The 56,927-nt window shown below is 59.3% G+C and carries 55 protein-coding genes and 1 tRNA gene; 32 read left to right on the forward strand and 24 right to left on the reverse strand.

Annotation, left to right across the window (positions count from 1 at the left end):
- The first annotated feature begins 23 nt into the window (after positions 1 to 23).
- The 13 genes from GH266_RS12565 (at position 24) to cydX (ending at position 13,847) form a co-directional block, all read left to right on the forward strand.
- On the forward strand, positions 24 to 674 hold the full coding sequence (locus GH266_RS12565) for a transglutaminase-like cysteine peptidase (protein WP_036589042.1): 651 nt from the start codon (positions 24 to 26) through the stop codon (positions 672 to 674).
- A gap of 590 nt (positions 675 to 1,264) precedes the next feature.
- Positions 1,265 to 2,272: a L,D-transpeptidase family protein gene (locus GH266_RS12570; RefSeq protein ID WP_036589040.1), complete on the forward strand. Its 1,008-nt coding sequence runs from the start codon at positions 1,265 to 1,267 to the stop codon at positions 2,270 to 2,272.
- 485 nt (positions 2,273 to 2,757) lie between these two features.
- The gene (locus GH266_RS12575) at positions 2,758 to 3,444 is read left to right on the forward strand and encodes a L,D-transpeptidase (protein ID WP_036589038.1); all 687 of its coding nucleotides are present in this window, start codon (positions 2,758 to 2,760) and stop codon (positions 3,442 to 3,444) included.
- Between the two features lie 74 nt (positions 3,445 to 3,518).
- The gene (locus GH266_RS12580) at positions 3,519 to 4,151 is read left to right on the forward strand and encodes a DsbA family protein (protein WP_036589035.1); all 633 of its coding nucleotides are present in this window, start codon (positions 3,519 to 3,521) and stop codon (positions 4,149 to 4,151) included.
- Positions 4,152 to 4,163: 12 nt separating this feature from the next.
- Entirely contained in the window at positions 4,164 to 5,030 is an 867-nt protein-coding gene (locus tag GH266_RS12585; protein WP_036589034.1) for a peptidylprolyl isomerase, read from the forward strand.
- A complete protein-coding gene (locus GH266_RS12590) occupies positions 5,014 to 5,589 on the forward strand; it encodes a L,D-transpeptidase (RefSeq protein ID WP_196244982.1) in 576 nt (191 codons plus the stop codon). Before GH266_RS12585 ends, GH266_RS12590 begins: the two co-directional genes overlap by 17 nt.
- Positions 5,589 to 6,635: a flavin-containing monooxygenase gene (locus GH266_RS12595; protein ID WP_036589031.1), complete on the forward strand. Its 1,047-nt coding sequence runs from the start codon at positions 5,589 to 5,591 to the stop codon at positions 6,633 to 6,635. The genes GH266_RS12590 and GH266_RS12595 overlap by 1 nt, the downstream gene beginning before the upstream one ends.
- A 241-nt stretch (positions 6,636 to 6,876) precedes the next feature.
- The gene (locus tag GH266_RS12600; RefSeq protein WP_158194152.1) at positions 6,877 to 7,446 is read left to right on the forward strand and encodes a GbsR/MarR family transcriptional regulator; all 570 of its coding nucleotides are present in this window, start codon (positions 6,877 to 6,879) and stop codon (positions 7,444 to 7,446) included.
- Positions 7,446 to 9,203 carry a thiol reductant ABC exporter subunit CydD gene (gene cydD / locus GH266_RS12605; RefSeq protein WP_158194153.1) on the forward strand — a complete coding sequence of 586 codons (1,758 nt, stop codon included), beginning with the start codon at positions 7,446 to 7,448 and terminating at the stop codon, positions 9,201 to 9,203. Before GH266_RS12600 ends, cydD begins: the two co-directional genes overlap by 1 nt.
- Entirely contained in the window at positions 9,200 to 10,909 is a 1,710-nt protein-coding gene (gene cydC / locus GH266_RS12610) for a thiol reductant ABC exporter subunit CydC (protein WP_036589026.1), read from the forward strand. Before cydD ends, cydC begins: the two co-directional genes overlap by 4 nt.
- Positions 10,910 to 10,931: 22 nt before the next feature.
- Positions 10,932 to 12,509 carry a cytochrome ubiquinol oxidase subunit I gene (locus GH266_RS12615; protein WP_036589023.1) on the forward strand — a complete coding sequence of 526 codons (1,578 nt, stop codon included), beginning with the start codon at positions 10,932 to 10,934 and terminating at the stop codon, positions 12,507 to 12,509.
- Between the two features lie 5 nt (positions 12,510 to 12,514).
- Positions 12,515 to 13,672, forward strand: a complete 1,158-nt coding sequence (gene cydB, locus GH266_RS12620; protein ID WP_158194154.1) for a cytochrome d ubiquinol oxidase subunit II — start codon at positions 12,515 to 12,517, stop codon at positions 13,670 to 13,672.
- A 76-nt stretch (positions 13,673 to 13,748) separates the two neighbouring features.
- Entirely contained in the window at positions 13,749 to 13,847 is a 99-nt protein-coding gene (cydX, locus tag GH266_RS12625; RefSeq protein WP_009452654.1) for a cytochrome bd-I oxidase subunit CydX, read from the forward strand.
- Positions 13,848 to 13,937: 90 nt separating this feature from the next.
- Here the strand turns inward: cydX and GH266_RS12630 are convergent, their stop codons facing one another.
- Positions 13,938 to 14,654, reverse strand: coding sequence for a heparan-alpha-glucosaminide N-acetyltransferase (locus GH266_RS12630; protein ID WP_244953680.1), 717 nt, complete (start codon positions 14,652 to 14,654; stop codon positions 13,938 to 13,940).
- A 273-nt stretch (positions 14,655 to 14,927) separates the two neighbouring features.
- Here GH266_RS12630 and GH266_RS12635 point away from each other — a divergent pair.
- Positions 14,928 to 16,279, forward strand: a protein-coding gene (locus tag GH266_RS12635; RefSeq protein ID WP_158194155.1) for an IS3 family transposase whose coding sequence is annotated in 2 segments (ribosomal slippage) — positions 14,928 to 15,267 and positions 15,267 to 16,279 — 1,353 coding nt in all. Because the reading frame shifts where the segments join, the coding sequence is not laid out codon by codon here.
- A 157-nt stretch (positions 16,280 to 16,436) separates the two neighbouring features.
- Here GH266_RS12635 and GH266_RS12640 read toward each other — a convergent pair.
- Both GH266_RS12640 and GH266_RS12645 read right to left on the reverse strand, forming a co-directional pair.
- Entirely contained in the window at positions 16,437 to 17,480 is a 1,044-nt protein-coding gene (locus GH266_RS12640) for a 2Fe-2S iron-sulfur cluster-binding protein (RefSeq protein WP_158194156.1), read from the reverse strand.
- A 10-nt stretch (positions 17,481 to 17,490) separates the two neighbouring features.
- Positions 17,491 to 17,769, reverse strand: a complete 279-nt coding sequence (locus tag GH266_RS12645) for a glutaredoxin family protein (protein ID WP_425329539.1) — start codon at positions 17,767 to 17,769, stop codon at positions 17,491 to 17,493.
- Between the two features lie 339 nt (positions 17,770 to 18,108).
- Between GH266_RS12645 and crcB the strand changes: the two genes are divergently transcribed.
- The 5 genes from crcB (at position 18,109) to GH266_RS12670 (ending at position 24,128) form a co-directional block, all read left to right on the forward strand.
- Entirely contained in the window at positions 18,109 to 18,489 is a 381-nt protein-coding gene (gene crcB, locus GH266_RS12650) for a fluoride efflux transporter CrcB (RefSeq protein WP_158194157.1), read from the forward strand.
- A 148-nt stretch (positions 18,490 to 18,637) separates the two neighbouring features.
- The gene (locus GH266_RS12655) at positions 18,638 to 19,033 is read left to right on the forward strand and encodes an ArsR/SmtB family transcription factor (protein WP_158194158.1); all 396 of its coding nucleotides are present in this window, start codon (positions 18,638 to 18,640) and stop codon (positions 19,031 to 19,033) included.
- 152 nt (positions 19,034 to 19,185) lie between these two features.
- Positions 19,186 to 21,945: a heavy metal translocating P-type ATPase gene (locus tag GH266_RS12660; RefSeq protein WP_158194159.1), complete on the forward strand. Its 2,760-nt coding sequence runs from the start codon at positions 19,186 to 19,188 to the stop codon at positions 21,943 to 21,945.
- A 96-nt stretch (positions 21,946 to 22,041) separates the two neighbouring features.
- Positions 22,042 to 22,428 carry a MerR family transcriptional regulator gene (locus tag GH266_RS12665; RefSeq protein ID WP_158194160.1) on the forward strand — a complete coding sequence of 129 codons (387 nt, stop codon included), beginning with the start codon at positions 22,042 to 22,044 and terminating at the stop codon, positions 22,426 to 22,428.
- 44 nt (positions 22,429 to 22,472) lie between these two features.
- The gene (locus GH266_RS12670; protein WP_158194161.1) at positions 22,473 to 24,128 is read left to right on the forward strand and encodes an acetolactate synthase large subunit; all 1,656 of its coding nucleotides are present in this window, start codon (positions 22,473 to 22,475) and stop codon (positions 24,126 to 24,128) included.
- A 66-nt stretch (positions 24,129 to 24,194) separates the two neighbouring features.
- Here the strand turns inward: GH266_RS12670 and GH266_RS12675 are convergent, their stop codons facing one another.
- On the reverse strand, positions 24,195 to 26,573 hold the full coding sequence (locus tag GH266_RS12675; protein ID WP_158194162.1) for a heavy metal translocating P-type ATPase: 2,379 nt from the start codon (positions 26,571 to 26,573) through the stop codon (positions 24,195 to 24,197).
- A gap of 544 nt (positions 26,574 to 27,117) precedes the next feature.
- Between GH266_RS12675 and GH266_RS12680 the strand changes: the two genes are divergently transcribed.
- The 6 genes from GH266_RS12680 to GH266_RS12705 all read left to right on the forward strand — a co-directional run bounded on the left by GH266_RS12680 (position 27,118) and on the right by GH266_RS12705 (position 31,796).
- Entirely contained in the window at positions 27,118 to 28,107 is a 990-nt protein-coding gene (locus GH266_RS12680; protein ID WP_158194163.1) for a cation diffusion facilitator family transporter, read from the forward strand.
- A gap of 59 nt (positions 28,108 to 28,166) precedes the next feature.
- On the forward strand, positions 28,167 to 28,469 hold the full coding sequence (locus tag GH266_RS12685) for an ArsR/SmtB family transcription factor (RefSeq protein ID WP_244953681.1): 303 nt from the start codon (positions 28,167 to 28,169) through the stop codon (positions 28,467 to 28,469).
- A 350-nt stretch (positions 28,470 to 28,819) separates the two neighbouring features.
- Entirely contained in the window at positions 28,820 to 29,599 is a 780-nt protein-coding gene (locus GH266_RS12690; RefSeq protein WP_158194165.1) for an acetoin reductase, read from the forward strand.
- Between the two features lie 151 nt (positions 29,600 to 29,750).
- Positions 29,751 to 30,032, forward strand: a complete 282-nt coding sequence (locus GH266_RS12695; RefSeq protein WP_158194166.1) for a metal-sensing transcriptional repressor — start codon at positions 29,751 to 29,753, stop codon at positions 30,030 to 30,032.
- A gap of 10 nt (positions 30,033 to 30,042) precedes the next feature.
- Entirely contained in the window at positions 30,043 to 31,353 is a 1,311-nt protein-coding gene (locus tag GH266_RS12700) for an MFS transporter (RefSeq protein WP_158194167.1), read from the forward strand.
- Between the two features lie 5 nt (positions 31,354 to 31,358).
- Entirely contained in the window at positions 31,359 to 31,796 is a 438-nt protein-coding gene (locus GH266_RS12705) for a YqaA family protein (protein WP_158194168.1), read from the forward strand.
- Here GH266_RS12705 and GH266_RS12710 read toward each other — a convergent pair.
- The 6 genes from GH266_RS12710 to GH266_RS12735 form a co-directional block, all read right to left on the reverse strand.
- Positions 31,793 to 32,320 carry a DUF305 domain-containing protein gene (locus GH266_RS12710; protein ID WP_199270310.1) on the reverse strand — a complete coding sequence of 176 codons (528 nt, stop codon included), beginning with the start codon at positions 32,318 to 32,320 and terminating at the stop codon, positions 31,793 to 31,795. The two genes, GH266_RS12705 and GH266_RS12710, sit on opposite strands and share 4 nt — an antisense overlap.
- 19 nt (positions 32,321 to 32,339) lie before the next feature.
- Complete coding sequence (locus tag GH266_RS12715) at positions 32,340 to 33,101, reverse strand: glutaredoxin family protein (protein ID WP_158194169.1); 762 nt, start codon at positions 33,099 to 33,101, stop codon at positions 32,340 to 32,342.
- A gap of 18 nt (positions 33,102 to 33,119) precedes the next feature.
- Positions 33,120 to 33,488, reverse strand: coding sequence for a metal-sensitive transcriptional regulator (locus GH266_RS12720; RefSeq protein WP_425329540.1), 369 nt, complete (start codon positions 33,486 to 33,488; stop codon positions 33,120 to 33,122).
- Between the two features lie 49 nt (positions 33,489 to 33,537).
- On the reverse strand, positions 33,538 to 33,771 hold the full coding sequence (locus GH266_RS12725) for a thioredoxin domain-containing protein (RefSeq protein ID WP_199270311.1): 234 nt from the start codon (positions 33,769 to 33,771) through the stop codon (positions 33,538 to 33,540).
- 84 nt (positions 33,772 to 33,855) lie between these two features.
- Entirely contained in the window at positions 33,856 to 34,305 is a 450-nt protein-coding gene (gene cueR, locus GH266_RS12730) for a Cu(I)-responsive transcriptional regulator (RefSeq protein WP_158194170.1), read from the reverse strand.
- A gap of 59 nt (positions 34,306 to 34,364) precedes the next feature.
- On the reverse strand, positions 34,365 to 37,109 hold the full coding sequence (locus tag GH266_RS12735; protein ID WP_158194171.1) for a heavy metal translocating P-type ATPase: 2,745 nt from the start codon (positions 37,107 to 37,109) through the stop codon (positions 34,365 to 34,367).
- Positions 37,110 to 37,267: 158 nt separating this feature from the next.
- On the opposite strand from GH266_RS12735, the gene GH266_RS12740 reads away from it, so the two are divergent.
- Together GH266_RS12740 and copM are read left to right on the forward strand one after the other, a co-directional pair.
- Entirely contained in the window at positions 37,268 to 37,462 is a 195-nt protein-coding gene (locus GH266_RS12740) for a heavy-metal-associated domain-containing protein (RefSeq protein ID WP_036589513.1), read from the forward strand.
- 12 nt (positions 37,463 to 37,474) lie between these two features.
- Complete coding sequence (gene copM / locus GH266_RS12745; protein WP_051517928.1) at positions 37,475 to 37,876, forward strand: CopM family metallochaperone; 402 nt, start codon at positions 37,475 to 37,477, stop codon at positions 37,874 to 37,876.
- Between the two features lie 135 nt (positions 37,877 to 38,011).
- On the opposite strand, the gene GH266_RS12750 is transcribed toward copM, so the two are convergent.
- The 4 genes from GH266_RS12750 to GH266_RS12765 form a co-directional block, all read right to left on the reverse strand.
- Positions 38,012 to 38,374, reverse strand: a complete 363-nt coding sequence (locus tag GH266_RS12750; protein WP_155269272.1) for a hypothetical protein — start codon at positions 38,372 to 38,374, stop codon at positions 38,012 to 38,014.
- A gap of 11 nt (positions 38,375 to 38,385) precedes the next feature.
- Positions 38,386 to 39,675 (reverse strand): sulfite oxidase, encoded by a 1,290-nt coding sequence (locus GH266_RS12755; RefSeq protein WP_158194172.1) that lies wholly within the window; start codon positions 39,673 to 39,675, stop codon positions 38,386 to 38,388.
- A gap of 793 nt (positions 39,676 to 40,468) precedes the next feature.
- The gene (locus GH266_RS12760; RefSeq protein ID WP_051517930.1) at positions 40,469 to 41,404 is read right to left on the reverse strand and encodes a cation diffusion facilitator family transporter; all 936 of its coding nucleotides are present in this window, start codon (positions 41,402 to 41,404) and stop codon (positions 40,469 to 40,471) included.
- Positions 41,405 to 41,673: 269 nt separating this feature from the next.
- Positions 41,674 to 42,393 carry a heparan-alpha-glucosaminide N-acetyltransferase gene (locus tag GH266_RS12765; RefSeq protein WP_244953682.1) on the reverse strand — a complete coding sequence of 240 codons (720 nt, stop codon included), beginning with the start codon at positions 42,391 to 42,393 and terminating at the stop codon, positions 41,674 to 41,676.
- Between the two features lie 119 nt (positions 42,394 to 42,512).
- Here GH266_RS12765 and GH266_RS12770 point away from each other — a divergent pair, with 119 nt between their 5' ends.
- Positions 42,513 to 43,253 (forward strand): cytochrome c biogenesis CcdA family protein, encoded by a 741-nt coding sequence (locus tag GH266_RS12770; protein ID WP_036589522.1) that lies wholly within the window; start codon positions 42,513 to 42,515, stop codon positions 43,251 to 43,253.
- Positions 43,254 to 43,283: 30 nt separating this feature from the next.
- Here GH266_RS12770 and GH266_RS12775 read toward each other — a convergent pair whose 3' ends face one another.
- Together GH266_RS12775 and GH266_RS12780 are read right to left on the reverse strand one after the other, a co-directional pair.
- Entirely contained in the window at positions 43,284 to 44,201 is a 918-nt protein-coding gene (locus tag GH266_RS12775) for a cation diffusion facilitator family transporter (protein ID WP_036589525.1), read from the reverse strand.
- A gap of 136 nt (positions 44,202 to 44,337) precedes the next feature.
- Entirely contained in the window at positions 44,338 to 45,624 is a 1,287-nt protein-coding gene (locus GH266_RS12780) for an Nramp family divalent metal transporter (protein ID WP_036589528.1), read from the reverse strand.
- 184 nt (positions 45,625 to 45,808) lie between these two features.
- On the opposite strand from GH266_RS12780, the gene mntR reads away from it, so the two are divergent.
- Positions 45,809 to 46,252, forward strand: coding sequence for a manganese-binding transcriptional regulator MntR (gene mntR / locus GH266_RS12785; protein WP_036589530.1), 444 nt, complete (start codon positions 45,809 to 45,811; stop codon positions 46,250 to 46,252).
- Between the two features lie 282 nt (positions 46,253 to 46,534).
- Here mntR and GH266_RS12790 read toward each other — a convergent pair whose 3' ends face one another.
- The 6 genes from GH266_RS12790 to GH266_RS12815 all read right to left on the reverse strand — a co-directional run bounded on the left by GH266_RS12790 (position 46,535) and on the right by GH266_RS12815 (position 51,359).
- Entirely contained in the window at positions 46,535 to 47,320 is a 786-nt protein-coding gene (locus GH266_RS12790) for a DsbA family protein (RefSeq protein ID WP_158194173.1), read from the reverse strand.
- Positions 47,321 to 47,338: 18 nt separating this feature from the next.
- Complete coding sequence (locus GH266_RS12795; RefSeq protein ID WP_036589533.1) at positions 47,339 to 47,692, reverse strand: TFIIB-type zinc ribbon-containing protein; 354 nt, start codon at positions 47,690 to 47,692, stop codon at positions 47,339 to 47,341.
- A 312-nt stretch (positions 47,693 to 48,004) separates the two neighbouring features.
- Complete coding sequence (locus GH266_RS12800) at positions 48,005 to 48,613, reverse strand: methyltransferase family protein (RefSeq protein ID WP_244953829.1); 609 nt, start codon at positions 48,611 to 48,613, stop codon at positions 48,005 to 48,007.
- A 16-nt stretch (positions 48,614 to 48,629) separates the two neighbouring features.
- Complete coding sequence (locus tag GH266_RS12805; RefSeq protein WP_036589535.1) at positions 48,630 to 49,778, reverse strand: cell wall hydrolase; 1,149 nt, start codon at positions 49,776 to 49,778, stop codon at positions 48,630 to 48,632.
- Between the two features lie 819 nt (positions 49,779 to 50,597).
- Complete coding sequence (locus tag GH266_RS12810; RefSeq protein WP_158194174.1) at positions 50,598 to 50,927, reverse strand: TfoX/Sxy family protein; 330 nt, start codon at positions 50,925 to 50,927, stop codon at positions 50,598 to 50,600.
- Positions 50,928 to 50,966: 39 nt separating this feature from the next.
- Positions 50,967 to 51,359, reverse strand: a complete 393-nt coding sequence (locus tag GH266_RS12815; protein WP_158194175.1) for an MAPEG family protein — start codon at positions 51,357 to 51,359, stop codon at positions 50,967 to 50,969.
- Between the two features lie 159 nt (positions 51,360 to 51,518).
- Here GH266_RS12815 and GH266_RS12820 point away from each other — a divergent pair, with 159 nt between their 5' ends.
- A complete protein-coding gene (locus tag GH266_RS12820; RefSeq protein WP_036589565.1) occupies positions 51,519 to 51,866 on the forward strand; it encodes a winged helix-turn-helix transcriptional regulator in 348 nt (115 codons plus the stop codon).
- 76 nt (positions 51,867 to 51,942) lie between these two features.
- Positions 51,943 to 52,209: a hypothetical protein gene (locus GH266_RS12825; protein WP_199270313.1), complete on the forward strand. Its 267-nt coding sequence runs from the start codon at positions 51,943 to 51,945 to the stop codon at positions 52,207 to 52,209.
- Between the two features lie 184 nt (positions 52,210 to 52,393).
- Here GH266_RS12825 and GH266_RS12830 read toward each other — a convergent pair whose 3' ends face one another.
- Positions 52,394 to 53,692 (reverse strand): site-specific integrase, encoded by a 1,299-nt coding sequence (locus tag GH266_RS12830; protein ID WP_199270314.1) that lies wholly within the window; start codon positions 53,690 to 53,692, stop codon positions 52,394 to 52,396.
- A gap of 152 nt (positions 53,693 to 53,844) precedes the next feature.
- Here GH266_RS12830 and GH266_RS12835 point away from each other — a divergent pair.
- Positions 53,845 to 53,911: transfer RNA gene (locus GH266_RS12835), tRNA-Ser, on the forward strand.
- A gap of 116 nt (positions 53,912 to 54,027) precedes the next feature.
- Here the strand turns inward: GH266_RS12835 and GH266_RS12840 are convergent.
- Complete coding sequence (locus GH266_RS12840) at positions 54,028 to 56,880, reverse strand: bifunctional diguanylate cyclase/phosphodiesterase (protein ID WP_158194176.1); 2,853 nt, start codon at positions 56,878 to 56,880, stop codon at positions 54,028 to 54,030.
- Positions 56,881 to 56,927: the final 47 nt, after the last annotated feature.

Here is a 56,927-nt window from a genome sequence, read left to right on the forward strand (position 1 = left end):
TCAACAATCGGGGAGACCGCACGATGAGGATTATCTGGGGCGCAGCAATTGCTTTTCTCATGTTTTGCTCAGCAGCGCTGGCAAGCGCAGCGCATTACAATCCCACGCAACCCGGTCGCAATAACATGACGACGTTTGGGGTTACCTCGATGCCATATGGCTACTATGACTATTGTCAGCGTTACAGTGATCGCTGTGCACGCCGGGCGGGCGGCACGATGATCGAACTGACGCGACCCGCATGGAGGGACGTTGTCCGCATCAATGCTGAAGTGAACAGCATTCCTGCCTTCACGGACATGGAAATCTACGGCGTAGAGGAATTCTGGGAATACCCGACCAACGCAGCGGATTGCGAAGACTACGCCCTTCTCAAACGCCAGCGACTGAACGAAATGGGCTATCCGCTGGGCGCGCTGCTGCTGACGACTGCACGAGATGCCAAAGGCGGCGGTCACGCTGTGCTCACCGTCGTCACGTCGTTGGGAGACTTCATCCTCGACAATCTTGAACAGAAAGTTCTGCTGTGGAGCGACGCGAAGATCTACTTCCTCAAGCGCCAGTCTCAGCGCAACCTCAACCAGTGGGTAAGCCTGCGAACCGACGAGGAACTCCTTATATCGTCCGGCAACAGCCAGGCGCCTTCCACAGCTGCGACAAATGTGAAGAAGTAAACGGCGAAATCTCCGTAGATCATCTCCATGGAGTTGTGACCGAGAACCAGACACGCCAGAGCAAACACCAATGTCAGAACGCCGTAAGCGGCGACACCCAGAGCAAAGAACGAAAATACACAAATCAGCATTAACTGAACCGCATGTCTCCCAAGACTGCGGTCCATTGTTTCACGGGAGAATGGAACCGGCCATTCAAAGCTGGGTGATCCAGATGTTACCCCTGCGTCGACAGCGCTACAGGAGGACGTGTCTCGACTCGTATGTGATACAGGCTGAAGCTGAACACAGCGGCGATGAAAAGGACGAGCCCGAGAAGCACGACCATGTTCATTTTTGAACGGCAGCGAGTGAGTCGCTGCGTTTCTTCACTACTCAGTTGTTCCAAAATCTTAACCGTTCCAAATTGATGAGAAACTCCCCAAGCGGAGTTTTTCCCTTTAAACCTCGAGCGATGCGAGTAACAGGCGGGCCGCTGCGGTGATGTGTCGCTCGCGGATTCGTCAGGCGCAACGGGTCATTAACTATGATAGCTACAGAATACGGATGGTGTTCTCCGTCGCTTGGCGGCTCGGGTCTGGTTCTGTTTCATGCTGTATGCGCTCAAAGCAATTTCTATCGGCCTTGTTGTCATGTCGCTCAGCGGTTGCGTCTCGAGTGTGCTGGATGTGGACAATAAGGCTGCCCAGCCTATTCCCGCCTCCCTCGTCGCCGAGATGTCAAGAAAGTCGATGTCTCCCGCATCGCCGATCCTTGTCCGCATCTTCAAACAGGAGAGCGAACTGGAAATATGGAAACAGGATCGTACCGGCAAATACGCTCTCCTGAAGACGTACCCGATGTGCCGATGGTCGGGAAGACTTGGTCCGAAGACCCGCGAAGGCGACCGTCAGGCACCAGAAGGATTTTATCACGTCAATGCGGGAATGCTGAACCCCACGTCCCAATATTACCTGTCGTTCAATCTGGGCTACCCAAACCGGCTTGAAGCGGCATTGGGGTATTCGGGCGACGCTCTGATGGTGCACGGCGCCTGCACCTCCTCAGGATGCTATGCGCTAACAGATGATGGGGTCGCCGAGATTTATGCAGTTGCGCGCGAGGCATTGAAGGGCAGTCAACAGTCCTTTCAGGTTCATGCATTTCCATTCCGCATGACGCCGCAGAACATGGCGAAGCATCGCGAGGATCCCAACTTCGCATTCTGGACCGACCTGAAGCGCGGCTATGACAGCTTCGAGGTCACCCGTCGTCAGCCAAAGATCTCTTCTTGTGACGGCCGATATGTTGTCGATACGGAATTTGAAGGCGGCGAGCCACGCAACCCTCTGGCTGCCTGCCCTCCGCCCGTCAATTCGCCTCATTCAGAGATAGCCGGGCGCACACAGACTGACTTACGGCAAGCTGACCTTCTGGTTTCAAGCGGGAACGCGTTGTCCGCGCATTCTTATGTAGACGGCGGGATGCATCCAAGCTTCCGCCGGCTGCTGGAGCGGAACGGTCAGGATGCGTTGGCTAAGCGAACATCACCCCGCTCTTCTGTGCCTGTCAGCCGACCCGACGCAGCGCTCGCGGATCCGCACTCTCCGGACGAGTGACAGATATGTTGCGTGGCTTTCTGACATTGCTGACCGCTCTATTGCTGACCCTGCATTTGAGCGCTGCCGCGTCCATCGCAGCACCGGCAACAGACGGGCGCAGCCTGGTTTCATCAGATCTCTTCATAAATACTGGAGAAAGCGCCGAAATCTCTGCGGTCGACGACAACAATCCCGCGCCGGAACCCCTCCCGTCATCCTGTCACGATCATTGCGCCAAACTGATGGCCTACTCCGCATATCCCTCGGTGCCATCAACTGTCGAACCATGCAGGGATTTTGGCGAGTTCCGCTTGGAGTCAGCCGGCATTTCCGGCTTACTCCGACCTCCCCGATAGCAAGACGCAAGGGGTGTGAATACGACGGCGGGCAAGCCTTTGACCGTCGAGCAATGTATCGCACTTCGCCCTTCAGTACGACCGCTAATCGCGGCGATATTGTCAGCTATAAGGAGCGAAGCTTTGAGCTCGAATTATCAAGACGTGATGCTATCGCGTCGCAAACTTCTCACTGTGGCTGCGGCTGCGACAGCAACTGTGGCTCTGCCAGGCTGTGCGACAATCCAGGTTGCGCCAGCCACTCCCGAACCCGAAAAACCTGCTGTAGATGTCGGATATGCCCGGATGTATGGGGCGATGCCGGAGGAAGACTACCCAATCCCTGCTGTCGATTTAAGCAAGGTGAAACGTCGCTTCTATCGTCAACTCGTCAACGATCCGACCGGCGAACGGCCGGGGACGATTGTCGTCAACACCTCCGCATTCCACCTCTATCTCGTGCTGCCCGATGGGAAGGCGATGCGCTACGGCGTGGGGTTGGGGCGTCAGGGTTTTACATGGTCAGGGTCTGGCGTCATTCAGTACAAGCGGCGCTGGCCGCGGTGGACTCCTCCTGAGGAAATGATTGCGCGACAACCAGAACTGGAGAAATACAGCGCAGCCAATGGCGGCATGAATCCAGGGCTTAACAACCCGCTCGGTGCACGCGCGCTCTATATCTTCCAGGACGGCGTGGACACGCTTTATCGAATTCACGGCTCGCCGGAATACTGGACCATCGGCAAAGCCGTATCGAGTGGATGCGTCCGGCTGATCAACCAGGACATCATCGACCTCTATAATCGTGTTTCGACGCCCGCGCCGGTGATCGTCCGCGGCAGTTCGACCGCTTAGATGTCAGCACGAAAAATCACTTGAACCTCTAGCGGGCAGAGCTTGTAGCCTCCGGCTTTCAAAAGGATTCACCCATGAAACGTCGCACTTTTCTCATCGGCACTTCAGCCATGGCGCTGGTTTGCGCTGCATCGCCACTAGCATTTGCACAGCCAACCGAGCAGGAGCTTCTCGAGCCAGGGGCCCTGCCGGACAAGACATTCGGCACCGACGATGCACCTGTAACTATCATCGAATACGCGTCTCTGACCTGCCCGCATTGCAGAACATTCCATATCGACGTCTGGCCCGGCCTGAAGGAGAAATATGTCGATACCGGAAAGGTGCGCTTCATCATGCGCGAATTCCCGTTCGACCCGCGCTCCACCGCCGGCTTCATGCTGGCGCGGTGCGCGGGCGACGAAAAGTGGTATCCGACCCTCGATCTTCTTTATCGAACCCAGGAGACATGGGCCCGCGCCTCAGACGGAACAGGCGCCATGAAATCTGTCATGGGCATGACCGGCATGGACGAAGCCGCGTTCGAAGCATGCCTTCAGAATGAGGAACTGATGCAGCAGGTGCAAGCGGTTGCAGAAGTTGGGCGCGGCTTTGGCGTCGATTCCACCCCTACGTTCTTCATCAATGGCAAAATGTACAAGGGTGCTCTGAGCGTCGCGCAGTTCAGCGACACCATCGATCCGCTACTTGCAGCGTCGGGCCAGTAGGGACGCAATCAGATGACAATCTTATTTTCCAACTCTTCAAGAAGCCTGCGTCGGATCGCCCTGTCTCTTCTGATGACCACGGCATGCAGTTCGGCATTCGCACAGTCGGAAGACGTTGTCGCCCGCGTGAACGGTAGCGACATAACACGTGCAGACGTCGCGGTGGCTCAGGAGATGTATGGTTCCCAACTCGGGACCATGCCAGACGATGCCAGACTCTCTGTTATCGTCGATACGCTGATCGAAATGCGGATCATTTCCGACGCAGCGAAGAAAGCAGGTATCGCAGATCAGGACGAATACAAGCGCCAGATGCAGTTCTTTGAACAGCAGACACTGCGGGCCAATTTCATGGAGCAGAAGGCCGCTGAAGCCGTTACCGACGACGCTATCCGCCAGATCTACGATCAGCAGGTCGCTTCGATACCGGTGGTTACCGAGCGACGGCTGCGCCATATCCTGGTGGCATCTGAAGACGAGGCGAAGCAGATCATCGCTGCTCTCGGAGAAGGGACCTCCTTCGCCGACCTTGCCGCCAAGAGCTCCCTCGATGCCGTGTCGAAAGTAAACGGCGGAGATCTGGGCTTCGTCCCCGAGGGGCAGACAGTACCGGAAGTCGATGAGGCGGCCATAAGGCTGAAGACAGGCGACTACACCAAAAAGCCGGTGCGCTCTCCATTCGGGTTTCACGTCATCAAGCTCGAGGAGAGCCGCGACAGGCCGCCACCCGCCTTTGAGTTGGTCGAACCGCAAATTCGTCAATCTCTGAAGGCTGCCGAAGAACGTCGGATTTCAGTTGAGTTGCGGGCCACAGCAAAGGTCGAGAAGCTCGTGCCGGATGTTAGGGCTCCGCAGGAGGATGATGGCCATGACCATTGACCGTCGGGCGTTCGGCTTTGGCCTTCTGGCTGCCGCTGCGGGTTCTCTCACGCCGGTCAGCGCCTTCGCAAATGCTCGCCCTGTTAAAGTTGAGCCGCGTTTCCTTCCCCAACGAGTCAGGCACACATTCTCGGAGCCTATCGGGACAATCATCGTCGCGCCGCGTGAGCGGTTTCTGTACCTCCTGGAAAGCCCAACCCTGGCACGCCGTTACGGAATAGGGGTCGGCAAAGCCGGGTTGGCGTTCAAGGGTAGCGCAATTATCGAGCGCAAGGCCAAATGGCCCTCATGGCGCCCCACACAAAACATGATCAAGCGAGACCCGCAACGCTATGCCAAACACGCAGGCGGCGTTCCAGGCGGCCCGAACAACCCCCTCGGCGCGCGCGCTCTCTACCTCTATCGAAATGGACGCGACACCTACTACCGCATCCATGGTACCAATGAGCCATGGACGATCGGCAAGGCGGTGTCGAACGGATGCATCCGCATGCTCAATGATCACGTCCGGGAACTCTATGAGCTAACGCCCATCGGGACGCGCGTCGTGGTAGTGTGATGGATCGGTACGTCCTCGTCATCGGGGCGGGCCAGGCCGGTCTTGCCGCAGGCTACCATCTGCGCAGGGCCGGCCTTCCATTCATCATCGTTGAGGGAAGCAACCGTGTTGGCGACGTGTGGCGTCACCGATATGACAGCCTCACTTTGTTCACCACACGCCAGTTCAGTACGTTGCCGGGATTGCAGATTCCGGGCAACCGCGACCGCTATGCCCATCGAGACGATTTCGCTGAGTATCTCGAAGCTTATGCCCGGCACTTTGAGCTTCCGGTCAAACTGGGATCGTACGTATCGCGACTGGCCAAATCTGCCGATGGTTTTGAAGCGACCCTCTCAAATGGCGAGATCATTGCTGCATCCGAGGTACTAATCGCCACAGGATCATTTCAGGTTCCGATTGTTCCTCCCATCTCAGCGGAGATGGGTTACGAAGTGCTCCAGCTGACAGCAGCAACATTCCGTAACTGCAATCAGTTGCCTGACGGGCCCGTCCTGGTAGTCGGAGATGGAGCAAGCGGACGCGACATTGCGATCGAATCCAGGAAGCGCCAACCCGTCTTTCTCTCCGTTGGCAAGCCAAGAAAGCTGTTGCCAGAACATATTCTCGGAAAGTCGATCTGGTGGTGGCTCAACCTTGTTGGAGCATTGGAAGCACCCGCGACATCTTTCCGCGGCCGAATGGTGAGGAAAACCGACGCTTTCCCGGACAGAAATCTGCGGGACGAGGTGTTACAGAAACGTGGCATCAGGCTCATGAGTCGACTCGTAGGGGCTGAAGCAGATGTCGTGAAGTTTTCTGACGGAAAAGTCGTTCAGATCCGCACGGTGATCTGGGCGGTGGGCTATCGGGATGAAACAGATTGGGTCGACATCAAAGGCGCGGTTGATGCCAAGACCGGTTTCCTCCACACAGAAGGCGTGTCTCCGGTTAAGGGCCTCTACTTCGTAGGGAGGCCATGGCAGCGCGGTCGCTCTTCCGCTCTGATTATGGGGGCGGGGCCCGACGCCGCGTCAGTGATCCGCAAACTGATGGCTGATCACTGACGGGCATGAGGACATGCCTGTCGTTCCATGACGTAATTGTCAACAAATCTACGATAAGAATGAATTTGTGAAAACGTCCGCACGGCACAAGTGCGCGGGTTCCCGGCGGAAGGCTCCTACAATCCCGGCAGAGTGCCGCATCCGTGACAAACCGTCTCGCACAGCTCACCGCGATTGATCCCCCCGTGCCATTCTGCTTCACTCTTTTCAGAAATTTCTGAAAAGAGTGAAGCAGAGAGCCATGAACCTGTCCCCGACCATCCAGTCGTTCGTCCTTCATTTCGGGGAGATGGGCAGCCGCTGGGGCATAAACCGCACGGTCGGGCAGATTTACGCCCTGCTTTATGTTTCACCGAAACCGCTATGTGCGGATGCCATAGTGGAGGCGCTCGGCATCTCACGCTCCAACGTCTCGATGAGCCTGCGCGAGCTTCAGGCATGGAACCTCGTGATTCTCCGCCACGTGCCCGGCGACCGGCGTGATTTCTTCACCGCACCCGAAGACGTCTGGCAGATTTTCCGTACGCTGGCCGAAGAGCGCAAGAAGCGGGAGGTCGATCCGACCCTGTCGGTGCTGCGCGACCTTCTGATGCTTGAACCCGTCAATGACGACGAGCGCTATGCCCGCGTGCGCCTGTCCGAGATGCACGGCCTGATCGAACAGGTCACCAACTGGTATGACGATGTCAAGAAACTCGATACCGGACGGCTCGCATCGCTGCTGTCGCTCGGCTCGAAGGTCACGCGGTTTCTCGATGCGCGCGACAGGATCATCTCGATAGGACGCGGCCGCCGAAAGCTGGACAATTGATGAGCGGTTCGCGGACCCTGAACGGGCACTCCACGGCAACCGCACGCGCCGGCGCTGGTGCGGGTGACGCACCCTTGCGCACCGACGGCCCGGACGTAATAGCGGCGACGACCAGTCTTCCCCGTTTCGCCACATTCCTCCAGCTCTCAGCGTCGCTGCTGTGGATTCCCCAGGCAGCAGCGATCGCTTTCGCCATCGGCAACGTAGCAAATGCCGCTTCTGCACGCGCTGCGATATTGCCGGCTCTCTGCGTCTTAGTCCTCGGTGTTATGCGCGCAGCGCTCGAGCGCGCAGGCGCCACCCGCGCCTATGATGCCGCCCGCGCCCACCTCTCGACCCTGCGCGCCCGCGCCGCAGCCGCCGTTGCAACCCGTTCCCCACTCGATGCCTCCCGGCCTTCGTCCGGTCTCGTCGCCAGCACGCTTACCGAGCAGGCCAACGCCATCGTGCCCTATCTGGCAAGGTTCCAGCCGCTACGCATGCGCGCCGCCGTGGTGCCGCTGGTCATTTTCGGCCTCGTCTTCGCCTTTTCATGGGTAGCTGCCCTCGTGCTGCTGATGGCCGCGCCTGTCATCCCGATCTTTATGGCGCTGATCGGCTGGCAGGCTAAGGCGGTCAGCGAAAGGCAACTTGCTCGCTTAGGCGACATGAATGCCTTCCTGCTCGACCGGCTGCGCGGGCTCGCTACCATCCGTGCCTTCGAGGCGGTGGATGCTACCGCGCTGCAGTTGCGCGCCAATGCCGAAGACCTGCGAGCCTCCACCATGGTGGTGCTACGCGTCGCGTTCCTGTCGTCTGCGGTTCTGGAACTGTTCGCTGCGCTCGGCGTGGCGCTGGTCGCCGTCTATATCGGCTTCCATTTCCTTGGAGAACTGAATTTTGGCGCGTGGGGAGAGAAACTCACGCTGGCGCAGGGCCTGTTCATCCTGTTGCTCGCACCGGCCTTCTTCGAGCCGCTACGCGACCTGTCGGCGGCCTGGCACGACCGCGCCGCTGGGCAGGCCGGATTGGAAGCTCTCGAGCGCAACACGCACGGCGGCACGCAAATCGTCGGCAATATCGAAAGCATGGCCGGCGGATCATCAGGCCCGCTTTCAGTCCAAGTTGATGGCCTTGCCTTTCGTCATGCCGGATCTGCGGTCGATACCTTCGCTGATTTCGACCTATCCATCCGTCCCGGGGAACACGTCGCGGTGATGGCGCCCAGCGGTGGTGGAAAATCCACACTGCTGGCCCTTGTCGCGGGCCTCGCATCACCCGATGCGGGCACAATCCGCCTCGGCAGCAAGCCTTTGAATCATGCGAATGCCGCCCGGCTGCGCACCCGAATCGCATGGCTTGGCCAGCCGCCTCATATCTTTTCAGGCACGCTTGCCAGCAATATCGCTCTCGGCAGACCGTACCTTCGCAAGCCCGAGATCGCTCGGGCGCTGGAAGTCGCACGGCTTGGCGATGTGGCCGCGCGGCGTGGCTCTGCCCCTATTGGTGAAAATGGCGATGGCCTCTCCGGCGGCGAAGCCCTGCGCCTGGCACTGGCGCGCGCGGCTGCCGGTCCGCGCCCCGGGCTCATTCTTGTCGACGAGCCGACCGCACATCTCGACCGCGAAACCGCCGACGAACTCACCGAGCGACTGATTGCCGTGGCGCAGGGCGCCACGCTTGTCGTTGCAACGCACGACCCCGCGCTGGCCGTGCGCATGGATCGTGTCGTCCGGCTTCCCGCCATCGACGCGCCGACACAGCAGGTGCCCGCATGAGGCGGCTCTCCAACCTTCGTCCTGTCGTTGCGCTGTTCTGGGGGGACGATCGACACATGCTCGTTTACGGCGTGCTTCTGTCGCTATCCACCGCGCTCGCCGGCATAGCACTGCTTGGCCTGTCAGGCTGGTTTATCGTCGCAACATCAATTGCCGGGGCGACATCAGCCACCGCGCTCGCCTTCGATGTGTTCATGCCTTCAGCGGGCATCCGGTTGCTGGCCATCAGCCGCACCGCCTCCCGTTACGGCGAGCGGCTCACCACCCACGATGCGACACTGCGCGTTCTGGCGCGTTTGCGGGAGACCGTGTTTCGTGGCTATGCCAGTGCAAGGGCGGCGCGCAGTCTGGCGGCCAACCCATCGCGTATGCTCTTCCGCCTGACAGTCGATATTGACGCACTCGATTCCCTGTATCTGCGCGTGATCTCGCCAGTTATTGCCGCCGGTATCGCGGCGATTTTCGTTGCGGTCGCTCTTGCCTTCGTACATTCGGTGCTCGGCCTTGCCGTCGGTGTCGCGCTCATGGCTGGCGGTCTGGGGCTTCCTTTGCTCGTGTCTCGCCGTGCCGCCGCATCATCCCGACGGCGTGCCTACGCGCTTGAGGTGCTGCGATCACGCTCTATCGATCTTGTACGCGGTCAGGCCGACCTGGCCATGGTCGGCCGTCTCGGCGCGCATCTGCGTGCGATCGAGGCCGCTGATATCCGTCTGGGTGAAGCCGACCGGGCACTGAACCGGGCGGAAGCAGACACGGGCTTTGGCCTCGGCATGCTCTCGGCGGTACTGCTTTCCGGTGTCCTTGTCGCGGCCGCCTTCCTCGCCGAAGCCGGCACCATTGGCGCGCCCGGCGCCGCGTTCGCGGCGCTGCTGGTGCTCGCCAGCCTGGAGCCTTTCGGCCTGCTGCGCAGCGGCGCGGTGGAATTCGGCCGCACAGTTCAGGCCGCGGCGCGGCTTGCCCCCCGGCTGGAGCCCGATCCGGCGCGCCGACCTACGCAAGAAGGCGAGCCCGCCAAGGCGGCTGTGGCGCCTGACATTGCGGTCCGGCTCGACGATGTCGAGATTCGCCATCCCGGCGCTGGTCTGCCGGTCCTGTCCGGCGTCACCCTTACCATTCGTGCCAGCGAGAGGGTTGCGCTCGTCGGCGCCAGTGGAGCCGGCAAGTCAACGTTTCTATCCCTGCTTGCCCGCGAATTGACGCCGGCAAGAGGCGTCGTGCTCGCCTGTCGGCTGGCCGTGCTCACCCAGCGCACCGAGCTATTTCGTGACACGCTGCGCGGCAACCTTGCAATAGCCCGGACCAGCGCAACCGACAAAGAGCTGCTCGAGGCTCTGAGTCAGGCCGGTCTTGCCGACCATGTCGCGTCTCTCGCAACTGGGCTCGATACGATGCTAGGCGAAGGTGGTGCGGGGCTGTCGGCCGGGCAGGCGCGGCGGCTTGCACTGGCGCGACTTCTGCTGCGCGATCCGCCGCTATGGCTGCTCGACGAGCCGAGCGAGGCACTCGATGGCGAAACGGCGCGTGACCTGCTGGCGCGCTTGCACGCCTGCGCAAGAGGTCGAACTGTACTCATCGCAACACATTCACGCCGCGAAGCGGACCTGGCCGATCGCATCCTCGTGATGCGCAACGGCCATATCGTGGCCGACATTGCGCGCGGCACAACCGAATTCAATGCAGAACTTTGCCAACTGAGGCCCGATTGAAAATGACCTGCCGGAGCCAGTCATGGAACTGAACATTGTCGACCTGTCGCGGCTGCAATTCGCACTCACCGCACTGTACCACTTTCTCTTCGTGCCGCTCACCATCGGCCTGTCAATCCTGATGGCGATCATGGAAACAGTCTATGTCATGACCGGCCGCGACATCTGGCGCCAGATGACAAAGTTCTGGGGCACCCTGTTCGGTATCAACTTCGTGCTCGGTGTCGCCACCGGCATCGTGATGGAGTTCCAGTTCGGCATGAACTGGAGCTACTACAGCCACTATGTCGGCGATATATTCGGCGCGCCGCTGGCCATCGAAGGCCTGATGGCCTTCTTCCTTGAAGCCACCTTCGTCGGCCTGTTCTTCTTCGGATGGGACAAGCTGTCGAAGCTCGGACACCTCGCCGCGACATGGGCCGTGGCGCTCGGGTCCAACTTCTCGGCGCTATGGATTCTCATCGCCAATGGCTGGATGCAGAACCCGGTCGGATCCGTCTTCAACCCGCAGACCATGCGCATGGAGGTGGAGGACTTCTACGCCGTTCTTTTCAACCCCGTTGCGCAGGCCAAGTTCGTTCACACCGTGTCGGCGGGCTACGTGGTGGCCTCGGTCTTCGTATTGGGCGTCTCGGCGTGGTATCTGCTCAAAGGACGGCACATCGCGCTCGCCAAGCGCTCGATGACCGTCGCGGCTTCGTTCGGACTGGCCTCGTCGCTATCCGTCGTGGTGCTGGGCGACGAAAGCGGGTATCTCTCCACCGAACACCAGAAGATGAAGCTCGCGGCCATCGAGGCGATGTGGCACACTGAGCCGGCCCCGGCCGCCTTCACCATCGTCGGCCTGCCCGATCAGGCCGAGCGTAAGACACACTATTCCGTCCAGGTTCCATGGGTTATGGGCCTGATTGGCACCCGCTCGCTGACAACGGAAATTCCCGGCATCCACGAACTGGTCGAACTGGCCGAGACGCGGATCCGGCAGGGCATCATGGCCTTTGATGCACTCCAGTCGATCCGAGAGGCGGGCAGCAGCGCGGCCATACCCGCCGAAGTCGCTGACCGCTTCGAGGATACAGGCCAGTATCTCGGCTACGCGCTGCTGTTGCGGCCCTACCTCGATGACCCCCGCGAGGCGACGGATGAACAGATCACCCAAGCTGCGTGGGATACGGTTCCCAATGTTCCGACGTTGTTCTGGTCCTTCCGGATCATGGTCGGGCTCGGGATGTTCTTCATCCTGCTCACGGCCACCTTTTTCTACCTGTCTGCGCGCCACCAGCTCGACCGCTATCCGTGGCTGTTGAAAGTCGCCGTCTTCTCGATCCCGCTGCCGTGGATTGCAGCCGAGGCGGGCTGGATCGTCGCCGAGGTCGGGCGCCAGCCATGGGTGATCGAGGGCGTTCTACCAACCGCCGCCGCCGTCTCCGATCTAGGCGCGACGACGGTGCTTTTCACCATTGCCGGCTTCACGGCCATCTACACAGTGCTGTTCATCATCGAGATGACGCTGATGCTCGCCGCGATCCGCAAAGGCCCCGAAGAAGACCACGAGCCGGAGCAGAAGCTCCTGCCCGAAGCGCTCGAACCCGCGGAGTGACCATCATGATCCTGCACGAACTCATCGACTACGAGACCCTGCGCCTGATCTGGTGGCTGCTGCTGGGCATCCTCATCATCGGCTTCGCTGTGATGGACGGCTTCGACCTCGGCACCCAGACGTTGCTGCCCTTCGTGGCACGCACCGATATGGAGCGCCGCGTCGTCATCAACGCCGTCGGCCCGGTCTGGGAAGGTAATCAGGTCTGGCTCATCCTCGGCGGCGGCGCGATCTTCGCCGCATGGCCGCCGCTCTATGCCGTGTCTTTCTCCGGCTTCTATCTCGCGATGTTCGCCATCCTCGCCGCTCTCATCCTGCGCCCGGTCGGCTTCAAGTACCGGTCGAAGCGCGACAGCCACCGCTGGCGTAACGGCTGGGACTGGGCGCTCTTCGTGGGCGGGATCGTGCCGGCGCTGATCTTCGGCATCGCCGTCGGCAACGTGCTTCAGGGCGTGCCCTTCCGGCTCGGTCCCGATCTGCGCATCTTCTATGACGGCACCACCCTGTTCGAACTACTCAACCCGTTCGCGCTGCTTTGCGGCCTGCTCTCCGTTGTCATGCTGACGATGCACGGCGCGTCGTGGCTGGTGCTCAAGACCAGCGGCGCAGTCGCCGACCGCGCCCGTCGCTTCGGCACATTCGCCGCGACGGGCACGATCGTTTTGTTCGCGCTCGGCGGCCTTTGGGTCGCAACCGGCATCGATGGTTTCCGTTTCGTCTCGGAGATCGTCACCGACGGCCCGTCCAACCCGCTCGCCAAGACAGTCGAGCAGGGTGCTGGTGTCTGGTTCACCAACTACACCGCCCATCCATGGATGATCGCCGCACCGGCCCTGGGGTTTGGCGGCGCGCTACTGGCGCTGGCGTTGCTGGCGCTGCGCCGCGAGGTTCTGTCGCTTCTGTCGAGCGGCCTGTCGGTGCTCGGAATCATCGCCACGGTCGGTCTGGCGATGTTTCCCTTCATCCTACCCTCCTCGATAGACCCGCGCTCCAGCCTCACTGTCTGGGACGCCTCGTCCAGCCACCTGACGCTGTTCATCATGCTGGTCTCGACAGGAATCTTTCTGCCGATCATCGCGCTCTACACCACGTGGGTCTACCGCGTGCTGTGGGGGAAGGTGGACGAAAAGCAGATCAGCGACGGCTCCGGCCACGCCTATTGAGTCGCATCGGGCCGGAAAATCGGGAAACCGATTTTCGGTTGAATCCGATACGCAAGTAAAAGAAAGGAGAACCATCATGTGGTATTTCGCCTGGCTGCTCGGCCTGCCGCTCGCCGCCGCCTTCGCCGTCCTTAACGCCATGTGGTACGAATTGATGGAAGACAATGAGAAATAGGATACGTCGTCTTGAACGACCTTCCCAGTCAGCGCCTATTAAGTCCCGGCGGAATTATGAGGAATGATGCGCAGTGCAAAAGCGCACAATCTAGAGATATCTAGCAAGCGGTATAATGATGCCCAACATGATCGGCTGGTGTAGCAGGTAGATTGTCAAACTGTGCCTGCCCATCCAGGCCAGCTTGTTGCCGTGCCGGCCGGCAGGCACGAGGCGGTCGAGCGCGTATTCTTTCCCTTTGTCGACCAGAACTTTTGCGCCGGACATACCGATGAGGGTAATGCCAACCCACGGAAAGATCGGTACGAAATCGTTGCTCGGCGGTACGTTTTGCGCAAATCCAATCCAGGCAAGCCAACGTGTGTCAAAGAGTTCCGACTGCCATAAGGAAGGAACCACCAGCATGCCAACGCCAGAAGCAAGGCTTAGCCACCAAGGCGTACGCTGGAATAATGTACCAACTAACGTCGCAACGGCGATCGCATGCAAGATGCCGAAGTAAATGAACGTTGCCGGAAAAACATACCAGGTCACCAGCGTAATGGCCGCGGCTGCGACGCCAATTTTCGTAAGTCGAAGCAGATAGGCGCTCGGCCGGAACGGAGAGCGAGAGGAGAGGGCGAGGCTGACTCCGACCAGCATCACAAAGCTTCCGGCTAGAACACGCCCGAAGCCGAGCCAGAGTGGATGGTATGCGACGCCCGAAATGAAGCCAGTAAATTCCAGATCCCATACGAAGTGGAACAGCACGACGCCCGCGATTGCCAGACCGCGCCACGCATCGACCATATAAACACGGGCTATCACTGCGATATCGATTCTCCTTTCGACGGAACCGTTTCGTAGAAGCTCATCCGGCTAGAGGGTCAAGATGTCGCTGTCGCAAGGCATTGAACCTCCAGCAGGGTGAGGTTGTAGACGCGGGTATGGGTTTTGAGATCTCGAATATCGGCGTGGTGGCGGCAATCGCTGCTGGTGCAGTTTCCTTCCTGTCGCCTGTCCGGGATCAGCACCTATGGCACAGAATTGAGGGTGTGATTTAAGGAGTGTTCGGTTCTCGTCTAAGACGAAGGAGCGAACATGAATACGAAGACGACTGGCGGCAAACGCTCTGCCGAGCATGTGGTCAAAGACATCCGGCGTGCGACACGGCGGCATTTTTCCTCGGAAGACAAGATCAGGATCGTGCTGGATGGCCTTCGTGGCGAAGACAGCATTGCCGAGTTGTGCCGCAAGGAGGGGATTGCCCAGAGCCTCTACTACACTTGGTCGAAGGAATTCCTGGAAGCCGGCAAGCGGCGACTGGCAGGCGACACGGCCCGTGCTGCGACGACCGGCGAAGTGCAGGACCTTCGTCGCGAGACCCGCGCGCTGAAGGAGGCCGTCGCCGACCTGACGCTGGAGAACCGTCTGCTCAAGAAAAGCATGATCGCGGATGGGGGCGACGACGAATGAGATACCCCGCATCCGAAAAGCTCGAGATCATCAAGATCGTCGAGCAGTCGCACCTTCCGGCGAAGAAGACGCTGGATCAGCTCGGCATTGCGCGGCGCACCTTCTACCGTTGGTATGACCGCTACGTTGAAGGCGGCCCGGAGGCGTTGGAGGACCGTCCTTCCCGACCGAACCGGGTGTGGCATCGCATCAGCGCCGAGGTCCAGAGCCAGATCATCGACATGGCGCTGGAACAGTCCGAGCTGTCACCACGTGAGCTGGCGGTGCGCTTTACCGATGAGAAGCGCTACTTCGTGTCAGAGGCGACCATCTATCGCCTGCTTAAGGCCCATGACCTCATCACCAGCCCGGCCTTCGTGGTGATCAAAGCCGCCGACGAGTTCAGGGACAAGACCATGCGTCCCAATGAGATGTGGCAGACAGACTTCACCTACTTCAAGATCATCGGCTGGGGCTGGGTCTATCTGTCGACCGTGCTCGACGACTTCTCCCGTTACATCATCGCCTGGAAGCTGTGCACGACCATGCGGGCCCAGGACGTGACCGAAACGCTGGAACTGGCCCTTACGGCTTCAGGCTGCGACAGCGCTAGGGTGTTGCAAAAGCCAAAACTGCTCAGCGACAACGGGCCGTCCTACATCGCCAGCGAACTCGCCGACTGGATCGACGCCAACGGCATGAGCCATGTCCGCGGCGCTCCGCTTCACCCGCAGACCCATGGCAAGATCGAACGCTGGCATCAGACGCTCAAGAACCGCATCCTGGTGGAGAACTACTTCCTGCCGGGCGATCTCGAACGCCAGATCGAAGCCTTCGTCGAGCATTACAATCACCGACGCCACCACGAGAGCCTTGGCAACGTGACCCCGGCCGACGCCTACTTCGGCAGGGCATCTGCTATCATCGAACAACGAGAAAGGATCAAACGACAGACAATTGAGCTCAGGCGCTTGCAGCACCGCAAACTCGCCGCTTAACATCAACCAAAGATCGAGGCCGACACCCCGCTAAATCAAGCAGCCATCAGCGCCAAATGTTCTGACGACGGACACTTTCACGCGAGCTTCTTTTCGAAAAGATGGAATCACTGCACCGTCCGACACCGGGGGAGGATTGAGGAAAGGGCCCGCGCCTTCATTCAACCATGACGGCTTCCTGCCCCTCCTGGTTTTCCACGGGCGTAAAGAAGACATCCGCATGCATGTCCTCCCTGCGAAGACCACGCGCGAAGGTCGCTTCCATCGCCGCCTCGACCATCGCCGGCGGGCCCGCCACATAGGCCTTCCAGCCGTCGAACTCTGAAAAATCCTCGATGACGGCCTGGGTCACGAAACCGGAGCGGTGCTGCGGTACGTCTCCCTGTTCCGACAGCACGGCGGTGAAGGTCAGATTGGGGTGCCAGGCTGCAAGTGTCTGAAAATGCTCGACCATGTAGAGATCGCGCTCTGTACGGACGCCGAAGTACAGATGGATCGGCTGCTTCATGCCATGCGCGAGCGCTGTCTCGACTATCGACTTGACCGGCGCCAGTCCCGAACCGCCGGCGATGCACAGGATCGGCCCGGTGTGATGCTGACGCAGGTAGGACGAACCCAGCGGAACTTCGAGCGTCGCGCAGTCTCCTACCTTGAGTGCGCTGTGGACATGACCCGAGGTGACGCCGCCCGGCACGCGCCGGATGTGAAACTCCAGTTCCGTGTCGCCGTGCCGGTTGGCCATCGAGTAACTGCGAGCTGGCACGCCATCGAGCCCGACCTGTGCATATTGCCCGGCAGTGAACAACAGCGGCGCGCCATCGAGCGGTGCGACGCGCACCCGCCTGATGTCGTGCGTGAGGTCCTCGATCAGCGTGACCGCAGCCTTGAGCTTTCGGGCAGGCGGAACCGCGTCGTCGTCATCGTTGCCGAGCCAGGCGACCGCCACATCCGTCGTCGGCAGTGCACGGCATGCGAGGATCATCCCGTCCGCCTTCTCGTCCTCGGTCAGGGCGAAGCGCGAATGCTGGAGCAGATCCACCTCACCCTCTATCAGCCGCGACTTGCAGGAGCCGCAACGGCCGGACTTGCAACCATGCGGATAGGGAATCCCGGCTTTCAGCGCGGCGTCGAGGATGGTCTTGCCATCATCGACGACGAGTTTCGTGCGGGCCTGCCTGATTTCGGCGAGCTTGCCGGCCATGGCACCCTCCTCACGCGCCGAAGAAGCCGAGAGCCTTCTCGAGGCCCGGCTTCTGACTGAGGAATGTGCCGTAGAACACCTCGGATCCGACGATGGCGATCGGCGCTACCCGGACGCCCGTGCGCGCCTTGGCCTCTTCCGCGATTGCGGGATCGGTGAGGTCGCGCTCCTCGTAAGCCACCCCCTTCTGGGCAAACCAGCGCTTGATCGCGTGGCAGTCCGGGCATGTAGGGGTTGTGTACAGGAGGACGGGAGGGTAGCCGGATTGTTCCATGATCTTGCCTTTCATGACGAAGCGACCTTCGGGAAGGCCGAATGGAGAGGTCCGGACGAGACATTTGCGTTTCTCCGGAATATCTGGAGGCAAGGTGGGGTTTCCAACGATGGGAGGGTCAAGGGGGCAATCGTAAGATTGCAGCGGCGCGAACCCCGGCTTCACTACCGATGAAAGTCTCCAGCGGTTTCATGCAGGTGACTTTTCTGTTATAATAGCCAGTATTGGGACGGAGTTCCCCTTTAACCGTCTTTCTGGCTGAGACTCCTACCGCAACAGGGAATCCCTTGCTTGTCGATGGTAGGTTCCGCCTTCGGCTTGCCGAAATGGTTCCCATAGAAGGCAGAGGTAAAGGTGAATTATCTCATCGTATTTATTGGGGCTGGAATGGGCGGTATGGCGCGCCACGCGGTCAACGTCGCATCAGTTCGATTTCTTGGTGTCGGCAGCTTTCCTTTGGGTACCCTAGGGATCAATGTAATGGGGTCGTTCCTGATGGGGGTAGTCGTCGAGTATTTTGCGTTCCGAACCGGTCTGTCTCAGCAGGCCCGGCTGTTTCTGACGACCGGTATTCTCGGCGGTTTTACAACGTTTTCGACATTTTCACTGGAAGCAGGTCTTCTCATCGAGCGCGGTCAGGGGTGGCTCGCCGTGGTCTACATAGCCGGTTCCGTGATCCTCTCGATTGGGGGGCTCTTTACGGCGATGATGATTATGCGGCAAGCCCTCCCTTGAACACACATTGCCTTGTCGAAATCTCAACAAGACAGTCTATGCATTGTGATTGCGAGTTCCTTCGGTAGATTGCACGCAAAATATCCGGGGAGTTTGCGCAAAGGTGTCCCGATGACGAATGCGCATGCCCCAACGGTCAGGATTTGAGATGAATACGCGTAACACGAAAGATGGCGCTGTCGCAGATCAACGCCATGCCGGCCACAAACATAGCTTGGCAGCGGAACAGGTTATTGATCATTCCTCATTGTCGCAGAACGAGATCACTATCCTGGCGGAGACCTTCCGCTTGCTGGGGGATCCGTCGCGGCTCAAAATCCTCCTGAGTTGCATGCCGGGCCCGATCTCCGTCGGCGATATCGCGGAACGGCTGGATCTGTCTCTATCTCTGGTCAGTCACCATTTGCGGCTCCTGCGCGGCGCTCGTCTCGTCAAAGGGGAACGCCACGCCAAGCAAATATTCTATGAAATTTCCGACCAGCATGTGAGCCAGGTCCTGCAGGATATGGCGATCCATATATCGGAGGACCATGGCGAGGAATAGCTCCAAACCTCTGGGCGAGGCCTAACCGAGGAACGGCATCCCCTTTACATACAATGCTTGAATATCTGTTCAATCGTGTTATTGATCCTTTCAACGCCATGCAAGGCACCAAGGGCGAGCGTGCCCGCCGCGCCGGTTGAAAGGACCACTCAATGACAACAGCACTAATCGGATCAGCCGCCGGCGAGCGGCTTGGATTTCGGGTCGACGGTATGGATTGCGCCAGCTGCGTCGGCAAGATCGAGACCGCTCTTGGTCGGCTGGGCGGCATTTCGGATGTCAGCGTCAGCTTCACCACCGAGACACTGACGCTCGCGCGCGATTCCTCAAGCAAGACGACAGCCAGGGACATCGCGAAGAAGATTCGCTCGCTCGGTTTCGACGTGACGGAGCTCCCTGCTGCCGCTCTCCCCTCCGAGCCGCTTCCGCGAGCAGCCGCTCATGGCCAGCACCGTCATCATGGAGGATGTTCAGGCGATCACCACCATGAAGATCAGCATCGTGACCATGGCGGCGGTCACGCCCATTCGCATGACCACGGCGCCCATGACGATCACGGGCACGGCGGCGCCTGCGGCGGCCACCACGGGCATGACCACAGCCATGCACACGCGGGCCACGATCATGGCCATGATCACGGAAGTTGCGACAGCCACGACCATGCGGCACCCGTCGCAGTGCCCCGCGCGGCACCTTCTGCGCCGCCCAACGTTGCCATGCGTGTCGAGGGGATGGATTGCGCCAGCTGTGTCGGCAAGATCGAGACCGCTCTTGCCCGCACGCCCGGCGTTTCCGACGTGCGCGTCAACTTCACGACCGAAACCCTCGAGCTCAATCTGGCCTCCGAATCGAGCACCCAGCTTCGCGATATCGAAAAAGCGATCAAGAGCCTTGGATTCGGCGTTTCCGATGTGCGCCAGCCCTCTCAAACCACTGAGGCGCAGGTCACATCGGTACCCGTGCCGACCATCCGCGAGCAGCGCTGGTGGCAGACGCGCAAAGGCAGGCACGTCATCAGTCTCGGTCTGCTGATGGGCTCCGCCTATGCGGTCGCACAATTCGTGCCGCTTTATGCCGGATGGATCTTTGCCGCCGCGGTGGTCGCCGGCGTGATACCATTCGCGCGCAAAGCCTTTGCGCTTGCCATGTCCGGGTCACCCTTTTCGATCGAAACCCTGATGTCCGTCGCCGCGATAGGCGCGCTGATTATCGGCGAGGCCGAGGAAGCTGCCGCGGTTGTTTTCCTGTTCTCCGTCGGCGAACTGCTTGAAAGCGTCGCTGCCGGCCGGGCGCGCGCCGGCATCCGGGCGCTTGCCTCTCTGGTGCCCAAGACGGCGGTGCTGCTAGGTGCCGGCGGCACCCAGAAAACCGTCGAAGCCGCTGCTCTGCGCGTGAACGACCTCGTGCTCGTACGCCCCGGCGATCGCGTTCCGGCTGATGGCGAGATCGTAGAGGGTACCTCCAGCCTCGATGAATCGCCTGTGACCGGGGAATCCGTTCCCCGCCCCAAGGTTTCCGGCGAAAGCGTTTTCGCGGGTTCGATCAATGTCGATGGCGTTCTCAAGGTTCGGGTCGAGAAGACCGCCGCGGACAACACCATCGCCCGCATCATCCAACTCGTCGAACAGGCCCAGTCGTCCAAGGCGCCGACCGCCCGCTTCATAGAGAAGTTCAGCACTTACTATACGCCGGCAGTTATGCTGATCGCGGCGCTCATCATCATCGTCCCGCCGCTGGCGATGGGCGGTGACTGGGACACATGGGTCTATCGCGGCCTGGCGTTGCTCCTGATCGCCTGCCCCTGCGCGCTGGTCCTCTCGACGCCCGCGGCAATCGCCTCCGGACTGGCTGTCGGCACACGCCGGGGCCTTCTCATCAAGGGTGGCAACGCGCTGGAGACAATCGGCAAGGTTCGGGCAATCGCCTTCGACAAGACCGGCACGCTGACCGAAGGCAAGCCGCATGTCACAGATGTCATCGGCTTCGGCAATCGCAGCGAGAACGATGTCGTCGCGCTTGCGGCGGCCGTCGAAACTGGCTCCAACCACCCCCTCGCCAAGGCCATCATCAGCCGCGCCGAAACCGCTGGCGTAACGATTCCCGAAGCGAGCGAGGCTTCCGCAACACCCGGCAAGGCGGTCCATGCCACGGTTGACGGCCGGAAACTGGCGATCGGATCGCCAAATCATGCGGCGCAGGTCGCGGATATTTCTGATGAGCACCGCAGGCGCATCGAGGGCCTCGAAGACGGCGGCAAGACGGTGGCTGTCCTGTTCGATACGCAGTCGCGTGACGTCCTGGGCCTGGTGGCACTTCGCGACGAGCCCCGTCGCGACGCCCGTGACGGTGTTTCTCAGCTCAAGGCGATGGGCGTTCGCTCTGTCATGCTAACCGGCGACAACCGCCGCACCGCCCAAGCGATCGCCAACGGCTTGGGAATCGAATGGAACGCCGAGCTACTGCCTCAGGACAAGCTCGATCTCGTTAACAAGATGAAAAAGAAGACAAAGGTGGCTATGGTCGGTGATGGCATTAACGATGCCCCCGCCCTTGCAACGGCAGATGTCGGTATCGCGATGGGTGGCGGCACGGACGTTGCCATCGAAACCGCCGATGCTGCCTTGCTCAAAAGCCGAGTGACCGACGTTGCGCACCTTATAGCGCTATCACGCGCAACAATGGCCAATATCCGCCAGAACGTTGTTTTTGCGCTTGCGCTGAAGGCATTGTTCCTGGTCACCAGCGTGCTCGGCATCACGGGCCTATGGGTGGCGGTGCTGGCCGACACCGGCGCCACCGCGATCGTCACGCTCAATGCGCTTCGCCTGTTGCGCTTCAAGGGGGGAGCGACCGCTCGTGCCGATGAAAGTAATGGCGCTCCTACCTATGAGGCAGCGGAAGCTGGTTCCTGAACATGGGTGATACCAACCAGTGATGGAATGGTTTGGAGAGATTTATTCCGCCATCGATATCTCGATGGTGGAATAATGTTGATAGGAGAGCATTATATGTCTCTAAGTATTGGAGATATGTCGGAGATCGCGGGGGTAAAAGTACCGACAATCCGATATTATGAAGAAATCGGGTTGCTGCGCAGTAAGCCGAGAAATAAACTCAATCATAGGCGATACGATAATAGCTCTTTGATGAGATTAATCTTCATTCGTGAAGCTAGGATGCTTGGTTTTGATATAGATATCATCCGTGATTTTCTTCGACTATCTGATGGTATTTGCACGGAGTCGGAGTCAATGGAAATTTTATCGGTGAGCCTGAAGGACGTACGTAACCGCATTCGCCGGTTGCAATTACTTTCGGTACAATTAAATCGTATCGTCAAGCCATCGACGAGCGATGCAATCCCTCCCAACAATATCCTGACAGCCCTCTCTTGATGAGGTTCTTCTCGATAAGACGTCGATTAACATGAAGGTGACATATGCATAAAGGCTCTGACCTTCTTGTCGCGGCGCTCGAAAACGAGGGCGTCGACCGCATTTTCGGCGTTCCGGGTGAGGAAAACCTTGATATTGTCGAGTCGTTGCGGTGTTCTAAAATCGAATTGGTGCTGACACGTCATGAGCAGGCGGCAGCGTTTATGGCTGCAACGCATGGGCGCCTTACCGGCCGTCCCGGCGTATGTATAGCCACACTCGGCCCTGGCGCCCTCAATTTCTCGACCGGCGCCGCTTATGCCCACCTCGGTGCCATGCCAATGGTCATGATCACCGGCCAGAAGGCGGTCAGAACCGCTAAGCAAGCGCGTTTCCAGATCGTCGACGTAGTTGCCTCGATGCGTCCGTTGACCAAAATGACGCGCCAGATCGTCAGCCCGTCCAGCATTCCGGCCATGGTGCGCGACGCCTTCCGAGTCGCTATGGAGGAGCGACCTGGCCCGGTCCATCTCGAGCTGCCCGAAGATGTTGCCGCAGAGATGACCGAAGATATCGGCTCGATCCCCCTTCATCGCCTGCCCCGGCCTGTCGCACCCACAGAGGCGCTGGACTTCGCAGCGGAGATGATCGCCGCAGCCAGGAATCCGCTGGTGATGATCGGTGCGGCGGGGAACCGCCCGCGCCTTATAGAGCCGCTTTCAGCCTTTGTTCGGGCCGCAGGGCTTCCCTTTTTCAACACGCAGATGGGCAAGGGTGCCGTCACAGGCGGATCCAACCTCTATATGGGAACCGCAGCACTGTCGGAAGGCGACTACGTCCATGAGGCGGTTGCGCTCGCTGATCTTATCGTCGCCGTGGGCCATGACACGGTCGAAAAGCCGCCTTTTCTGATGCGTAGCGCCGGCGGCCCGAAGGTAATTCATATCGGGTACGAAGCGGCCACCGTCGAGCAGGTCTACCACCCAGAGGCCGAGGTCATCGGCGACATCGGCGCAACCGTGAGCGCGCTTGCCGAACGGCTCGCAGGAAAGCTTCCGGCCCAGTTGAAGATGATGGAGTTGCGACAGCGCATTCTGGCACGGATCAATGCCGGCGCGGAAGAAAACAGGTTCCCGGTGACGCCGCAGCGTCTAGTCCACGACGTGCGCGCGGTGATGCCGGAGGATGGCATCGTGTGTCTCGACAATGGCATGTACAAGATCTGGTTCGCGCGGAACTACCGCACCCATGTCGCCAACACGCTACTGCTCGACAACGCGCTGGCGACAATGGGCGCCGGCCTGCCTTCCGCGATGATGGTGGCGATGCTGCATCCCGGCAGGCGCGTGCTGGCGATTTGCGGCGACGGTGGTTTCATGATGAACAGTCAGGAGATGGAGACCGCGGTGAGACTGGGGCTGAACCTCGTCATACTTGTTCTCAACGACGGTGCATACGGCATGATCCGCTGGAAACAGGCAGTCGACGAATTTCCCGACTTTGGGATGACCTTCGGCAATCCCGATTTCATTCGCTATGCCGAAGCCTACGGAGCCACTGGGTGGCGCATAAACTCCACCGACGCGCTCACCGTCACGCTCGACAGGGCATTTGATGCCGGCGGGGTCCATCTGGTGGATTGCCCGATTGACTATTCCGAAAATACTCGCGTGCTTGTCGAGGAGTTGCGCAACAAGGTCCCCGACATTGACCTGGCCTGATGTGCTGAAGCATTTGCTGATGGTCGTACGCGGCCACTGACCCGTAAGGGTCAGTGGCCGTAACTATCATATTTTTGCGCTGCGCAGCCGGAGCGAGTTCGCTATAACGCTGACCGACGACAGTGCCATAGCGGCGGCGGCTATGACCGGCGAAAGCAGGATGCCAAACGTCGGGTAGAGAATACCCGCCGCGACCGGCACACCCGCCGCATTATAGATGAAGGCGAAGAACAGGTTCTGCCGGATGTTGCGCATCGTGGCCCGGCTGAGCTGCTGAGCGCGCACGATGCCCTGCAGGTCGCCTTTTAGAAGGGTCACGCCCGCGCTCTCGATCGCAACGTCCGTGCCGGTTCCCATCGCGATGCCGACATCGGCGGCGGCGAGCGCCGGCGCATCGTTGACACCGTCACCTGCCATTCCGACGATTCGGCCTTCCTTGCGAAGACGTTCGACGATCGCGCTTTTGTCCTCCGGCAGGACTTCCGCCTCGACCTCCGAGATGCCAAGCTGACGGGCGACCGCCTGCGCGGTGGTCTTGTTGTCGCCGGTCAGCATGACCACGCGGATGCCCTGCGCCGTGAGTTCGCGGACAGCCTGGGGAGTCGTTTCCTTGATCGGATCGGCGATAGCGAACAGTCCTGCCAGCACACCGTCCCGCGCCATGAAGATGACTGTCGCTCCCTCGTCGCGCAGTTCTTCGGCTTTGGCGTTCATCGGGGAGATGTCGATCCCCTCTTCGCCCATGATCCGGTGGCTGCCGAGGATCAGCCTGTGCCCTTCAACCGTGCCGGTGACACCTTTGCCGACGGGGCTGTCGAAATCCTGCGCGTCACCCAGTGCCATGCCTCGCTCGCCTGCCGCGTTGACCACTGCAAGCGCCAGGGGATGTTCGCTCGACCGCTCCAGTGTCGCCGCCTGACGCAGCAGGTCGGTTTCGGTGATACCATCAGCCGTTATGATCGCTGTAACCTTTGGGCGGCCTTCTGTCAGCGTGCCGGTCTTGTCGACGACCAGCGTATCGACCTTCTCGAAGCGCTCCAGCGCCTCGGCGTTCTTGATGAGGACGCCGAGCCCCGCGCCACGGCCGACGCCGACCATAATCGACATCGGTGTCGCCAATCCGAGCGCACAGGGGCAGGCAATGATGAGAACAGCGACGGCAGCCACCAACGCATGGGCAAATTGCGGCTCCGGCCCGACCATGAACCAGGCGAAGAAGGCGACGATGGCGACCAGGATGACCGCCGGAACGAACCAGCCCGACACGTCGTCGGCAAGCCGCTGGATCGGCGCGCGTGACCTTTGCGCATCCGCCACCATCTGCACGATACGGGACAGCATCGTATCGCGCCCGACCTTGCCGGCTTCCATCACAAAGCCGCCGGTCTGGTTCATTGTGCCGGCTATCACCTTTGATCCTTCCAATTTGGTAACAGGCATGGATTCGCCGGTGATCATAGATTCGTCGATCGAACTGCGTCCCTCGACCAGCGTGCCGTCGACCGGCACTTTCTCGCCCGGGCGCACCCGCAGACGGTCACCTACGACGACGGCATCCAGCTCGATGTCCTCGTCGCTGCCATCGGCATTGACCCGGCGCGCGATCTTCGGAGCAAGGTCAAGAAGCGCGCGGATCGCGCCGCCGGTCTGCTCGCGGGCGCGCAATTCGAGAACCTGACCCAGGAGAACTAGGGCCGTGATGACGGCAGCCGCCTCGAAATAGACGGCGACCGCGCCACCCATCGTCTGGAACGTTGCGGGGAAGAGGCCCGGCGCCACCGTTGCCAAAACGCTGTAAACCCAGGCCACACCGGTGCCCATCGCGATGAGCGTGAACATGTTGAGGTGCCGCGTGACTACCGATTGCCAGCCACGCTGGAAAAACGGCCAGCCGGCCCAGAGCACGACAGGCGTAGCGAAGAGCAACTGCAGCCAGTTCGAAGTCTGCGGCGCGACGAGCATGTGGAGCGACGGGAAGAGATGCCCGCCCATCTCCAGCGTGAAGACAGGTATCGTCAGAAGCAAGCCGACCCAGAATCGGCGGCGCATGTCGAGATATTCCTCACTCGGGCCGGTCTCCAGAGACGGCATCTCAGGCTCCAGCGCCATTCCGCAGATCGGGCAGTTTCCTGGACCCTGCTGGCGGATTTGCGGATGCATAGGACAAGTGTAGATCGTCCCCTCGGCAACCGGCGCATCGGCTCTGATCTGCTTCTTCTCCGGGTGTGCATAGGCGGCGGGATCGGCCTCGAACTTGCCCTTGCAGCTGACAGAGCAGAAATGAAACATCGATCCATGATAGGTCGAATGATGCTCGGTCTTCTCGGGATCGACATCCATGCCGCAAACCGGATCTTTCACCGTTTTTGCGAACGAATGCGCATGGCCGGAATGACTCTCGTGTCCCGCGCCGTCATGGTTGTGCCTGTGTTGCTCATCGGTCATTGGCGTTCCCTTCACGAACTCCGTAAATCACACAGATTCATAGTGAAATATCTGATGGGGGACGCGCTTCGGCACTTACGAAACTCTCGCGTAAAGCCGACTCGCGACGGTTCTTGTCTTCCACACGACTACTGATCATGCCTGACGTCAGAATCATGGTCGCGTCGTCTCGGGCCGACGAGCCAGCGAATCAGCTTCCTGAACGGATTCCGCGTCTCGCCCGATGCGTTTTTCCGAGCGCCTTCTCCTGCGACCGGACGTCCGGCTGAGTGTTCTCCTGGCTGGAAAGAACCAGCGGCATCAGCACCCTCACATCTGCGCTGAACCCGCATGATGGAGGAATGCTCTTCTTTCCGATCACACACGCCCTCCTCCTTTACCTTCTTGGAAAGTCATATTGCGGCTTCCAACTGTTGTAAGGTCAAGAGGCAAACAGCAGGCGCAGCCGGATGGCGTCGAGCGACAAAAAATGCACGACACTACTTGACAAATCAATATATGAACAACTATTCAACTGTCGAATTCAAACGCGACGGAAGAACCCATGTCAAACCCCTCCCCCACCTCACACGACAATCACGCCGGACACAATCATGATGACCACGCCGGTCACAGCCATGCCCCCGCGGTAACGAACCAGAATGAGCGCAGGATTCTGATCTCGTTCTTCATGATCTTGACTTTCATGGTCGTCGAAGCGATCGGCGGCATCGTATCCGGTTCGCTTGCGCTGCTCGCCGACGCCGGTCACATGCTGACCGACGCGATCGCCCTTGGCCTTGCCTATGTGGCCTTCCGCCTCGGACGCAAGGCGGCGGACGGCAAACGTACGTTCGGATACATGCGCTTTGAAGTGATCGCCGGCCTCGTCAACGCGCTCACCCTGTTCGGAATCGTCGGCTGGATCATGTACGAAGCCTATGAGCGCTTCCAGCAGCCCGGCGAAGTCCTCGCCGGACCAATGTTCCTCGTGGCTGTCGCCGGTCTGCTCGTGAACCTTTTCGTGCTGTGGTACCTGACGCGGGGCGAGACCGATCACGTCAATGTCAAGGGCGCGGTTCTCCACGTCATGGGCGACCTGCTCGGCTCGGTCGGCGCCATCGCTGCGGCCATCATCATCTGGTACACGAACTGGACCCCGATCGACCCGATCCTGTCCGTCGTCGTCTCGCTGCTGATCCTGCGCAGTGCCTGGGCCCTGCTGAAGAACGCCCTGCACATCCTGCTGGAAGGCGCACCCGACAATGCCGATGCCAACGACATCGCTGGCTGGGTGGAAAGCACCGTCCCCGGCGTGGAAAAGGTCAGCCACGTCCACGTCTGGTCGATCACTTCGGGCCGCACCCTCGCTACGCTTCAGGTGAAGCCCCGTGACGGCGCGGACATCCTGGCCACCGTCCGCCAGGTCGCGGAAGGACTGAAGGAGAAGTTCAAGATCGAACATCCGACGGTCGGCATCGATTGGGAGGAGAACGGCGATTGCAGCCTCGGCAGGCAAAGCGTGATCTCGCTCCACGCCGGACACGCACACTGAACGATGCACGGGCGGAGGAGAAATCCTCCGCCCGCAAACTTTAAAAGGGGTTGCCTGTGTTGCCCGCAGAAACGCTTTCCCCGGAAGAGACCGACCATCTGTCAGAAACGTTCCGCCTGCTTGGCGACCCGAGCAGGCTTCGCATCGTCCTGGCCTGCGCCGTCGGCCCGAGAGCCGTCACCCGGATCGCGAACGATCTGGGACTTTCGCAATCCCTCGTCAGTCATCACCTCAGGCTGCTGCGTGCCGCCAGGCTCGTCAGGGGAATACGCCGGTCGAAACAGGTTCTCTACGAACTCTCCGACCCGCATGTCATGTCAGTGGTGCGCAGCATTGTTTGCCATCTGGTTGAAGAGAAATAGCAATATCAAAGAAACGACATTGCTAATGCTCTTTGATGAGATGCTCTCAGTAAACAGTCTTCTTCAACAGGCCAACCACCTCAGGGAGGTCCGCGACATAACGCGCAAATCACCAATCAAGCACAAATTACACTTGAACACACATTGAACTGTGCCCATCTTTCCATTCAGACTGATAGGCAATCACGTTATGAAAAACGCGAGCCATGAAATGCAAAAGGCTTTCAGATCGGTTCGGACCCGACATTCCCTGTCGGTTCCCCCTGAACAGGCGCTGGCATTCATACTGGTGATGCAACTCGACATCACAGTACATTTTTCAACCGTAGATCGATAAGAAAGGATCTTTCATGTCTGTAAAAGGTAAGGCAATCTTGGTGACGGGTGCCAGCCAGGGCATCGGGCGCGGTATCGCCCTGAGACTTGCAACAGACGGGGCGGATATAGCCCTGGTGGACATCAAGGCAGACAAGCTTGAAAATGTTCGCAAGGAAGTCGAAGCTCTGGGCGTGAACGCCACCACCTTCGTCGCCGACGTCAGCAGCCGCGACGAGGTCTATGCCGCCATCGATCATGCTGAGAAGGAACTCGGCGGCTTTAACGTCATCGTCAACAATGCCGGTGTCGCGCAGGTCAAGCCGCTCTCTGACGTGGAACCAGCAGACCTCGACCGGATTTTCCGGATCAATGTCGACGGCGTCGTCTGGGGCATTCAGGCCTCAGCGAAGAAGTTCGCAGACCTCGGGCAGAAGGGCAAGATTATCAATGCTGCGTCTATTGCCGGACATGATGGTTTTGCCATGCTCGGCGTCTATTCGGCCACCAAGTTCGCTGTGCGTGCGCTGACCCAGGCGGCGGCCAAGGAATATGCCAGCAAGGGGATCACTGTGAACGCGTACTGCCCCGGCATCGTCGGTACAGACATGTGGGTAGAGATAGACGAGCGTTTCGCCGAGATTACCGGTTCTCCGAAGGGCGAGACATTCAAGAAATATGTCGAAGGCATCGCGCTCGGCCGCGCTCAGACGCCGGAAGATGTTGCCGCCCTCGTCGCTTTCCTGGCAAGCGACGATTCCGACTACATCACCGGGCAATCCATCCTCACCGATGGCGGTATTGTCTATCGCTGAGGGAGCAAAGGCGGACGATAATGCGGTTCATGCCGTCGGATGCGGGAAAATCCCCATCCGGCGGCGCAAAACTGGCCGCAGTTCCTCTCGGCCTTGAATTAATGGCCGGACATCTCTTGAAATATCCACTCCAGGGGGATAGGATATTTCAATGTCAGACTCGTCTTTCGTACACACCTCTCACGACGCCGTGGTCAAGCGTCTCAGGCGCGCCGACGGCCACCTGCGAAGCGTCGTCGAGATGATCGAGGCCGGGCGATCGTGCCTCGACATCGCCCAGCAACTGCATGCTGTCGAGAAGGCCATTTCCCAGGCCAAGAAAACGCTCATCCAGGATCACCTCGACCACTGCCTCGAGGACGTCGTCGGGCCGATTGCGAAAGAGCAACGCCGGTCAATCGACGAGTTCAAGGAAATCACGAAATATCTTTGAGGCGGTAACGATGCTGCAGGTACTGTCGAATCGCACCTACAGGCATCTTTTCCTTGCCCAGGTGATTGCACTTGTGGGAACGGGGCTTGCCACCATAGCGCTGGGACTTCTGGCGTTCGAGCTCGCTGGCCCCGATGCCGGCGCCGTGCTGGGAACCGCCCTCGCCATCAAGATGATCGCCTATGTCGGCGTTGCCCCGATCGCATCCGCCTTTACCGAGCGCCTTCCCCGGCGCGCCATGCTCGTCTTTCTCGACCTGGTGCGCGCATGCGTGGCCATGTTCCTGCCGTTCGTCACCGAAATCTGGCAGGTCTATGTGCTGATCTTCGTGCTTCAGGCCGCCTCAGCCGCTTTCACGCCGACCTTTCAGGCGACGATCCCCGATATACTTCCCGACGAAAAGCAATATACGCGGGCGCTGTCGCTATCCCGGCTAGCCTACGATCTGGAAAGCGTGGTCAGTCCGATGCTAGCAGCCGCGTTGCTGACGGTGATTTCCTTCCACAGCCTCTTTTCCGGAACGGTTGTGGGCTTCATGGCCTCCGCTGCTCTTGTCCTGACGGTGGTGCTGCCCAGCCCGCGCCCGACCAAACCACGCGGCATCTATGACCGCACGACACGCGGAATGCGGATCTATCTCGCGACGCCGCGGCTACGCGGCCTGCTCGCGATCAATCTTGCTGTGGCATCGGCGGGAGCGCTCGTGATCGTCAACACTGTCGTCTATGTGCAGTCCGCGTTCGGTCTCGACCAGACGGCGATGGCGCTCGCACTGGCAGCCTTCGGCGGCGGCTCGATGCTGTCGGCACTGATCCTGCCACGACTGCTCGACACCGTGCCGGACCGCCCGGTGATGCTCTCAGGCGCTATTCTGCTCGCAGCCGGCACGGCGGCGGCGGCATTGTTGACGTCCTACGGCTGGCTTCTGCCGCTCTGGTTCGTCCTCGGTCTCGGCTATTCGACCGCACAGACGCCGTCAGGCCGTCTCCTGCGACGTTCCTCGTCGCCGGAGGACCGCCCGGCCCTGTTTGCCGCGCAATTCGCGCTGTCCCATGCATGCTGGCTGATCGCCTATCCGCTTGCCGGATGGGCCGGGGCTGCGTTCGGCCTGCCCGGCACGGCTCTCATTCTGGCTGCGCTAGCGGCGACGGCCATCGGCGTGGCGTTCACTACCTGGCCCGCGAGGGATCCGGAAATCCTCACCCATGAGCATAAGGAGCTGCCGCAAGACCACCCGCATTTGCGGGAGGCTCATGGCCGAAGTCATTCCCACCCCTTCGCCATCGACGATCTTCATCCCGCCTGGCCGGTGAAGGGATGAAGTAGTTGGAGCAAGTTTTGGCGCTCGCGGGGTTGTTCTCCGTTGCCTTCCTCGCAGCGACGATCCTGCCTGCACAGTCAGAGGCGGCTTTCATCGCCTTGCAGGCGCTCGGCTACCCGGCAGTCCTTCTCGTCGTCGTAGCCGGGTTGGGCAACACGCTTGGAGCCGTGGTGAACTGGATCATCGGCCGTGGTGTCGATCGCTATCGCGAAAGGCGCTGGTTTCCCGTCTCGCAGGCCGCACTCGATCGTGCCTCACGCTGGTACAGCAATTGGGGCCGATGGAGCCTTCTGCTCTCTTGGGCTCCACTCGTCGGCGATGCCCTGACGGTTGCCGCGGGGGCGTTGAGAGAGCCCTTTTGGAGCTTTCTTTTTCTAGTCGCTGTGGCCAAGACCTGCAGATACATCATCCTGGCGATGGCTGTCGCGGAAGTGACTCCCTAACGCAAACGGCTTCTGATCGCCTCCATCTGCTGGATCTCTTCGCGCTGGGCATCCGTGATCTGTGCGCACAGGCTGACAAGTTGAGGGTCCGACAGCGATGCCTCACGGCACATCAGAATGGCTCCGGAATGATGCGGGATCATGGAATCGATGAACTGCCGGTCATCGATCAGCGCCTGGCTCCGCGTCGCCCAGAAAGAGCCCACGGTCAGCGCGGCGAAGAGAACGTAGAGCGCCAGGTTCATCTCCCTGTTTGGGAACATGCCCGGCATCGTCGCCAGCATGAAGATGCCCATCGGCGCCCACATAGTCAGGGCCATGTAGAACATGTTCATGTTGTTGCGAAAATCGCTCCAGCCGTCGATCATCGAGAACATGACGACGTACATGACCACCAGCCCAAGGGTCATGTTGATCCAGAACATCAGATAGGGGCGGCCATGCGATCCATGACCGCCGCCGGTGTTATGAGCGCCATGATGCGTCTTTCGGGGACTACCATGCGCCACGTGATCGTGAGACATCACTCTCTCCTTCGGTCGTTCAGTGCCCCATGCCCATCGGCTTGAAGATCATCCAGAGCGCCATGCCGATCATCATCAGGTTCTCGGTGAGCGAGACGAAGCCGAGCGGCACATTGCTGTCACCGCCGACGCAGGCGCATTTCAGCTCGCGCTTGTCGATGTAGACGGCTTTGAACACCGAGATCGCACCGATGCCGCCGATGAACAGGGCGACCGGCACGGAAACCCACATCAGTGCACCGGCCATCATCAGCACGCCCGCAAGCGCCTCGGCGAACGGATAAATCTTGCCGTAGGGAATCCAGCGCTGCGCCAGCAGGTCGTAGTTGAGGAACATGGTGGCGAAGCCGTCGACGTCCTTCAGCTTCTGGAGCGCGAGCAGACACATCGCGATGGCGACGAACCACTCCGCCGCCTGCACGGTCGCGAGACTGCCATACGCAGCCCAGCTCGCCGCCAACGCCATCAGCGCCGCCATGGCGAAAAGCGCGATGACCGGCTTGTAGGTCACGGCGTCCTTGTCCTTGACCTCCTTGCCGAAGAAACGGACGAGATCGTCATAGCCGCCGATCCGCTTGCCGCCGATGAAGGTCTGCGGCGTCGACTGCACATTGTGCTTTGCCTTGAAGGCGTCGGTTTCCTCGCGCGTCGTCAGGTGCCGGTCATCGACTTCGTAGCCCTCGCGCTTGAGAAGATCGAGCGCCTTCAGCCCCCAGGGGCAGGTGTGGTCGGCCATCACCATGCGGTGCAATTCGGCGCGCTTGGCTTCATGCGTTGCCATTTTCAAATCCCTTCGTTCTCAAAGCTTCGCCTTCGCGAAGACCTCGACCAGTTCGTCAAACTTACGGCGCTGGAGAATCGGATCGCCGGATGCCATCGCTTCCTCCACGCAACATGCCGCATGAGACCGCAATACGCGGTCCTCGACCTTGGAGAGTGCCGCCTTCACGGCATGCAGCTGATGCAGGATATCGATGCAATAGCGATCGTCTTCCACCATCTGGCCGATGCCTCGAACCTGGCCCGCGGCCCTGTTCAGGGACGAGGTGATCGCTCTCTTGTCTCTCTGGCACATAAGATACCCATACCCTGTCAGGGTACATATGCGCGTCGAGCAGATTTGTTCCCTATGGGAGCAATTCTTCTGCTCCATCGCATAGTCAGGCATCTGCAAATTTCAAGAATGTCAGCAGCGGAGGCGCGTCACGCACCGCCGTTCAGTCGCCCCGAGCGGCCCTCGCCTCACGGAAGAAAGCGACGAGATCGTCGTGGCCGCCAATCCGCTTGACGCCGATGAAGGTCTGCGGCGTCGTCTCAACGCGGTGCTCAGCCTTGAACGCATCGACCGCATTGTGGGTCTTGAGGATATGTTCTTCCACCTCGTATCCTTCGCGGCGGAGAAGTTCGAGCGCCTTGGTGCCGAACCCGCAGACAAGTTCGGGCGTGGCCATCCGATAGAGGACCGCATGCTTGACGGGGTTCCTTGCGATGGCCGGCGCAACGTCCGGCCTCGACATTCTTGAAGACCGGCAGGCCTACTGGACGGTGCGTGCCACTGCGCCCGCGCGTGGAACGATCGAAAAGTCCTCATCCGCCTGATCGGTCTCGAGGCGTTCCAATATCGGGCAATGTGGACGATGATCGCCCTTGCAGGCGTTGACGAGCATGGTCAGCGTATGTGCCATGTCCTGGAGATCCTTGATCTTCTTATCAAGGGCGCTGATGTGCCCCTGTGCAAGGCGCTTGACCTCGGCACTCTGGCGCGTCTCGTCCCGCCACAACCCGACGAGATCACCGATCTCGGCTATGGAAAAGCCGAGATCGCGCGCTCGGCGTATGAATCGCAGCATGTGCACGTCCGTATCCGAGTAGTCGCGATAGCCCGATTCCTTGCGGTCGGCCGGCGGGATGAGCCCGGTCTGCTCGTAGTAGCGGATCATCTTGGCGGAAACGCCCGATGCCTTGGCGGCTTGTCCGATGTTCATCTTTCTTCTCCCATAGAAGTGGCGGCTGGCCCTTATATAGGACCAGCCGCCCCGGTTTTTCAGCTTGCGACCTTGAAGGTCTTGAGCCGCAGTGCATTGCCCAGCACGAAGACGCTGGAGAGTGCCATCGCGCCCGCCGCGAAGACCGGCGAGAGCAGGATCCCGTAGGACGGGTACAAGAGTCCCGCCGCAACCGGGATCAGGGCGGCGTTGTAGACGAACGCCCAGAACAGGTTCTGCCGGATGTTGCCGATCGTCGCCTTCGACAGCGCGATCGCATTCGGCACGCCCTGCAAGCTGCCCGACATCAACACCACGTCCGCCGCCTCAATGGCGATATCCGTGCCCGTGCCGATGGCGAGGCCGACATCCGACTCGGCAAGAGCCGGAGCATCGTTGATGCCGTCGCCGACAAAGGCGACCTTGCCGTACTGGCTCTTGAGCCGGCGAACCGCCTCGACCTTGCCGTCCGGCAGCACTTCAGCCACCACTTCGTCGATCCCCAGCTTTGCCGCGATGGCCTTGGCCGTACGCGCATTGTCTCCGGTGATCATCGCCACCTTGAGACCGAGGTCATGCATGGCCTTGATCGCGGCCGGCGTCGTCGGCTTGATCGGGTCGGCCACTGCGATGATCGCAGCCAACTTGCCGTCGATCGCAGCATAGAGCGGCGACTTCCCCTCATTGCCCAACCGCTCGGCGACCTTGGCGAAGCCGCCTACGTCATGGCCCAGCTGGATCATGTAGCGGTCGGCGCCGATCTCGACGCCCTTGCCGTCGGCGCTGGCCTTCACGCCCAGGCCGGTGACCGACTCGAAGTCCGATACGGCCGGCAATGCGATGGCTTCCGCCGCAGCGGCATCCACGATCGCACGGGCAATCGGGTGTTCCGACCTGGCCTCGACGGCGGCCACCAGCCCCAGAACCTGCGACCGCTCGAAGCCGAGCGCCAGTTCGAGATCGGTCAGAGCCGGCTTGCCTTCGGTCAGCGTACCCGTCTTGTCGACAGCGACGACCTTGGCGTCCTTCAGCAACTGGAGTGCCTCACCCTTGCGGAAGAGCACGCCGAGTTCCGCGCCGCGACCCGTACCGACCATGATCGAGGTCGGCGTGGCCAGGCCCATGGCGCACGGGCAGGCGATGATGAGCACCGCAACCGCATTGACCAGAGCGAAGGTCAGCGCCGGCGACGGGCCGAAGTAGAGCCATGCCGCGAAGGTCAGGGCCGCGACGGCGAAGACGACGGGCACGAAGTACATCGTCACCTTGTCGACCATCGCCTGGATAGGCAGCTTGGAACCCTGCGCATCCTCGACCATGCGGATGATCTGGGACAGCACCGTGTTGCCACCGACCGCCGTCGCCTTAATAGCGAAGGCGCCTTTCTGGTTCACCGTGCCGGCAACGACCTCACTGCCGTTCTTCTTGGAAACCGGGATCGGTTCGCCCGTGATCATCGACTCGTCGACATAGCTTTCGCCATCAACCACCTCGCCATCGACCGGAACACGCTCGCCGGGACGGACCTCGACGATATCTCCGTTCGCCACCGCATCGATGGCGACCTCGACCACCTTTCCGTCACGGCGCACTCGCGCAGTCTTGGCCTGCATACCGACCAGCCGCTTGATCGCTTCCGATGTCCGGCCCTTGGCGCGAGCCTCAAGCAGGCGTCCGAGCAGGATCAGCGTGACGATAACCGCAGCCGCCTCGAAATAGACGTTGATCGTGCCTGCGGGCAGGAAGCCCGGTGCGAAGGTCGCGACCAGCGAGTAGCCATAGGCGGCGAGCGTACCGACCGCGACCAGCGAGTTCATGTCGGGGGCGAGACGCCAGAGCGCCGGGATGCCCTTTTCATAAAACCGGATGCCCGGAACGAACAGCACGATCGTCGTCAGCACGAACTGGAGATACCAGCCGTTCTGCATGCCGATGGTGGAATCGATCAACGCATGAACGCCGGGAATGACGTGCGAGCCCATCTCCAGAAGAAAGACCGGCAGGGTCAACGCAGCCGCGATGGTGAAGTCGCGGGTGAGTTCCCGACGCTCCGCCTCCTTCTTCTCGGCGCGGTCGTCCGTTGCGGGCTGGCCGCCGGCGGCACCGGCAACGGAGAGCAATTTCGCCTCATAGCCAGCATTCCCGATAGCCGCCACCAGCGCGGCGCCATCTGCGGAGCCACGGATGGTAGCCTTTTCCGTCGCGAGGTTGACCACCGCCTGCGTGACGCCCGGCACTTCCTTCAGCGCGCGCTCGACACGGCCCACGCACGACGCGCAAGTCATGCCTTCGATCGCGATCTCCACGGCGCGTTCCGAAACGGTCGAATTGATGAGCTTCGCTTCATAGCCGGACGCCTCGATAGCGGCCACCAGCGCGGCATTGTCCGCCGAACCCTTGATGGTGGCCTTCTCGGTGGCGAGGTTGACGACCGCTTCGGTCACGCCGGGGACGGCTTTAAGCGCTCGCTCGACGCGGCCCACGCAGGACGCGCAGGTCATGCCTTCGATCGCGATCTCGACCGGACCCGAAGCAGCCGGAGCGGCGGCTGGAACAGCAAGAAAGCTGGCGGGAACCTCGTAGCCAGCCTTCTCGACCGCCTTGACGAGCGCCGCACGATCGATAGACGCGTCGGCGGTAATGCTTGCCTTCTCGGTAGCGAGATTGACGACAGCATCCGACACGCCGGGCACAGCCTTCAGCGCCTTCTCGACACGTCCGACGCAGGATGCGCAGGTCATGCCTTCGATGGGCAGGGAAATCGCTGCATTCTTTATGTCCGCAGCTCGAACAGGGGCATTCATCGCCGCCTCCTTTCTGGATGGGAATTCGAGTTCGGACAGACATATGGTCCTTCCAACAATGGGAAGGTCAATAGCAAAATATCTGTTTGTCGGCCCTTGACCTTGCCATCGTTGGAAACCCCATCTTCCCACCATGAGAACAATAAAGGAGCTTTCTCATGGAACTTCGAGTTGAAGGCATGACCTGCGGCGGCTGCGCCAAGTCTGTCACCAAGGCAATCCAGTCCGTCGATCCCGATGCGAAGATTGAAACCAACCCTGCCGCCCGAAGCGTCACGCTTGAGACGACCGCTTCCCAGGCAGCTATTCAGGAAGTTCTGGCAGAGGCCGGCTATCCTGCAACCGTGAACTGACAGGAGATTCTTATGAACAAGCTTACGCCGATCTTCATCGCCGGAGCCATCGCTCTCAGCGCCGGTCTGGCGCTCGCACAGACCCAGATGAACAACGGCCAGGATCAAAACATGCCGGGCCACAATATGTCCAACATGGCCGCCGATGCAGCAATAGATAGCCCGTCGACAAAGGCATACGAACAGGCAATGGACGCGATGATGAAGGACATGATGGTGCCCTATACAGGTGATGCCGACGTGGACTTCATGCGCGGCATGGTCCCGCACCATCAGGGCGCAATCGACATGGCAAAGGTCGCGCTTGAATACGGCAAGGACCCCGAGGTCCGCAAATTGGCCGAGGAAGTAATCAAAGCTCAGGAGGGCGAAATCGCCTTCATGCAGAAGTGGCTCGCCGACCGGAGCAAGTAAAGCGCTTCGGAAAACAGGCGCTTGTACAAAGCGTTAGGACCCGGATCGCATTGCGCGCGCCGGGTCTTTTCGCTGCTGGGTGGGGCGAGTGAACACTCAGGTTCGGCATTCTCCACCAAATGCCCACAAAGAGGCTTACTTTGGGGCGAAGGGGCTTACCCACCCGCCCCCGCCCTGCCCATCAGGCGTAGCCTGCGGAAAGGCTTCCGCTAGGTAATTGAGAATACGCTCGCGATCCTCGGGATCAAGTTCCCACATGCCGTGACGCTCGACCATCACGGTCAAGGTATTGTCCCACAGCTCGCGCGTCATTCCCTGGCGGGCGACAACTTGAAAGCTATGGCAGGCAGAGCAATTGTAGAACGTATCCTCGCGCGCCTCGCCTGCGGGGAGATCCTCCGGCTCGGCATAAATCTGCAATGGTTGTGACAAAACAGGAGCGCCCGTCACAATCACGGAGGCGGCGACAAGCGACGCCCCCGCCAGAATGGTCCTCATTCCCATCCCCGTCAACCAACGAGAACCGCAAGGCGGTGCATCGGATTCCCACCATAACCCTGCGGGTTCCAGTTTCCAACCACATGCGGTTGCATGGTCCCGTCCTCGCCTGTCGCGCGTGCCCATATTTCGTAATAGCCATCCGAGGGCAGGTCTATCGCCGCCGTCCAGCGCCGCCAGTCGTAGCGGTTGCGCGGCTCCTGTAAATCTACCGCGTGCCACGTCGCACCAGCGTCGAGCGAGACGTGAACCGCCGACACCGCAACGTCGCCACCCCAGGCGGCGCCGCGCAATTCCAGCTTTCGCGTTCCTGCCGGAAGCCGGGTTCCGTTTGCCGGCGAAGACACAATCGAACGCAGCGGCATCGATTCCAGAATCCTGAATTCAACCCCTTCCGGTCCTGAGCCTGGGATCATGGGTGTAGCCGGGACCCTGTATGACGTGCCCGTCATCCCTGGTCCATCGTGCTCATCGTCACGAATGAGGATCCGTGTCAGCCATTTCTGCGAGGCAGAACCCGGCCATCCCGGTATGATCAGCCGCAGCGGGCCGCCATGAACGAGTGGCAGATCCTGGCCGTTCATCCCCCAGACAATCATCGAATGCTCTTCCAACGCCTTCTCGATACGCACGCCACGGGAGATGACCTCGCGATCGGCATCGCCTGAAAGATGGGAGTCGGCTCCAAAATGCCCCGTATAGGCTGCTGAGGGCTTAAGCCCGGCTGCCAGCAGAACATCGCGCAACCGGACGCCGGTCCATTCGGCGCAACCAGCGCCCCCGTTTGTCCATTGGTTTCCGCGTGCAGGCGGATTGAAGAAGGAACGTCCGTTGCCCCCGCATTCAAGCACCATGCGGAACGTTACATTCTCAAATCGCTGCTTCAAGTCAGCCAGGGTCAAGGTTAACGGATTGTCGACGCTGCCTTCCACGATGATGGACCACGCCTGTGCGTCGCCAGGAGCCTCGGGGGGAATTCCGTTTTGGCGGACGAAGAACTTGTCGATAGGAGTGGTATCGTCATTCAGAAGATGCTCGGGCGCTTCGGCGACGAACGGGCGGTCTCCAATGACTGAGAGACCCGAATTTTTCCCGACTTGAGCCAACATAGCTGCAGGGTCCGGATTGTCCTGGGCATAGGCGGTCGACACAAATCCCCCCGGCATGTTTCGCGCAAGGGGAAGGGTCGCACCCAGCACTGTGACTGCACCCGCCAGCCCGAGAAAATCGCGCCGCCCTGTACCCTGCGCTTGCTGAGAACTTCCTTCGTCGGCCCTGACATCACGGTGCGGGGTCTTCATTCCGGTATCCTTTCAAGTCTGGGAATGTTGTGCCTGGCTGTGATCATTTAGGAGAAAAAGCTACCTGTTTTCCACAGTAACGCAAGGTTATTCTGATAAATATCAATGCGTTATATATGACCAAACACATCGTGTCGCTCGGTAGAGGAAAAGTACCCGGCCCGGCTGATAGAAAAACGCCGCAATGATGTGCCTACTTGCCGCGCACGGCAAACTTGATGATTGAATGTTTTGTTTAATTACTTGAGCTCCACTGTCGCCGCGCAGGACTGCCGGAGGCAACAACCAGCGTGCGTCCATGATGATGGTGACGGCTATATCGCAAATGCGGACGTAGCGAGAAAAGTAACGGCGCGCCGGTTCTCGAAGACGATTTCATAGTCTCCGCGCCGGGTGAAGTCGTCACGTTCGTGCCTGCCGACAAGGGGCACAACGCGGAATTTAGGAAAGGTATGTCACCCAAAGACGCGGCCACATTCAAAGGTAAAACAGAGCAGACCACTGTCTCGGTCGAAATGCAGCCGTCCACGGTGCGGAAGTTCACGTTCAGTTACGCCATGGAATGGTGGCACTGATCGTTGTCGGCGAGCCAGTGAATGTTAACGAGACGAAAGTTGTCGAACACCTTTGAAAGGCCGCTGGCATAGATTCCGGCGATTTGACGCCTAGAGTTGTGGCAACTGTTTCGCCGGAAAGGGAATTGCGTAAACGAACGCGCCGCACCACCTGAGAAACCGGCCGTCAAAATTTACTACCGGCCGATTTTCACTTAGAAATCGGATCATCACAGTGCTCATAACTTTTCGACCGTAGACAATTGACCCGGACGGTCTACCTGAACGGTTACATGGTCTATATTATAGCGGTGTTTCAGCCAGTCTGCCACCAGAACTGGCAGCATCAAAGGGTCGATCCCGTTGGCCGGCGTCACATGCAAAGTAGCCACGACGGTATCGTCAGTCAGCGTCCATGCATGGAAGTGACCAGCTTCGGCAATCTCCGGAAGTTCTGCAAGTTGAGCTTCCGTTTTTCTCGCATCGATCCCACGAGGCACAGCCTGCAACAGCACACGAATGGACTCGCTTACGAGCCCCCAAGCCGACCTTACAACCAAAATGGCTACGAGCACCGACAGTATCGGATCGAGCATCATCCATCCGGTCAACATGATTCCAATCGCAGCCGCGATCGCGCCCACCGAGCCAAGAAGGTCGCCGACGACGTGAAGCAGTGCTCCACGGAGGTTGCTGTCTCCTTTGGTGCCCCTCATAAGTATCCAGGCGCCCGCGATGTTAACGAACAGACCCACCGTCGCTACGATGAGCATCGGACCGGCAAGTACCTCGACCGGCTGGTTGATGCGGTTGATGGCCTCCCACGTAATCCACGCCACGAGAAGAAGTAGCGTCGCGCCGTTTGCAAGTGCTGCGAGAACGCGGACACGATGGAAGCCATAGGTACGCGTTGCATCTACCGGTCGACGTGCCACGCGATAAGCGATGAGAGCCAGAAGCAGAGCCGCCGCGTCGGAAACCATGTGTCCGGAATCTGCTATCAACGCCAGGGAACCCGAAAGCCATCCCCCTATGGCCTGGACAGCAGCGTAGCTTGCCGTGAAAATTAGTACGTATCTAATACGCCGCTCGTTGCCAGCGGTCACCGACGTTCGGTGATCATGGCCATCATCTTCACTGTGAGACACCTTTTTGACCATTTGTCTTCCGGTCATTCCCATCCCCTTGCTAGCGGCGGGAGATAACAATCTACGACCGCAAGACAACCATAATCATGCACGTACGGGCAAGTCACCATCGAAAATTTACGCAGAAGACCCGGAGCAATAAGTTTATCGGAAAACTAATTGAATCTAAATCTAAAATTATTCAAAAACATTAATTGTGAAATATACAAATATAAGCATTATCTATATAACAATATCAAATTATTTAGATAATTTTATTCAATTCATTTTTCGTAAAATCATTGACACCGGTTATACTAAACCAGAAATCGCGCAAGTTGCATAATAATTGCAAGCATAATTGGCTGATGAAACAGATAGATAATCAAGCTACGCTTCCCAAGCCAGACAAGGGCGTTTTTTGGGCGTCCGATTGGTAACATATGATCAAGCGCGTATTCTTTCCTATTGTCGATCAGCACTTTTGTCCCGGCCATACCCATGAGCGTGATCCCTACCCACGGGAAAACAGGCACGAAATCGTTGCTCGGCGGTACGTTTTGCGCAAATCCAATCCAGGCAAGCCAACGTGTGTCAAAGAGTTCCGACTGCCATAAGGAAGGAACCACCAGCATGCCAGCGCCCGAAGCAAGACTTAGCCACCAAGGTGTCCGCTGGAATAATGTACCAACTAACGTCGCAACGGCGATCGCATGCAAGATGCCGAAGTAAATGAACGTTGCCGGAAAAACATACCAGGTCACCAGCGTAATGGCCACGGCTGCGACGCCAATTTTCGTAAGTCGAAGCAGATAGGCGCTCGGCCGGAACCGTGAGCGAGAGGACAAGGCTAGGCTGATCCCGACCAGCATCACAAAGCTTCCGGCCAGAACACGCCCGAAGCCGAGCCAGAGTGGATGGTATGCGACGCCCGAAATGAAGCCAGTAAATTCCAGATCCCAAACGAAGTGGAACAGCACGACGCCCGCGATTGCCAGACCGCGCCACGCATCGACCATATAAACACGGGCTTTCATTACGAAATCGATTCTCCTTTCGGCGGAACCGTTTCGTAGAAGCTCATCCGGCTAGAGGGTCAAGATGTCGCTGTCGCAAGGCATTGAACCTCTAGCAGGGTGAGGTTGTATACTTGGGTATGGGTTTTGAGATCTCAAATATCGGCGTGGTGGCGGCAATCGCTGCCGGTGCAGTTTCCTTCCTATCGCCCTGCGTGCTGCCGCTGGTGCCCGGTTATGTATCGTTCATCGCCGGCACCGCCACTCAGGATAAACGCAGCGATCCGGATCGCGGCAAGCTGTCCGTCGCCTGGCTGAGCATATGTTTCATCCTCGGTTTCTCAACGGTGTTCGTCATACTCGGAGCGGGAGCCACAACCCTTGGCCAGTCGCTTCGCTCCTACAGCTACGAAGCGGGCATCATCGGTGGTGTCATTGTCATCATCTTCGGCCTTTTCACCACCGGAGTTCTACGTCTCCCCATGCTGCAAAGGGATGTCCGCTACCACGGCAGCCTGTTAACAGGCGGGCCGACGGGCGCATATCTGCTTGGTCTGGCATTTGCGTTCGGCTGGACGCCTTGCATCGGCCCGATTCTCGGAGCGATACTGACAGTCAGCGCTGTGTCGGCAACGGCACTGGATGGTGTCGCGCTCCTGGCTCTCTACTCTCTCGGGCTGGGAATACCCTTCTTTCTGGCCGCGCTTTTCACAGATCGGCTGATCGTCTTGCTTCCCGGCCTGCGTAAGACTGGTCGAGCGCTTCAGGTAACCGCCGGCGCCATCATGATCGTTATGGGCCTTGCCATGGTGAGCGGCTACATGACCTGGTTCGCATTCTGGCTATTGGAGAAGTTTCCGGTTTTTGGGTCAATCGGCTGAAAATCTGTCAATCGCACGAACCCTGAAAGTTTAGACCGGCTCGGATCGACGAAGGGCTCCGCGGGGATCGACCTGAACGGTTACATGATCGATCGCGTAGCGCTCCTTCAGCCAGGCCGTTATTACGGACGGCAACTGAAGCGGATCGCCACCCATTGCCGGCGTAACATGGACGGTCGCGACTACAGTGTCGTCCGTCAGCGTCCACGCGTGAAAGTGCCCTGCCTCCTCGACAAGCGGCAACTGGCTGAGTTCCAATTCAACGTTACGGGCATTCAGCCCGCGAGGCACCGCCTGCAGGAGCACCCGGATCGACTCGCTCACCAGAGTCCAGGCTGAACGAACGACAAGCAGCGCCACGAGAACCGAAAGGATCGGATCGAGCGCCCTCCAACCCGTCAGCATAATGCCGATGGCGGCAGCGATGGCTCCGACAGATCCCAGTAGATCGCCGACGACATGGAGGAACGCTCCGCGAAGGTTACTATCACCTTGGGAGCCGCGCATGAGAATCCAGGCTCCCCCCAGATTGACCAGTAACCCTATAGTCGCGACAATGAGCATGGGACCCGCGAGAATTTCTATAGGCTGGTTGATCCGGCCAACAGCTTCCCACGCGATCCAGGCAACCAGAAGAAGCAGACTCGCCCCGTTTGCCAGCGCGGCAAGGACGCGCACGCGGTGGAATCCGTAGGTCCGGCTATTGTCCGCAGGCCGCCTCGCTACCCGATAGGCAATCAGCGCAAGAAGTAGTGCTGCCGCGTCCGACACCATGTGACCGGAGTCCGCGATCAGCGCGAGCGAACCGGAGAGCCAGCCGCCGATTGCCTGTACAGCGGCGTAACCGGCAGTGAAGATGAAGACGAGCCGAATACGCCGCTCATTGCCGGCTGTCACCGCCGTTCCGTGATCATGCCCATCATTCGACCCGTGGATTTGCGAATTCATTCTCCAGGTCCCTCCAAGGGTCTCACTTCCGGTTAGCAGTTAAATTCGGCTTCAACCGGGGATGATACTCATCTGAACAGTATCTAATGCGAACGTTCCGCGCACGGACTCGTCCTACTGAATACTATGCGGTCTCTTAGATCGCCAGAAACGGAACGCGGATGCCAAAAACACTCGCAAGCAATGTAAAATTAAGTGCGAGAACGATCGTGGCACCGACGAACGCAAGCCATTTCGTGCCCGGCCGCATGGCGTAACTACCCATCACATCCCGTCGCGAGGTGAAAATGATCAAAGCGATCATCGGCACGGGCAGGGCAATCGACAAAACGACCTGACTCATCACCAATGCCTGGGTCGGGTTGACGCCCATGGCAACGACCACGAAGGCAGGCAGCATTGTCACGAGGCGTCGGAGCCATATCGGGACATGGAAATGCAGAAAGCCCTGCATGATTGTTTGGCCCGCCATGGTGCCGACCACGGAGCTTGAAACGCCCGAGGTAATCAGGGAAACGAGAAACACCGAAGCGGCTGCGGTACCGAGCAGCGGTGTCAGCATATGATAGGCGGTCTCGATCTCGGCGACGTCGCTGTTGCCTTGATGAAAGGCGCTTGCGGCCATGATAACCATCGCCATATTCACCATGCCTGCGATGGCGAGGGCAACCACAACCTCAATGTTGGAGTATCGCAGTACCTTGCGGCGATCATTCTCGTTCCGGATCCGGACGCGGGACTGAGTGAGGCTCGAATGCAGGTAGATGGCGTGCGGCATCACCGTAGCGCCGATGATTCCCACTGCGATGGTCAATGCAGCTGCGTCCGGAAGCTGTGGCGTGATCAGACCTGTGGCGGCCTCTGTCCAGTCGACAGGGGCTATCACCAGTTCGATAAGATAACAAAGGCCGATGATCGCGACCATCGAGCCGATGATAAGCTCCATCGGCCTGAAGCCATGTTTCTCGAATACCAGTATACCATACGTCACTATAGCCGTGACCGACATGCCCCAGAATATGGGAAGGTCGAAGAGCAGCGCCAGACCGATTGCGCCGCCGAGAAACTCCGCCAGATCCGTCGCCATGGCCGCCACTTCGCTCACCGCCCACATCACCCAGACAACCGGCGCAGGGAAGTGGTCGCGCGACATTTCAGCAAGGTTCTTCCCCGTCACGATGCCAAGGCGGGCGGACAGAGCCTGGAAAAGCATGGCGATAAGGTTTGCCAGAAGCACAACCCAGAGTAACTGGTACCCATAGCCTGCGCCGGCCTGAATGTTGGTTGCGAAATTGCCCGGATCGACATAGGCGATTGAGGCGATCACTGCCGGTCCGACAAAAAGGAGGCGGCCGGTAAAGCCGCGACGTTGGCCGGAAAGCACTTCAGCCATGGCGTTACGCGTGCGCTCTGTATCGTACATAAGGGTACCTAAATGCAATTGTGGGAACTTTTATAGCCGGTGCTATATTAAGTGCAATAGGGTAATATAATAAGTTTCATGCATGATGGTAACGTCGAATTTGCCAATTCGCGGAAACAAGTTTACCCTTGGCTAAATTTGAGCCGCGGGCTCATCTCTCCGATTAGGTGACCGACAGATACAGATGACAAAGCCCAACAACTCTCCGCCTCGCCCCGCCCAGCACGCGCGTCGCTTCGCACATGTCCGGGAATGTCAAGCAAGCGCGCTCATCGAAGACTATGTCGAGATGATCGGCGACCTTATTGAAATCAATGGAGAGGCAAGAGTTGCAGACATCGCCGCGCGAATGGGCGTGGCGCAACCTACAGCAACCAAGGCTGTCGCGAGACTAAAACGCCAGGGTCTGGCAACGTCAAGGCCCTATCGCGGGATATTTCTGACCGACGAAGGCAAGCAGCTCGCGGACCGTGTACGGTCACGCCACCTCATCGTCGTTCAATTCCTCGTCGCTCTTGGAGTGCCAGAGGAAACAGCCGAGATTGACGGCGAAGGCATCGAGCATCACGTGTCAGATCAAACTCTCTCTGCATTTGAGAAATATTTAGCATTTATCAAATCAAAATGAAAAAATTGAACATTAACTAGCCAGACCGCATCTCTGAAAATATATGAAATGATATATTTTTCTCAGAATTGAAAGTATTGTTTGCATTTATAGCTCGTGAAGATAGGATAGTCCCGACATATAAGGGGTTGATTGCCGCTGACGCCGGAATATCAAGTGCTGCGGCGCTTGAAGTATCTATCGGAAATCTTCTTGGATGCAGGCATGATTGAGTCGCCTAGCGTGTTACTAGAACGGCTGTGTCGGAGCGTGCTCAAACTGGAACGCTAAAATTCAGTCCGCTTATTGGTCATATCCAACCGGCGGCGCACCGGCTTCGAAAGGTCCCTTTTGGCGAGCCGTTTCGATTGCATCAGCAAGGGGTTTCTTTCCGACTGCCCCCTCGATGATCTGCTCACCGGCAATGAACGAAGGCGTACCCGTCAGCCCAAGGCGTTGCGCAAGCGCGATGTTAGCTGAGATGATGCTCTCCACCGCAGGCTTGGCCATCTCTTCAGACAACTGTTTGCGATCAAGGCCCATCTCCTCTGCCAAGCCTAACGCACGGTCACGGTTTATTTGTCCCTGCATATCCATCAGTCTGACATGGAAATCGGCAGCGACAGAGTTGCCTTTCAGTCGGCTTACGGAAAGCGCCACCTTCGCAGCCTCAACTGAACCCGGCCCAAGAATCGGAAAATTCTTAAGAACGACCCGCAGCTTGGGATCCTCGGCCACGAGGGCTTTGACGTCTGGAGCTGCCCGCTTGCAGTAGCCGCAGTTGAAGTCGAAGAATTCAACCAGCGTCGTGTCCCCATCAAGATTTCCAAGGAGTACATCGTTGCCTGAGCGAAGCAGTGTATCCGCTTCCGCCTGTATCGTCTGTAACCTGGCTTGGGCTTGAGCCGCCTGGGTCCGCTTTTCAAGTTCCCCGAGCGCTTCCTCGATGATCTCGGGATTCTGCAAGATGTATTCCCGGACGATCTTTTCCACCTCTCCGCGATCAACTGTTTGAGCGAACACAGGCGAGGACGCTAACAGCATCGCGTAGGTAAAGCAGCCTAGCCGGCTTATACGCACAACTTCCATGATTGATCCCCTTCGGCGTTAGTCGAACAATCGGCCGAGGAATGAGCCGTGCCTTCGACCATGACCGCCATGGCCATGGCGGTCATGGTCGCTATAGTCGCGACGATGGTCATCGCGACAGTCGCTGGACGCATTGCGTGCTGGCGTTTGGGCACGTCCGCGATCTAGCTGTTGCTGGGGATAGTGAGCGTCTTCAGCCACGCTGCGCTCGATGATCTTGTCGAGCTCACCTCGATCCAGCCATACCCCCCGGCATTTTGGGCAGTAGTCGATCTCGATACCTTGTCGCTCGCTCATGACGAGGTCGACCCTGCAAAGCGGGCAAAGGAGGCTGTGACCTTTCGCGCCAGATACCTGGGAAGTTCCTAACATTTGTTCTCTCCTGGCAATCGCGTGGGCGACTAAAGCATCCTGTTGCCAGAACGTAGGACCTCCAGCAGGTTGAGGTTCAAGGGCGAAAATGTCGCAAGATTCTGCTCAAACACGACAGTGCTGCTGCCGGTGTTTGGACACCGGCTCGGTTTGCAGCCCGTTACATCTGCAACAGATGCTCGATCAGGATCATCGATCCAAGGCAACTAGGCACAAGGCCTCCGACCAACTCAGCCTTCTCACAAGGCGGGCCGAAAAGGACAAAACGAAGATAGAAGCGGTGGCAGATAAGGGCCCGTGCAAGGGCTTGCTCTACAATGGGAGCTGCCAACCAGAAATCACAGCAGCCTGTCGCAGCTCTTCAATCACTTCAATGCCGATGATACCGGCGAGGAACCAGCTGACGTCTTTTAGCGACCGAATGAATGTCTGCGACTGGACAAGAAGAATATCCTCACTTTCCGGAACATGGAGGCGCGGAAAGAAACGCGGCACGCGGGCCATGTACAAAATGTAATCCGCCCCAAACAGGCTAAGAAGCCTCTTTTCTTCATTCTTGATCACAGATCTGTAGTAACCAAAAAACACGATGGCGCTTATCACCGCCAAAGAAATATTCTGTGCCGCGAGGCATACGCCAATCAGCCCGAGGAAGGAGAAAAAGTAGAGTGGATTTCTGCTGAGCGAATACGGTCCGCTTTGGCATAAATCCAGATCCTTTCGTCCTCCGATGTATAAGGTGCACCAGAGCCGACCAAGGACTGCCGCAAAGACCAGAAAGAAGCCAACAAACTCGACCAGGCTGTAGCTAAGTGTTTCAAAACCTTCCGGCTGAGTTGCAATGAGCATGGTCAGCCACGCTGGAGCCAACAGCCAGGTAACCAAGGTTCTTTTTCGCTCGACCGGCGACTTCGCATGCATCGACTTCAACAGTTATCTAGCTCCAGCCGCCACCAAAGGTGCGATAAAAAATATGCGATCCGATTTGGGTCATGCGCTCCATGGAGCGAGCCCAACGCGGGCTAACGTAGGTGGCATTGTAGTGGGTCGATGACGCGACTTCGGGTAAGAATATCTTCCCACCGGTGACTGCCATCGCCACATCCGTTGCCAGACGATACGCGCGTCGATCCGCAATGACATCTGGAATGCCGTCGCAGGCAAAGGAAAACTGGCATCTGTTGATCAAGCTGTCGTTTTGATAAACTACGTCGCAGACGCTTGCTGGATATGCAGGGTTTCGCACACGATTGAGAATGACCTGCGCGACCGCGGCCTGGCCCTTAACCTCTTCGCCTCTAGCCTCGAAATAGATCGCGGTTGCAAGGCACTTTTGCTCGGCGCTTGAAAAGACGGATTTCGGAAGGGGCTGCTTCATCCAATCGTGGTCACCTTCCATCGTGGGCGGGACGAAGCGACCGGCTTCCTCATCGGTCCCCAGCAGCGCTGCGAAGGCACCGGATGAAGCATGGAACCCGTCCTTTGGGGCATAAGCTGTGGCCAGGATGTCTGCGCCATCGTTGTTGACCAGTTCAGCAAGAACCTCTGGTATTCCGACGAGACGATCGTCCGCAGGGCTATGAAAGGTCGACTGACCCGACGCGAAATCAGCATCAGGGTTTGCAAATCCTCTTAGAAGATAGGCTGTATAAGTTTCCGACTCGAATATGCGCGCTGACAGCGCCTGACTGACAAGCCGAGCCTCCGGGCTCTTTCGGGATGCCACACTAAGGAGACGTGGCTTCTTTGTTTCTTCGACCACTCTCTGAGATGTGAGGGAGAGTTCTCGGTTTACAGGCAAATTGATGCGCTGGCCCGGGACTACTAGATCCAGATTTCCGACGTTGCCGGGAATATTTGCATTGCGCAGGCGGAGCTCCTGCAAATGGGAACAGTTGTCGGATCGCTCGACATAGGCCGCCCACCGATCTGCTGTCGGACCGATCTCACGTTCCGATTTAGCGTCCCGGATCCCGGTGGGCGACGCAAAACCGAATACCAGCCAACTCGCGCAGAGAACTGCAAGCACCCGCTGGCGACCGCCCAATGATCGTCGCTGGGCAGCGACCTTCGATTTCGACCGCAAAATCTCATTCCTCCGAATGCCCACACGCGGAAAAGAATCGAGTGTTAACCTTGATAGAAAGTTAACGCCAGTGTGACGGCAAGTCGCGATGTCACGGCTGATCCATATGCCCGTTGAACCTCATCCTGCCTGAGCATTTACTTGAGTTCGAAAGAGGGCAATTCGATTCAACAAGACCGAGGAAGAAGATGACGTCCCTGGGCGTGGTGTAGCTGGGTAGCGCGGTGGTCATCGGCGCTTTCCGGCATCCGGGCAGGCAATCTGGCATGCGATGCGGAACCGCGACGGGCGGCCTGATTGCAACCTATATGGTGGTTGACGCCTACTCTGTCAGAGCCCTCGGTGTTGCGCCGGTCGTGCTGGACTGGTTTTCGAACCTGCCTCGGTTCTTCCTTCTGGCCCCGCTTGTGAGTGCTAATCTCCGCCGCGCCATCGAGGCAATGCGTATCTGCTGGTGGATAGCGGTCGGGGTCAGCGTGCTCTCCCCGCTGTCCTACATCCTCGTGCTGGCTGCGCTGAGCTCGGGCGCTCCCCTTCGCCTGATTGCCCATGCTCCAAATGTCGATGGTGGTCGGTGCGCTCAGAGGAATCCTCTCCGCTCTTCATGCGGCAATCCGTCCACACCGCCTAGCTCAACTCTTCCGCACGATCTTTTGCATTTGGCCGGGGCGGAATCGCCAGTGCCGCGCGCTTCGCGAAATGGACGACGATCAGCCTCACGATTTTGGAGTCAGTCGAGGGGTGGCTATTCGGAAAGGCCATAGGCCATTCTGGTGGCAATTGCATTGCGACACCCCAGCAGGGAACGCATGTGGCAGTCTACTTTGGCGGCAACGTTGATACGAAGTCGATTCCGCGCTGCACCCATCCGGCAAACGCTTCATCAGACGGCATTCCGGGCATGTCCACCAAGATAAAACCAGCGACCGGCTGTCCTCCGATCTGCATCAATCGGACATGGGGCATGGCCAACACCTCGTCCTGGGCCTCGCGCCCGACCCGGACCATGAGGGATGCGCCGCTCACTCCGCAACTCATGTGGCCACGGATCATGAAGCAGAGCGCCCCCATCATCTTTCTCTCGATGACGTTGGCATGTTCTGCAAGGATGAGCCGCACACGCGCGGCTAACGATTCATCGTAGGCCATCGTGGTGCTTTCCTGCCGGCAGCCGGATCGTGGTCCACATCAAAACAGGGCTGGCCACAGGATCATCCCGATACCGACAATGCTTGTGGCAAAAAGCACCGACCGCAAGACCGGGATGCCGATGGCATAAACCACCCAGAAGGCTATGCGGGCAACCAGCCAGATGATCGCGCCAGCCGCCGTCAAAAGGCCGTTCACCTCGGCAACCACGACAATCAGGATCGCGGCGGCGGCGATGGGGAAGGTTTCCATATAGTTGGCCTGCGCGCGCTTCAGCCGCCCCACCAGTGCGCTCCACGGCGGCATCTCCGCCTCGCGCGAAGACAGCGCCCATTTCATCCCATATTGCCGACCTTCCATTTCGGCGGCGATGTAGGTCTGGGCGACGCCAAGGATGCAGCCCAATGCCAGAACGATCAGTTCGATAGTCATGGTCCACGCCCTGTCAGTCTTCGGTAGAATATGCTGGATGAAGGGTATCTGCCTTGATACGTTTTCGTAAATACGGACAAAAAGGGTAGCACGGAGGAGGGCATGGACAGACCTGTAACCGGCCCTGGGCCTACGGCTTCTGCGCTCACCGGACTGGATATGAGCCACATCAAGCTCTGTCCCGCGATTGCTTTCGACCAGATCGTCGGCGGTCGCTACAAGCTGCATATCCTTTGCGTGCTCAACCGTGGCCCTCATCGCTACGGAGAAATCGGGCGCTCGCTCCGGCATGGCGGCCTGGGCCGGGCGATCACGCCGCGTATTCTCAGCCGGGAGCTGAAAGAGTTGGAGCAGAAAGGACTCATCAGTCGCAAGGAGTATCCAGTCGTCCCGCGCAAGGTGGAGTATAGTCTGACCGAACGAGGGCAAACACTGGTGCCGGTCTTGGCCGAGATCGTTCGGTGGGGATCAACCGGCGTCCACGAGGAAATACTGGGAGTCGTATAGCCGTCCCAAAATCCTGGAGACTATCCTAAAACTCTCTTGCTGATTCCCGAGAATAGGCGGCTGTGGTATATTTGCCATGGCGCATCTTTCAGGAACCCGCCGTTCGCAATTGCTGCTTCTGCCGGAAGCGGTTGACGACTATGTGAGGCCGGATAACCCGGTCCGCTTAATGGAGCCCCTCGTTAACGGCATCGATCTGAAGCCAGCCGGCTTCGTGCGGGTTGAGGCGAAGAATACCTGTTGGCCGGGTTTCGATCCCGCTGGTCTGCTAAAATCGTACGTTTACGGCATCTCAACCTCGTTCGATCGAGCCAGCGGCTGGAGGCGGAATCCCAATATCTGAAGTCATCGAGACCACCGTCTATCAGTTCGACGAATTGACGGACACGGCTACCACGTTCCGTTATCAGACGCACGGCGTCGCACTTAAAATCTTTACTAAAATTCGATTGCTCGTGGCTCTCTTCCTGCCTGAAAATTAGGAAAGAAGGCGTCTGCATCTAAGAGCTATTCACTCTGGCCTAGCCTCAAGCGGCTTGAATCTCTTCAGCGTTTAGGAACGCCTTCTCATCCGAACTATCCAACAGCGACGCGATCTCGTCACAGGTGCGCGTGACCGCGAGTTTCAGCGCCTCATCGATATGAACATAGCCCTGAGTTACACTCTGCGCCGCATGGCCAAGCAACGCCCGGATCGTCAATTCGGAGAATCCAAGATCTCCCGCAACGCTTCCGAACGTGTGTCGTAGAGTATGGGGTGTGACCCCCTCAATTCCCACACTTGCACAAAGTCTAGCTAAGCATGCCTTACTAGCTGTAAAATGGCCGTTGCCGACATCAGACGGGAAGACATAGGGACAGTTCTGTGGCACCGGCTGGCTGGCGATTAGCTTCGCTGCAGCAGGTCCGATCGCGCGGACCTGTGCGTCCCCCTTGGTATCGGGAAAACTTATATAGCCTGCACTCGCGTCAACCCAAGCGCGCTGCATCGCTTGGCCTTCGGAAATGCGAAAGCCCGTGAGCAAAAGGAGCCGGACGATAGCGAGGCCGATGGGATTTTCGCCATTGCGCTCTGCATATCGAATTGCCAGGCCAAGTTTCTTGATCTCGGCCACACTTAGGCGACGGGTCTTTTTTTTGCCCGCGAGCTTTCGCGCGCCTCGGCTTGGATGATCCTCGATTTTGCCGAGACGGGCAGCATGCCCAAGGATGGCCTGAAGAGTCCCGACTGCCCGAGACGCAACGCCAGGCCCGCCGGAAGCAACACCGCCCCGGCCCTTGCCTCTCGATTTTGCCGTCTTTCCAGCAGCGATGTCGTATTGCATGCCTTCGATGTCAGCGACCTTCAGCGTATTCGCTAAACGATCGCCCAAGAGCGGCTTGATGTGCGTTTCAATACGACTTTTGTCCATGCCAAGAGTCGACTTCTTGATCGGACGATTGCGACGTCCAAGAATGCGCCCCGCTTCCGCCTCTGCAAGGTACCAGTCGCAAAGCATCGCGACAGTTGCCTGATAGTGAGGATCATCACCCATATCGGCCGGATCCTCTCCGGCAGCAATGGTGCCAAGCTTGATCCTCGCCTTGTCTCGTGCTTGCTCGACGGTCATCACGCCGAAACGGCCAAGATTGATACGCCGCTCTTTGTTGGCGGCGTTGCGGTACTGCAAAATGAATGTTTGCAAACCTGAGGGGAGCATACGCACTCCAAAGCCACGCAATTCGCTGTCCCACAGAAAAGCCTGTTTGCCTTTCGCTGGCGGGTCCATCGCCTCAAGCGCCCTTTTGGTAAGTTTGGCCATAAATACCTCCGCTAGCAGCGTCATCGATGTTTGCTTACAATAGCATGGACCCTTCGGTTTTGTAAGCTAGTTGTAAGCAAAAGAGGGGAAATCAGCAAGTATGAAATGGCGACAGACGGCGACCTGAGATCTGATTTCGCTATATATTATCGTATCTTAGAGAGGTTCTGGATATTGCGGCGTATACAGATAATAACCTTGCCAAGGTTGGGGTCGTGGGTTCGAATCCCATCGCCCGCTCCAGTTTACCGGGTAAACAAAAAGCCGCGGCTCGCCGCGGCTTTTGTCGTTTCAGGCACCTTGCCTTGCTCAGCTGGCCCGACTTGCTTCGCAATCGTCTTGCCCGTGCGCCTCCCCCATCAGATCGAATGGTTGCCGCTTTCCGCCGGCTCTCTCGGTGCCACCCACCAGGAGGGAAGCCGCGCCGGCCGGCCGATGAAAAACCCTTGCGCGATATCGCAGCCCAACTGCTCCAGGTACAGAAGCTGCGCCTGCGTCTCCACCCCTTCGGCAACGGTGGTCATGCCGAGGCTGTGCGCCAGACCGATGATGGCACGCACGATGGCGGCATCGTCCTCCGACTGGCCGATATTGCGCACGAAGGACTGGTCGATCTTCAGCCGCGACACCGGAAAGCGCTTGAGATGGGTCAGCGAGGCATAACCGGTCCCGAAATCGTCGAGGGCAAGGCTGATGCCGAGCCGTCTGAGCGCGGTCAGCGTCTCCGCGATCCGCTCGGCGGAGCGGTCGAGCAGCACGGTTTCCGTTACCTCGAATTCCAGTTGCCGCGGGTCCAGTGCGTATCGCGCCAACGCCTCCGCCACATAGTCGGGAAAGTGCGGGTCCTTCAGCTGCGAGGTCGCGAGATTGATCGCAAGCTGGCCCGGAGCGCTCCGCTCCCCGGCCGCCTCGGAAAAGGTCGCAAAGGCCCGCTCCATGATCGCCCGGCCAAGCACGCCGCCGAGCCCGAGATCTTCAGCGATGCCGATGAATTCGAGCGGGCTGATCGTCTGCCCCGCATGCTGCCAGCGCGCCAGCACCTCGAAGCCGACGATGCGGCGGTCGCCGAACCCCAGCTGCGGCTGAAAGGCGACATCGATCTCTTCTGCCGATATCGCACGTCGCAGTGCATCGCCGAGTTCGTGGCGGCGTTCCAGCCGCCGCCGCAGCTGCGGATTGAACAGGGTCCAGCCGTTCCGGCCCTGGGCCTTCGACTGATAGAGCGCGATATCGGCATTCTTGATGATGTCGGTCGGCGTGTCGCCGTCGGCCGGAAACAGGGTTACGCCCATCGAAATTCCAGGTCGCATCATCCGGTCGCCGAGCCGGGTGCGCGCGGTCAGCGCCTTGTGCAGCTTCTCTGCCATCCTTTCGGCCGCCAGTTCGTTCGCAAGACCCGTCAGCAGCACCGCGAATTCGTCGCCTCCCAGCCGCGCAACGACGTCTCCTCGCCGCAACAGGCGACGCAGCCGCTGCGCCACCACCCGCAACAAGGCATCGCCGGCATCATGGCCAAGCGTGTCGTTGATCGACTTGAAGTGATCGAGATCGATGATGACGAAGGCTCCGACCCGGTCGCGGGTGCGCTTGCCCTGCAGTGCCTTGTCCAGTTCGCGCGTCATCACCGACCGGTTGGCGAGCTGCGTCAGCCCATCCGTCTCGGCGGTGTGGCGAATGGCCAGCTCGGCCTGCTTCAGCGCGGTAATGTCGGTGCGCGCGCCGACGATGGCACCGCTGGTAGAACGCCTTTCGCTGACCTGCAACCAGCGCCCGTCCGACAGGAGCTGGATACTCGGCTCGCTTGGCGGATTGCGATGGATCTCAATGCGGTTCAGGATCCAGGCTTCCCTCTGCTCCTCCGTCGCTCCCGGATCCATATACTGTCCCGCCGCCACGCCATGGCGCAGGATGTCCTCGAACGGCGTGCCTTCTCGGATGAGCTTGGCCGACAGCGCGTAATAGTCGCGATAGGAGCGATTGAAGAGGATCAGCCTGTCCTCGGCATCGAAGGCCGCAATCGCATCGGGAATGGTCTCGATGACATCGTGCAGAAGCGCCCGCGCCTCGACGAGTTCGGTCACATCCGTCTGCACGCCGACGAAACCTTCCGGCTCCGCGCCCTCTTCCCGGATCGGCCGGATGTCGAGATCGAGCCAGTAGCGGCGGCCTGTTCGCGACTGGTTCAGCACCTGCACCCGCACGGGACGCCCCTCGGCGATCGCCGCGCCCATCTCCCGCACGGTTTCAGGGTCGGTTTCAGGGCATTGCAGCAACGCTCCGGGTTTCTGGCCGAGCACCTCGGCTTCCGAATAGCCGGTCAGGCGCTCGAAGGCGGTATTCACCCAGCGAACCCGGCCGGCCCGATCGCACACCACGACCGCATTGTTCGTCGCCCGGATGACGATGTCCGAGCGCCGTAGCTGCTCCGCCATGGTTTCGCGCCGCGTCACGTCGCGGGTCACGCCCCGATAGCCGAGAAACCGGCCGTCGGGCGAGCGGCGCGGCCGGCCGTTGACCTCCACCCATATCGGATCACCGTTGGTGCGCACTCCGGGAAAGATGAAGTTCACGATCGGCAGTTGCCGCGCCACCGTTTCCGCATAGTCCTTCCAGAGCGGGTCGGTCCCCGGATCGCCGTTTGCCACCTCCCAGCGGGTACGGCCGATCCACCTGGCGAAATCCAGTCCGAGCCGCTCCCCGTCGCCCATCACGCTGGTGAACCGGTGCTCCTCGTCCGTCTCCCAGACCCAGTCGGAGGAAACGGCAACGAATTCCGCCAGCCGCTGATGCGCCTCGTTGAGCCTGCGAACCGCATCCGTACGGGAAGTCTGGTCGACCGAAACGCCGACACCGCCGAGGATCACCCCATCGGCCATCACCGGTTCGATGGAGGTTTCGGAGACGACCCGGCCGCGCGAGGTTTCCATCTCGCGGCTGTAGTGAACGCGCTCGCCCCCGATCACCCTGAGATGCATCTCAGTCCAGGCCTGCCCCTCCTCCGGGCCGAGGCCCGCCTCGCTCGGCAACAACCCGACGGCACTGCCGTGGGTCTCCCGGTCGATGCGATTTTGAAAAACATAGCGACCGCTGCGGTCGAAGATCCAGGCAGAATGAGGGAGACAGTCGAGCACCGCGGTCAGGCCACGGGTGCTTTCGAGAATCCCGGTCTCCTGGGCGGAGGCGGGCTCGGAGGAAGAATCGTCCCGATCCATCTTGCATCCCGTTCGGCGGATGTTGCCGCGCCGATTGAGGTCTCGGG

This window comes from Stappia indica (assembly GCF_009789575.1).
In the GTDB taxonomy this organism is placed as follows: domain Bacteria; phylum Pseudomonadota; class Alphaproteobacteria; order Rhizobiales; family Stappiaceae; genus Stappia; species Stappia indica_A.

Excerpts from the sequence above, each read along its gene's own strand:
- GH266_RS12565 (WP_036589042.1), top strand. The coding sequence starts at position 24 with ATGAGGATTATCTGGGGCGCAGCAATTGCTTTTCTCATGTTTTGCTCA.
- GH266_RS12570 (WP_036589040.1), top strand. The coding sequence starts at position 1,265 with ATGCTGTATGCGCTCAAAGCAATTTCTATCGGCCTTGTTGTCATGTCG.
- GH266_RS12575 (WP_036589038.1), top strand. The coding sequence starts at position 2,758 with ATGCTATCGCGTCGCAAACTTCTCACTGTGGCTGCGGCTGCGACAGCA.
- GH266_RS12580 (WP_036589035.1), top strand. The coding sequence starts at position 3,519 with ATGAAACGTCGCACTTTTCTCATCGGCACTTCAGCCATGGCGCTGGTT.
- GH266_RS12585 (WP_036589034.1), top strand. The coding sequence starts at position 4,164 with ATGACAATCTTATTTTCCAACTCTTCAAGAAGCCTGCGTCGGATCGCC.
- GH266_RS12590 (WP_196244982.1), top strand. The coding sequence starts at position 5,014 with ATGGCCATGACCATTGACCGTCGGGCGTTCGGCTTTGGCCTTCTGGCT.
- GH266_RS12595 (WP_036589031.1), top strand. The coding sequence starts at position 5,589 with ATGGATCGGTACGTCCTCGTCATCGGGGCGGGCCAGGCCGGTCTTGCC.
- GH266_RS12600 (WP_158194152.1), top strand. The coding sequence starts at position 6,877 with ATGAACCTGTCCCCGACCATCCAGTCGTTCGTCCTTCATTTCGGGGAG.
- cydD (WP_158194153.1), top strand. The coding sequence starts at position 7,446 with ATGAGCGGTTCGCGGACCCTGAACGGGCACTCCACGGCAACCGCACGC.
- cydC (WP_036589026.1), top strand. The coding sequence starts at position 9,200 with ATGAGGCGGCTCTCCAACCTTCGTCCTGTCGTTGCGCTGTTCTGGGGG.
- GH266_RS12615 (WP_036589023.1), top strand. The coding sequence starts at position 10,932 with ATGGAACTGAACATTGTCGACCTGTCGCGGCTGCAATTCGCACTCACC.
- cydB (WP_158194154.1), top strand. The coding sequence starts at position 12,515 with ATGATCCTGCACGAACTCATCGACTACGAGACCCTGCGCCTGATCTGG.
- cydX (WP_009452654.1), top strand. The coding sequence starts at position 13,749 with ATGTGGTATTTCGCCTGGCTGCTCGGCCTGCCGCTCGCCGCCGCCTTC.
- GH266_RS12640 (WP_158194156.1), bottom strand. The coding sequence starts at position 17,480 with ATGGCCGGCAAGCTCGCCGAAATCAGGCAGGCCCGCACGAAACTCGTC.
- GH266_RS12645 (WP_425329539.1), bottom strand. The coding sequence starts at position 17,769 with ATGAAAGGCAAGATCATGGAACAATCCGGCTACCCTCCCGTCCTCCTG.
- GH266_RS12655 (WP_158194158.1), top strand. The coding sequence starts at position 18,638 with ATGAATACGCGTAACACGAAAGATGGCGCTGTCGCAGATCAACGCCAT.
- GH266_RS12660 (WP_158194159.1), top strand. The coding sequence starts at position 19,186 with ATGACAACAGCACTAATCGGATCAGCCGCCGGCGAGCGGCTTGGATTT.
- GH266_RS12665 (WP_158194160.1), top strand. The coding sequence starts at position 22,042 with ATGTCTCTAAGTATTGGAGATATGTCGGAGATCGCGGGGGTAAAAGTA.
- GH266_RS12670 (WP_158194161.1), top strand. The coding sequence starts at position 22,473 with ATGCATAAAGGCTCTGACCTTCTTGTCGCGGCGCTCGAAAACGAGGGC.
- GH266_RS12675 (WP_158194162.1), bottom strand. The coding sequence starts at position 26,573 with ATGACCGATGAGCAACACAGGCACAACCATGACGGCGCGGGACACGAG.
- GH266_RS12680 (WP_158194163.1), top strand. The coding sequence starts at position 27,118 with ATGTCAAACCCCTCCCCCACCTCACACGACAATCACGCCGGACACAAT.
- GH266_RS12690 (WP_158194165.1), top strand. The coding sequence starts at position 28,820 with ATGTCTGTAAAAGGTAAGGCAATCTTGGTGACGGGTGCCAGCCAGGGC.
- GH266_RS12695 (WP_158194166.1), top strand. The coding sequence starts at position 29,751 with ATGTCAGACTCGTCTTTCGTACACACCTCTCACGACGCCGTGGTCAAG.
- GH266_RS12700 (WP_158194167.1), top strand. The coding sequence starts at position 30,043 with ATGCTGCAGGTACTGTCGAATCGCACCTACAGGCATCTTTTCCTTGCC.
- GH266_RS12710 (WP_199270310.1), bottom strand. The coding sequence starts at position 32,320 with ATGTCTCACGATCACGTGGCGCATGGTAGTCCCCGAAAGACGCATCAT.
- GH266_RS12715 (WP_158194169.1), bottom strand. The coding sequence starts at position 33,101 with ATGGCAACGCATGAAGCCAAGCGCGCCGAATTGCACCGCATGGTGATG.
- GH266_RS12720 (WP_425329540.1), bottom strand. The coding sequence starts at position 33,488 with ATGCCTGACTATGCGATGGAGCAGAAGAATTGCTCCCATAGGGAACAA.
- GH266_RS12725 (WP_199270311.1), bottom strand. The coding sequence starts at position 33,771 with ATGGCCACGCCCGAACTTGTCTGCGGGTTCGGCACCAAGGCGCTCGAA.
- cueR (WP_158194170.1), bottom strand. The coding sequence starts at position 34,305 with ATGAACATCGGACAAGCCGCCAAGGCATCGGGCGTTTCCGCCAAGATG.
- GH266_RS12735 (WP_158194171.1), bottom strand. The coding sequence starts at position 37,109 with ATGAATGCCCCTGTTCGAGCTGCGGACATAAAGAATGCAGCGATTTCC.
- GH266_RS12740 (WP_036589513.1), top strand. The coding sequence starts at position 37,268 with ATGGAACTTCGAGTTGAAGGCATGACCTGCGGCGGCTGCGCCAAGTCT.
- copM (WP_051517928.1), top strand. The coding sequence starts at position 37,475 with ATGAACAAGCTTACGCCGATCTTCATCGCCGGAGCCATCGCTCTCAGC.
- GH266_RS12750 (WP_155269272.1), bottom strand. The coding sequence starts at position 38,374 with ATGAGGACCATTCTGGCGGGGGCGTCGCTTGTCGCCGCCTCCGTGATT.
- GH266_RS12755 (WP_158194172.1), bottom strand. The coding sequence starts at position 39,675 with ATGAAGACCCCGCACCGTGATGTCAGGGCCGACGAAGGAAGTTCTCAG.
- GH266_RS12760 (WP_051517930.1), bottom strand. The coding sequence starts at position 41,404 with ATGACCGGAAGACAAATGGTCAAAAAGGTGTCTCACAGTGAAGATGAT.
- GH266_RS12765 (WP_244953682.1), bottom strand. The coding sequence starts at position 42,393 with ATGAAAGCCCGTGTTTATATGGTCGATGCGTGGCGCGGTCTGGCAATC.
- GH266_RS12770 (WP_036589522.1), top strand. The coding sequence starts at position 42,513 with ATGGGTTTTGAGATCTCAAATATCGGCGTGGTGGCGGCAATCGCTGCC.
- GH266_RS12775 (WP_036589525.1), bottom strand. The coding sequence starts at position 44,201 with ATGAATTCGCAAATCCACGGGTCGAATGATGGGCATGATCACGGAACG.
- GH266_RS12780 (WP_036589528.1), bottom strand. The coding sequence starts at position 45,624 with ATGTACGATACAGAGCGCACGCGTAACGCCATGGCTGAAGTGCTTTCC.
- mntR (WP_036589530.1), top strand. The coding sequence starts at position 45,809 with ATGACAAAGCCCAACAACTCTCCGCCTCGCCCCGCCCAGCACGCGCGT.
- GH266_RS12790 (WP_158194173.1), bottom strand. The coding sequence starts at position 47,320 with ATGGAAGTTGTGCGTATAAGCCGGCTAGGCTGCTTTACCTACGCGATG.
- GH266_RS12795 (WP_036589533.1), bottom strand. The coding sequence starts at position 47,692 with ATGTTAGGAACTTCCCAGGTATCTGGCGCGAAAGGTCACAGCCTCCTT.
- GH266_RS12800 (WP_244953829.1), bottom strand. The coding sequence starts at position 48,613 with ATGCATGCGAAGTCGCCGGTCGAGCGAAAAAGAACCTTGGTTACCTGG.
- GH266_RS12810 (WP_158194174.1), bottom strand. The coding sequence starts at position 50,927 with ATGGCCTACGATGAATCGTTAGCCGCGCGTGTGCGGCTCATCCTTGCA.
- GH266_RS12815 (WP_158194175.1), bottom strand. The coding sequence starts at position 51,359 with ATGACTATCGAACTGATCGTTCTGGCATTGGGCTGCATCCTTGGCGTC.
- GH266_RS12820 (WP_036589565.1), top strand. The coding sequence starts at position 51,519 with ATGAGCCACATCAAGCTCTGTCCCGCGATTGCTTTCGACCAGATCGTC.
- GH266_RS12825 (WP_199270313.1), top strand. The coding sequence starts at position 51,943 with ATGGCGCATCTTTCAGGAACCCGCCGTTCGCAATTGCTGCTTCTGCCG.
- GH266_RS12830 (WP_199270314.1), bottom strand. The coding sequence starts at position 53,692 with ATGACGCTGCTAGCGGAGGTATTTATGGCCAAACTTACCAAAAGGGCG.
- GH266_RS12840 (WP_158194176.1), bottom strand. The coding sequence starts at position 56,880 with ATGGATCGGGACGATTCTTCCTCCGAGCCCGCCTCCGCCCAGGAGACC.